A 57671-nucleotide genomic window follows, 5' to 3' on the forward strand; every position below is an offset into this window, starting at 1 on the left:
GACCGAAGCGCAGCTGGCGGCGATCTGGCAGGAAGTCCTCGGCCTCGACAGCGTCGGCGTCAGCGACAACTTCTTCGAACTCGGCGGCCATTCACTTCTGGCCCTGCGCTTGGTGTCGGCCATCAACCAGCGCCTGGGATGGACTGTTGCCCTGCCGCAGTTGCTGCAGTTTCCGACGATCCAGGGGTTGATCGAGTCCACACGAGCCGAACGACCCTCACCTCTGGTGCCCTTGAACGGGTCGGACGATGCGCGCCCGGCGCTGTTCTGTTTCCCGCCGGCCGGTGGCACGGTTTTCCCATATCTGCCACTGGCCCGCGCCCTGGCCCCGCATCGACGGGTTTACGGGCTCATGTGCCCGGGCCTGTTCGAGTCCGAGTGGCAGCCGGCGTCGCTGCTGGAGATGGCGCAAGATTATGCGTGGCGAATACAGGAGGTTCAGCCGCAGGGCCCGTATTGTCTGCTCGGCTGGTCGCTGGGTGGCGCATTGGCCATGGCCGTGGCTCATCTGCTCGAGCAGGCCGGGGCGCAGGTGGCGTTCCTGGGGCTCGTGGACAGCTATGCACCGGGATTCGACGAGAGCGCCGACGAGGAAGCTGGACCGGATGTGTCCTCGTTCGGGGTTTTGCTTGAATTGATGCGCGAGATCTGCCCGGACTTCGACGCCGAGAATCTGGGAGTGCAGTTCGGTAAAGGGCTCGAAGAAACCGTTTCGGAACAGGCGAGGGCTGCCGCGCTGGCGGCGGCGCTGCGGAAACACGCATCGGGAGGGGAACTGGCAGCATTGGGAAACCTCGATCCATCGCGCGCGGTAATGGTCATGCAGCACCTGAGCCGTCTGGCGCCGGGGTTCCAGCCCATGGGTCTGCGGGTTGCGCCGCATTGCTGGTGGTCGCAGGAGGCTGTCGGGCTGGGTCACCACGCCGAGGATGTACTGGCGGAGGGATGGGGTCGCCCGGCCGCCTTCAGCGCCCATGTTCCGGTGGATCATCTGGCGATCGTTCGGTCCCCTGAATTGCTCGCCGCGCTGTGCTCGCTGCTGCAGGAAGGGGCTCCCGATCCGCGCATCCGATGGAACGGGGCGCCATGACATTTGCGCCACCGGACTGTGACCACTCACGCCGGCCGATTGACTGGAACTGGGTTGAATGATGCTGACCGGGTTGTTGTATGTGATCTCGTTCTTCGGCGGCTTCCAGATCATGCTGCTGGAGGTGTGCGGATTTCGGATGCTGCAGACGAACCTGGGATCCTCGGTGGTCGTGACCGGAACGCTGCTGACCCTGGTGATGGTGCTGTTGTCGGGCGGCTACTATGCGGCTGGCCGGCTGAGCGGGGTGGGGGTTCGCTTGCTGCTCGTTCTGCTGTTGCTGGGGACCGTCTACACCCACGTCTGCAACGTGCTTTACCCGGAGGTGTTCGCTGCCTGGGGTCTCGACTTGCGGGACCGCTTGTACGGTGATCCGGTGCTGGAGTCGGGCGTGCCGGCGGCGTTTCTGTCGCTGGCGTTGTACGGTCCGCCGGTTGTTGCGATGAGCATGATCTCGCCGGTGCTGATCCGATTGCGGACCGGCGATGGGGCGGGGGATGCCGGGCGCAGTGCCGGGTTCTTCATGGCCTTGTCGACGGTAGGCAGTATCGTCGGCACGATGGTGGGTTCGTACTGGCTGATTCCGTTCCATGGAGTCACGGTCACGGTGGCGAGCGCGAACGCGGTCTTCGCGTTCATTCTGGCGGTTGGCTATGTACTGACGGGCGGGGCGAAGTGGGTCCGGGCGTTGGTTGGGCTGGGGGCTCTCGCCATCGGGTGGTCGTCCTATGTCGCCGTGGAGCGGGATGAACCGCCCCCGGGCGTTGTGTTCGAACGGGATTCGTTCTACGGTAGCCTGCGCGTCGTCGCGACGGAGGACGACGCTGGCCGCCGGCTGCTCGAATACCAGCCTTCGCGGGTCTACACGCATTCGGTGCTATACCCGGACGAACCATTGCGGGAAATAGCGGGACTCCAGTACCTCGTTGCGCCCGCGTCGCGGCCGCCACGCGAGATTCTGGTGCTGGGCTCGGCCGCCGGGGGCGTGATCCGGCAGATCGAGCCGATTTTTCCCGACGCCGCGGTGACCGGCGTCGACATCGACCCGCTCGTGAACACCGTGGCCCGCGATCAGTTCCAGGTGGATCCACGACGGGTCACGCTGGTGACGCGGGATGCGCGCGTGTTTCTGGATGAAACCTTCCGGACCTACGACCTCATCATCGTCGATCTGTTCTCCGGAGAGTTCATTCCCCCGCATTGCATCTCGGTGGAATTCTTCCGGCTGGTCAGGGAGCGCCTGGCGCCTGACGGGACGCTGTTCGTGAATACCAACATGAACGATGTTCCCTACGACGTTCCCCGAGGGGTGGAACCGTTCCGACCGATCCGTCACTTGCAGAGCACGCTGCTGGCGGCCGGCTTTCCCGCCCAGTTCGAGAACCGGTTCTTCCATGCGGTACATGCCTACCCCTATCCGATGTCCGAGGATCACTTCATCGGGGAACTGGAGCGGTATTTCCGGAATGTCGACGAACCACAGGCGGTGCGCGTGGCCGCCGGGCTGGCGGCGTTGGTTTCCGCCGCGGTGCCGGCCGGGCGCGAGCGCTATCGGCCGTTCACCGACCGTTGGGTCCCCACGCCGCTGATCGAACTGAAGAGCAACGAGCAGCGCATCTACGCCGCGCTGGGGCGAACCGCTGCCGTGGACAGCGCGGCCGATCCGGCTGCGGCGCAACTGTTGCGGCAGATTCTCGATGAAGGCGAACGCCTCGGCTATTTCACTGCATTGCGCGATCCCGCGGCACTGGTGGCGCGCCTCGACGGATGGGCCGGCTCGCAGCAGCCGGTCACGCGCAGTTGGGCGGCGCGCTTTCTTCGCTTCTCGCCGGAAATGCCACCTGACGATGCCGCCGGAGGGCGGTCGCCGCTCGCGGCACTGGCAAGCCGCTACGCCTTGCTTTACCGGCTCGCCCTGGCCAACGATTACGAAGCTCTGCTGGGACCGGTCGGCGTGCTGATCGAGGCTTTCTCCGGGGCTAAGGCCCGCTGAGACGGTCGCCCGCCTTTCTCCGCGGCCGCCGCGCCGGGTTTCATTCGGTCCACCGATTCCCAGGGACTGGAATCGGCTTTCGGGTTCCCTCAAACCCCCGCGACGCATGCCGTTGGTTGCAGTGAGAGGTCTATGGACCCCTTCGCGGCGTCGCGGGCCGCTACCGCCTTGAATCGAAGCAAGACGATATCCAACCCGCAGCAGCGCGCGGCGGCATCCTGCAGGCACTTCCCATTCCCCTCGTTCTCCCGCCCGTGCGCCCAGGCCGCGTTGCCGGAACTGTGCCCCGGCATTCGGCCGTGACGCTGCCGCTTGTTGCGGCGGGCGGGAAAAATTCCCAAGAGCCGCGGGCCATCCTGAGAGCGGTTTGACCAGGGCCGACTCTGTGACACAATAGAAACGCGAACGATTCGCAATTGCGTAAAGATCCCAAGGGAGTTCTAAACGCATCCACAACCCGGCTGTATGCCCGTCCTTCCGGTAAGGTCGGCGCGATATCGGCTCACAACACTACTCAGGACTTCGTGTATGAAAAAAAGCCAACTTGCTGACGCCTCGTTGAATCATGGGCCGGACTTCGCGCTGCGACCGATGCTGCTCGCGCTGACGGCGGCCGCCGTGCTCGCCCCCGGGGCCGTTTCGGCTGTCGACGTCACCAAGACGTTCACGAATGCGCATCCCATCCGCATCAACGATCTGTGTGCGGACCCGGACGCGGAGAAGTGCATCGCGCTCTTGGACCTCTACAACGTCCGTGAGACTGTCGGTACGCAGCCGGTCGCCAAGGCAAGCCCCTACGGCAGCAAGATTACGGTCAAGGAGCAAGCCTTTCCGGCGGGCGCGAAGATCAAGGACGTCAATGTGACCCTCAGCGGGATTACCCATTCCCTGATCGACGATGTGGACGTGCTGCTGGTGGCACCGAACGGCCAGTACGTGATGCTGATGTCGAACGTAAGCGGGTCGACCGCGTCCCCGGGTACGTCGCCGGCGGTGCAGAACCTGACCTTCGTGTTCGACGATTCGGCCGCGCTGCCGCTGCCGAACTCGACGCGGAACGATGGCCGGCTGACCTCCAGCCCGACCAGTGAGTTGTACCCGATCGTCTATGACGAGTGGGTCAACGTGTGGACGGACCCGACACCGCGCACCTTCAAACCGACCGACTACGATCCGAGCAGCCCGCTCAGCGTCGACGACCTCGATCAATTCCGCGAGCCGGCACCGGCAGGCCTGATCACCGCAGGTTCGGTGGTCGATATGACGACCCCGGAGATCGCGGCGCAGAAGGTCGTGACCTCGGGTCCGCGCCTTGGCGTATTCAATGGCGCATCGCCGGCCGGCGAGTGGAAACTTTACGTGGTCGACGACTTCTTCTGGTATGACGGCGAAATCAAGGGCTGGAGCCTGGAGATCACAGCCGCACCCTGATCCGCCGCTGCACGCTGGTTTGGGGGGAACCCGGAACGCCATTCCGGGCACAGGGATGTGATCAAGTCGCCGGCTTGGCCGGCGACTTGCCTATCGGCTGACGTTCGTCATGCCGCCACCGCTCACACTGCTTGCTGTGGGCACCAGGTCGAGGCCAACCCTCGCAGCATCCCCTTTGGGACGCTGTCCGGTCCCGGCTCCGATTGCGACGCCCTGCCGCAGTGAGCGCACCAGAATCGCCAGGGTCGTGCCGTTGTGCAACAACGCCGCAGCGATCGGGGGCAGCCAGCCGAGCGTGGCACCCAGCAGCAACGCGGAATTGACTGCCAGGTCGGCGGCGAAATTGCTGTCGATGACGCGCCGCGTTTCTAGCGCGATGTCTCGGGCGATGGTCAGGCCCTCCAGTCCTTCCCGCAGCATCAGCACGTCCGCCGCCTCGCGGCACAGCAGTGTGCCGTCGGTCATGGCAATCCCGACCTGGGCGCAGACCAGCGCGGCTGCGTCGTTGACGCCGTCCCCGATGAACATGATCCTGTGCCCTGCCGACTTCAGGGCCTCGATACGGTTTGCCTTCTCTTCCGGGTTCAGCTCGGCATAAACGGAATCGATCGGCAGCTGCGACGCCAGCGCCTGGGCTTGACGCAACGTGTCGCCGGTCAGCATCACCACCCATTCGATACCCGAGGACCTGAGCCGGGTCAGCGTGATCGATGCCTCTTCCCGGACCTGGTCGCGCAGCGCAATCAAGCCCACCAGCCGCGTGTCTTCGGCAACGTAGAGCAGGGCATTGCCCCCGTTGATCAGCGGCTCGATCGAACTCTCGTGCGAACCGAAGTCCACACCCTCGTGCGCCTCCAGGTAATGTCGGCTGCCGATCTGTACCGATTTGCCTGCGATTCGGGTGTTCAGTCCGTGTGCAACCACATACTCGACGTCGCCATGATCGACGTGCCGATAACGACCGTCTCGATGGGCATGACCCGTGACCGCGTTGGCGAATGGGTGGCGACTGTGTTCCTCGACCGAGGCCACCAGCGCCAGCAATTCGTCGTCGCTGCGCTCCGCCGTTAGCGACACGATCGCCGTGATCTCCACCCGGCTGCGGGTCAGGGTGCCCGTCTTGTCGAATACGGCGGTGTCGGCCTCGGCGAGACGTTCCAGCGACTGCGCGCCCTTGAACACCAGCCCCGCGCTTGCCGCCCGATGCATGCCTGCAATGAATGCCAGCGGGGTCCCCAGTTTCAGCGCGCAGGAATAGTCGACCAGGAAGACAGAGACGGCCCGACGAGGATCGCGGGTCAGCGCGAACATCAGGCCACCCAGCACGAAGGTCAGGTAGACGAGCCGGTCCCCCAGGCGCTCAGCGAGCCGCTGGCTCTCGGCCGGCCGTCGCAGCGACTGCTCGATGACCCGGCCCAGGCGGGCCGTAGCCGTTTCGGCCCCGACTCGAGAGGCCCGCACCACCAGGCGTCCCTCGGCGACCACTGCGCCGGCCAGCACCGGATCGCCGGGTTCCTTGCGGGCCGGCAGGCTTTCTCCAGTCAACGAGGACTGATCGACCAGCGCCGACCCGGCGACGACTTCACCGTCGACCGGAATTGGATCGCCTGCACCGACAACGACGCGGTCGTCTTCACGCACATCGGATGCGTTGACCCGTATCAGGGCCCCGTCCCGCTCGATCCAGCAATGTTCCGGCGGTCGCTGCAGCAGTTGCCTCAGCAGCCCTTGTGCCTGGTGTTCGGCACGGGCTTCCAAATAGGCCCCGGTCTCGATCAACACGTGCGTCGCGCCAGCGGTGAAGTAGGCGCCCTGAGCGGCGGCCACACCCACTGCCAGGGCATCCAGAACCTCCACCTTGATGCCGCGATCCAGCAGTGTGACGACGCCCTTGTAGAGACTGGGGCTGACGGTCGCCCAACCGATGACCGCCTTGAGCGGCAGGGGGAGTAGTGACGAAGCCAGCAGTGACAGAATGCCGGCGAGCAGGGGGGCGGGATTGGGATCCCGTGACGGTTCGATCGTGTCGGCTGCATCGGCGCGCAAATAGGGGTAGGGCGACAGGCAGGAAAGACGCTCGATCAGCGACGACCGGGTCTCCGGATGTCCGTCGTACTCCGCCAACACCGAGCGGGCCCGAAGATTGATCCGCACCGCCGTGACGCCTCCGAAGGACAGCAGTTCGGTTTCCAGCAGGTCTGCGGCGAAGCCGGGTAGAGCGAGGGCTGGAAACCGCAATCGCAGCCGGCGAGGAAGTTCGTGCGCGATCGTGACATGGCCGATCGCCGGTCGCAGGGCGGCTTCGCCGGGTTGATTGTTGTGCCAGACCATCGTCGGCTCACCGCTCGTTACGGAGGCGTCTTGCGGAACCTCGCTGTCATGCCGAGAGCGTAGGGGCAGGTGGCTCCCCGCGCAAGCCCGTCCGCCGGTGAGACTTGCTCTGCGCGATTCTTGCCAGTACTATCAAATGACAATAGGTCTCATCCGTCTCAGCGAGGGCTGCAAAGGTGGCAGAAGCAATACATCACATCCCTGGGCGCTTGCGCCTCCGGTCGGCATTGACCCGCAACCATCCCGACCGGGCCGAGGGGCTGGAAAGACGCTTCCGCGCGATCGACGGTGTCCTGGCGACCCGGATCAGTGAGCGCACCGGTAGTCTGACGATACTGTACGATCCCCACCGGCTCCGGACGGAGGATCTGAGCCAGGTCATGGAGGAAGTGGGGACCGTGCCGCGCGCGAGTGCCCCGGCCAGTCCCCGACGTGCCGCGACGGCGGCCAAGGCGGGCGAGATGTTCGGCAAGGCGGCGTTCGACGTGTTCGTTGCCAAGGCGCTGGAGCGTTCGGTCGTCTCCCTGTTGGCTGCCTTGCGGTAGCCATGTCAGGCTAGGCGCATGCGTCGTCCGGGCGGGCCGGCATGGCGAGCCTCGCGCGACTCATGCGGAGCACAACCCAGGTGGGTAGAATGTCAGCCTTAGTGCTACTCACGCGCCTTCCCCGCATATGCTCCATCGGGGTCGTGATCGCAGCCTTTGGCGCCATTGCGTCGCTGCCCCTGGCGCCGCCGGATGCCGCGGCCCATGGTTACGCCGGCAAGCGGATTTTCCCCACCACGTTCGAGGTCGACGACCCCTTCGTCATGGACGAGTTCTCATTGCTGGGCAGTTATCTCCGGGAGGCGGGCACGGCCGAGGTGCCGGCGCTGCTCGGTACCGGAGTCGCTCCCGACTATACGGCGCGGATCAGCGGCTTGTGGGGAGTCACGCTCGGCGGCGAATTTCGCCGTGTGGAACCGGATGGCGGCGATGCCTTTCACGGTTTCGGCAACGCTCTGGTCGGTACGAAGTATCAGTTCTTCACCAACCACGAGCATGAAGCCATCGCATCGATCGGTGTCGACGCGTCGATCGGGAGCAGCGGTGATCCGCGGGTCGGCGCCGATCCTGTAACCGTACTCTTCCCTACGCTCTTCTTCGGCAAGGGTCTCGGCGACCTGCCGGAATCTGCCGGGTATTTGTGGCCGTTGGCGGTGACGGGTGCATTCGGTGGTGCGTTCCCGGTCAGCGGTTCGGCCGTGCGGCCGGACAGTGGCACTGGCGTTCGAAGCAATCGCAATCCGACCAGATTGAACTGGGGAATCACCATTCAATACAGCATCCCGTACTTGCAGGCCTATGTTGAGGACCAGGGCTGGCCGGCCCCGTTCGACTACCTGATCCCGGTCGTCGAGTTGGCCGCGGAAAGTTGCCTTAACGCGGCGTGTGGCGGCGAAACGAATGGGACCGTGAATCCCGGACTGATCGGGTTCGGTGACTACATTCAATTGGGGGCGGCGGCACAGATTCCGATCAACCGCCGCACCGGCTCCGATATCGGGGTGCTGGCCCTGTTTCACCTGTTCGTCGACGACCTGCTCGACGATCATCATCACCCCCATGAGCACGACAGTCCGCAGCTGAGACTGCCGCTGTCGGCAGCGGGCCGGGAAGCAGCGCATTGACGGGCCATCGGACGTATGAGCGAGCGGCAACAGTTCGCACGGCACGGGTTTTCCGAACCTCGATCGGTCCGGCGTGGGGAGGGGGCGCTGCGCCAGAACGCCGACCAGTTGCGGACGTTAGCAGCAGCCCGGCATTTTTCGTATCGTGAGGATCAAGGCGTGTTGGCCGGAGTTTGAACGCTCGTCCATGAGCTGTGTCACGGCAAACGGGCGGGAGTGCCGTCCCGACGGTGTTCCGACAGGCCCCACCTGGTTTGCGGTCGTGCTGCACCATGGGCTCGCGCGACCTCCTGCCGCCTGGATCACCGCAGGAGCCTGCCAGGGCTTCCGCCGTTCCCTGGGGGTCGCCGTAACCGTCGGCCTGTTGTCGGCCTGCGCGGAGGCGCCGGATCGCCAGCCGGTGGTGACTGCCGGCGGAGTTCCGCAGCGCTGGACGGCGGTAGCCACGGACGCCGCCGCTTCGTCAGGCCCGGTCAAGCCTTGGCTGGCCACGTTCCGGAGCGTCGAATTGCTGCACCTGGTGCAGACCGCGCTCGCCGGCAACTTTGAATTGAAGGCGCTGGTCGCACGCATCGAACAGGCCCGAAGCCTCGCTGTGATCGAGGGCTCGCGGCGCAAGCCGCAACTCGAGTTCGCGCCGGGCCTGGAACACCTCGGCGTCGGCGGTGGCGGTGCCGGGAGTTTGCAGGGCGGAACGGCCTGGGAGGTTCCGTTCAACATCTCGTGGGAGATCGACCTGTGGGGGCGCATCCTGGCGGCACAGCTGGCAGCGGAAGCCGACGCCGACGCGGTTCAGACCGACGTCACGGCAGCCGTACTCTCGTTGTCGGCGCGCACCGTGCAGAGTTGCTTCGAACTCGCCGAGGCGCGGCAACAGGTGCGTGTCGTCGAAGAGAACATCGCCCAGCGGCGCGCCGTCGCACAGCTGGCGCGGGGACGTTTCAGCCTGGGTTTGAGCGATGGACTGGATCTGAGTCTGGCCCTGACCGACCTGACCGATGCCGAGGCGCTGCTGGCGGACGCCCATAACCGGGTGCAGATCAACGCGCGGCTGCTGCAGGTTCTGCTCGGACGGTATCCCAAGGAAGCGATCAGCGACTGCACCGCGTTGCCCGGGCTGCCTACGCGCCTGCCCGCCGGTCTGCCGGCCGATCTGCTGGCACGGCGCCCGGATGTGGTCGCCGCATTCATTCGCCTGCGCGCCGAGGACCAACGTCTGGTCAGCGCCCGGAAAGCCTTGCTGCCGCGCCTGACGCTGACCGGCTCAGGCGGCACGCAGAGCGCCGCGCTCGCGGATTTCATCGAACCCCGCGGTGCCGTCTGGAATATCGCCGTCGGCTTGGCGCAACCGCTGTTCACCGGGGGGCGACTGACTGCCGAAATCGAGCTCAACGCGGCTCGCGTCGAGGAGGTAACGAACCGCTATCGCGAGACCGTGCTCAACGCGCTGCGCGAAGTCGAACAAAGTCTCGCGGCCGAAGCCTGGCTGCTGGACCGCGAGCGCGCGCTGATTGAAGCGGTCCGGCTGACCGGGATCAGCCATAAGTTGGCGGTGCGCTCGTATCGCAACGGCAGCATCGCAATCCTGACCTTGCTGGATAGCTACCGGAGCACTCTGGCGGCACAAAGCGCGCTGCTCGAGGTGCGCCGCCAGATCCTGACCAACCGCGTCGCGCTGTATCTCGCCCTGGGGGGTGCCGCATGAGCGGACCGGGACGCCGCCGCAAACTCATCGCGCCGCTGCTGGTGCTCGCGCTGGGGGCGACCGCTGCTTACGCCATCATCACGCGGCACCGGGATCTGGAGACCGAGGCGGCCGCGGAGCCGCCTCCAGTCGTGCAAATCCAGATCGTCCAGCCGGAAACCGTGCGTCTCAGCGTGCAGTCGCAGGGGACCGTCGTGCCGCGTCACGAAATCGACCTCGTGACCCAGGTGTCGGGGAAGGTCATCCGGGTGCATCCGGCATTCAGTGCCGGCGGCTTTTTCGAAGCCGACGCCGTGCTGGTCGTCATCGACCCCCGGGACTACGAGCTTGCGGTGACGCGTGCCGAAGCCCGTCTCGCCGAAGCCAAGCGGGTGCTGGCTCAGGAAGAAGCCGCGGCCGAACAGGCCGAGGGCGAGTGGAAGGTGCTGGGGGAGGGTCGGCCCACCGCTCTGGCATTGCATCTGCCCCAGTTGGCCGCCGCGCGCGCCGGCATCAAGGCGGCCGAAGCCGATGCCGTCGAAGCACGGCTGAATCGCTCGCGCTGCGAGCTGCGTGCGCCATTTTCCGGACGCGTTCGGGAAAAGTGGGCCGGTGTCGGCCAATTCCTGAGTGCTGGTGACAAAGTGGCGCGTATCCATTCCGTCGATGTTGCCGAGGTGCGCCTGCCGCTGGCACCCGACCAGATTCCCTATCTCGAGTTGCCCGGCGAACACATCAAGGACAAACGGGTTGCCGGAGCCAAGGTGACGCTGTCGGCCACCTTCGGGCATGAGACGGTGCGGTGGTCCGGGAATCTGGTCCGCACCGAGGGCATTTCCGACGAAGCCACCGGGCTGGTCTATGTCGTTGCGGAGGTCAGGCAGCCCTATGCGCACGGACCGGGGCGGCCGCCGTTGCGTTTCGGCAGCTTCGTGCAGGCCGAGATCGAGGGGCGGGCGATATCCGGGGTGTTCACGCTGCCGCATGGCGCAGTGAATTCGGCACAGGACGCGGTGTTGGTCGACGCGGCCAACCGGTTGCAGATCCGGCATCTGGATGTGCTGCGGACCGAGCCGGGACGAATCCTGATTCGCGGTGGCCTGGCGCCGGGCGACCGCGTCGTCGTGTCGGGCGTCGACCTGCCGGTCGCGGGAACGGAGGTACGGCCGCAGGCCGAGGAATTGCGCGGCGCCGACGCGACCCGAGCGGAATGAACGAACCCCCTCAGATCGAGCCGCCCACCGAACCGGGACAGGCGGCGGCCGGCCGGCGCGCCGTGTCGCCACGACGATCGCTGTTGGCCTGGTTCGCAGCCAACCCGGTCGCCGCCAATCTGCTGATGGCGCTGATCTGGCTGGGCGGCGCCTTCAGCATTTTCGACATACAGAAGGACGTCCACCCGCGCTTTACGCCGCACCGCTTCGAAATCGAGGCCTTGTATCCCGGCGCCGGACCGCTCGAAGTCGAGACGTCGATCTGCGTGCCGCTCGAAGAAGCAGTCCATGATCTGACCGGCGTCAAGGGCATCAACACGACGGTCTTCGAGGGCATGTGCCGGCTGTCGGTGCAGGTGCTGCCCGGCTACGATCGCCAGATCCTGATGGGCGCGGCGCGCGGCCGCATCCAGTCGATCCCGAGTCTGCCCGACGCGGTGGAGCGTATCGATGTGCGGGAAGCCAGCCGTGACGGTGACGACGGGGTCATCTGGGTGGCCTTGTACGGCGCCGCCGCGCCGCTCGAACTGAAGCGGCTGGGGGAGCGTATCCAGGCGGACCTGGGTGCGTTGCCGGGTGTTACGCGAACAGTCGACTATGGCCGGACATCGTATGAGATTGCCGTCGAGGTGATCCCCGCCAAGGCGCTGCAGTATCGGCTCTCGGTCGATGAGATCGCGCAGGCGGTTCGGCGCGCGTCGCTGGACCTAGCCGGCGGCGCAATCAAGACCTCGGCCGGCGAGTTATTGCTGCGCATCAAGGGGCGGGCCAACGAGGCCGAAGGCATCGGGCAACTGGTGCTGCGCACGCAGCCGGACGGCAGCCGCCTGCTGCTCCGCGATGTCGCGCGCATCCGCGACGGCCTGGAGGAAAGCCGGTTCGAATGGCGACACAACGGCCAGACCGCGCAGGGTTGGGAGGTGCATGCCGAACGGAACAGCATCGACGTCGCGCGCCGCGTCAAGGCGTATGTCGCGGCAACGGCCGCCAGCTTGCCGCGCGGCATCCACCTGAAAACCTGGTGGGACGACTCGCTGGCCTTCGAGGAACGCATCCAGACCCTGCTCGAAGACGGCCTGGCCGGCTTCCTGCTGGTTTGCCTGGTGCTGAGCCTGTTCCTGAGCACCCGCGTGGCCTTGTGGGCCGGCCTCGGTATCGTGACCTCGGTGCTCGGCGCGTTGTGGTGGATGCCGATCCTCGACGTGTCGCTGAACATGCTTTCGCTGTTCGGGTTCCTGCTGGCGATGGGCATCCTCGTCGACGACGCGATCATCATCGGCGAGAGCGTCTACAGCGAACAGCAGAGCCACCCGTCGCAACCGCTGCTCGCGGCCATCCGCGGCGTACGCGCGGTGGCGCTGCCGGTCACGCTGTCGGTGCTGATCGCGCTGCTGGCGTTCATGCCGGGTCTCTTTCTGCCTGGCTGGAGCGGCCAGCTCATGCGTCCGATCAGCCTGGTCATGCTGTTGACGCTAGTGTTTTCGCTGGTCGAGGCGCTGTTGATCCTGCCGGCACATCTGGCGGTGCCGCCCCGTTCGTCCACTGTGCCGACCCGCTTCGAACGCTTACGGACCCTGCTGAACGGGTGGCTCGATCGTTTCGTCGCGGTGGTTTACGTGCCGTCCCTTCGCGCGGCGCTGGACTGGCGTTATCTGAGTCTCGCCGGATTTGCCGTGATGATCCTGCTGACCGCGGCGCTGGTGGCCGGCGGCCATGTCAGGCAGTCATTCGAGGCGGACGTGGTCAAGGACTCCTTCTGGGTGCGACTGACCGTCCCGCCGCGGTCGCCGCCGGAAGAGATCCGCCGGCTCGCGGACCGGGTGGAACGGGCGCTGTTCGAACTGGAAGGCGTGCTGCAGACTCGGCTGGGCCTGACGCGGAGCGACGACAACCCCGGAAGCGCCGTTCTGATCGGGCAGGAAACGATGATCTGGGAGCAGGAAGCCGGCTTCTGGCTGGAACTGGCGCCGGAGGCGCGGCAGCGGGTTCGCGTCGAGGATTTCGTCCGGGACTGGCGGCGACGTATCGGCGACATCGGCCGGGCCCGGATCGATTTCATGTACCGGGAAGGGGACGTGCCCTATGACATCCAGCTGAATCTGAGTGCAGCCGACCCCGAGACCTTGGCCCTGGGCACTGCCGAGGTCAAAGGCCGGCTCGGCAAGTATCCGGGTGTTTTCGATGTCATGGATTCCGCTTCTCCCGGCAAGCCTGAACTGCGCCTGAAGCTGAAGCCCGAGGCCGAGCGCATCGGGCTCCGGTTGAAGGACCTTGCCGAACAGGTGCGCCAGGCCTATCACGGCGAGGAAGCACAGCGCTTGCAGCGCGGGCGTAGCGAGGTGAAGGTCATGGTGCGTTATCCACCCGAGTACCGCCGTTCGATCGACCACTTGTACGCCTTGCCGATCACGCTGCCTGACGGCGGGTCGGTGCCCTTGTCCGCGCTCGCCGACGTGGATTTCTCACCCGGCTACTCGCAATTGATCCGGCAGGACCGGCGCCGGGTGCTGGAAGTCGTGGCGCGGGTGGATCCGGAACTGGCGGACGTCAATGCGATCTACCGCGATCTGGAGGAGGCGTACCTGCCTTCCCTGCGCCAGCGCTTGCCGACGCTGAGCATGGATTTCGGCCAGGATCGCCAGGAACAGGACGCCATGCTGAAGGCGCTGCTGCACCATACATTGATCGCGCTCGCGTTGATCTATGCGCTGATCGCGGTGACCTTCCGCTCCTATACGCAGCCGTTGGTGTTCCTGTTCGCCGTCCCCGTGGCCTGGTGCGGCGGCATACTGGCGCACTGGCTCGTGGGGCTGCCCTTGTCGATGGAGTCGCTGGTCGGCATGGTCGCGGCGAGCGGCGTCGTGGTCAACGACAGCCTCGTGCTACTGGATTACATCCACGATAACCGGCACCGCTCGGACGATCTGGGCGCGCTGATCGGCGAAGCCTGCACGGCCCGCTTCCGCCCCATCCTGCTGGCCTTCCTGACCAATTTCGCGGGCTTTCTGCCGACGCTGACCGAAACCAGCGCGCAAGCCCAGTTCCTGGTGCCGATGACGCTCTCGCTGGCGTCGGGGCTGCTGTTCGGCATGGCCGCAAGCCTGTTGTTGACGCCGGTCTGCTACGCGATCCTCGCGGACTTCCGCGTGCGGAACTGACGCGTGCCCGTTCGTCGACACCCGCGGCCGCGACGAGGGGCTGAACCCCGAAGCCTGGCGCCGGAATCATTCCACCACGCCCGTCTCCGTCGTCTGCCATGAATCTCTTCCGACTGATCCTGGAACACTTTCGGGGCACACTGTTGCTCGCCTTGCTGCTCAGCGGCGCCAGCGCCGCGATTGGCGTGAGGGTGATGGCCTTCATCAACGAACACATGATCCAGCAGCCCGCCGTCGATCGCTCCACGCTGATCGAGTTCGGAGCGCTGCTGGCCGGGATGTTTGTCATTGCCTCAATGGCCCAGATCATCATGACGCGACTCGGACACCACCTCGTGTACCAACTCCGTCGCACGCTGGTCAAACGCGTGCTCGACACCGACTGCGAGCGCCTCGAACAATTGGGCACGGCGCGTCTGCTGGCAAGCCTGAACAGCGACACGACGCATATCACCGCGGCCTTCATCTGCCTGCCCAACGCCGTCTACGGAGCGGTTCTGACCGGCGGTGCGCTGGGCTACCTCGCCTGGCTGTCCCAGCCGCTGTTCTGGGCCGTTGCCGGCTGGCTGGCGCTGGCCGTCGCCGTCGGCTGGCTGCTGCTGGCGCGGACGCACCGGCGTATCGAAGCCGGCCGCGAAATTGAAGATCGCCTGTACGAGGACTATCAGGCCGTCATCGACGGACGCAAGGAACTGACGCTCAACCGGGAGCGGGCGCGCAAGGTCTACGACGAGGAGTTCGAACCGCACGCCCGGCAGGGCAGGGACCACGAGATTTTTGCCGATGCCTACGGTGCGCTGAACGAGAACTGGGTCAACGCGATGATCCTGGGGGCGATCGGGCTGAGTTTCTTCTTGGCCCACGCCTACGCGTGGACGGATACCGCCACCGCCGTCACCTACGCGCTGACGATTCTGTTTCTGCGCACACCGCTGGCATCGGCGGTCTCCGCCATTCCCGGGCTGATCGCCGGCAATGTGGCGTTGGCGAAAGTGAAATCTCTGGAACTGCCGCCCTACCTGCCGGCCTTCGCTCCCGGCGCTGAGCCGCTGCCCGCCGACTGGCAGCGGCTTACCCTCGATTCCATTACCTATGTCTATCCGCCGAGCGGCGATGAGTCGGGTTTCACGGTCGGGCCATTGAATTTGAGCCTGGAGCGCGGTGAAACGGTATTCCTGATCGGTGGCAACGGCAGCGGAAAGTCGACCCTGGCTCGTCTGCTGACCGGGCTGTATCGCCCCGCGGGTGGACGGATCCATGTTGATCGGCGGGTCATCGATGACCGCAGCCGCTCCGCCTACCACCGCCTGTTCGCCAGCGTCTATTCCGACTTCTACTTGTTCGATCAATTGCTCGGGCCCGATGGTGAGTCGGCGCGAGGATCGGCCGTCGGGCATTGGCTGGCCTCGTTGCGGCTGCAGCGCAAGGCGAGAATCCAAGACGGCAAACTCATGGATCGCCGGCTTTCCCAGGGCCAGCGCAAGCGCCTGGCCTTGCTGCTCGCGCTGCTTGAGGATCGCCCGGTGATCGTGCTCGACGAGTGGGCCGCGGACCAGGATCCGGCCTTTCGCCGGGACTTCTACACTGATTTTCTGCCGATCCTGAAGGCCGCCGGCAAGACCGTCTTCGCGATCACACACGACGAGCATTATTTCGCCGCCGCCGACCGGGTCCTGAAGATGGATGGTGGGTTGTTGTTCGATGTCTCGGATCAAGCCTTCCCGGCCTCATCGTCTGGCACGGGTGTCGGCTGCTGAATACCGGTTTGCGCGTCGACCTGCCTCGGTTTCGGTCCGTTCACAAGCGCTAGTCATAGCCAAATGCGAATGGCTTGCAACAGCAGTTGTTTCTGTGTACATTTGAGTTCCCCTACAAACAACTGAGGACACGCCCCGTGACACGAACTCTTACGACATCGATTTGCGCTTTGCTGTTGTGCGGTTCGTCCGCCGCAATGGCGACCGGTAAGGCAGCCATCTGTCTTTCGACAGGCCCGGTGGAGAACATCGGGGCGAGCGGCTTCGAAGGTGGAGAGGAAGTCGACCTGCAGCTGGCTTCCCGCTTCTTCACCGTCAACCTGCTGAACAACAGCGCGCACCCGGTGAAGTTCGAGGCGCAGTTCTATCAGATCGACGGTCCGGGCGATTTCGAAGGCGGTACTTGGCCAAAGCCCAAGGTCCTGATTTCCAGTGGTACGCGCGCCTCCGTACCTGCCGGGGCCAACGAATTCCTGAACACCGATACCGGTGACGACGCAGAGCCGGTTTATGGCTATGAGGCCCAGGTCAAGGTCACGCGGGTGGACGGCAAGCCCGTGCATCGCAATCAGTTGCTCGTCACTGGACACGCCCGGTCCGAAGACAAGCTGGCGATCGTTCCCGAACTCCGAGTGATCAACAAGGAGTGGACCGAAATTCCCTGCACGTGGTGACTCCGTCGCGGGAATAACCGGGGTGATTTCACCCCATGCTACGCATAGCACTCCTTATGTGTCGCCTTGAATGGCCTCCGTTGGTCATGCGCTCGCGGAGGGAACGCGAGGCGACACGCTTTTTGCGAAAGGGTGTCACGGCCCCGTTGATCGGGAGGCCCAGGGCCTGATCTGAACCGGCAAAGAGTCGCGATGACAGAACGAGCAAACAAGTTGAAACGATGTGTCGGCGTCCCCGCTCTGGTGCTCGGCGCCGTCAGCTTGACGGCGATCGGTGCGGAGCCGCCTGCCGCGGGTGCAACGCCCCCGGCGACCGCCTCGACACCGGAGAAAAAGCCCAAAACACCTGCCGACAGCAAAAAGCCGGCCGCGAACGCATCCACGGGAGGCGCCGCGCCGGAGACCACACTCGAGGCGGTGACCGTGGTCGCGCCGACCGGGCCGGCGGACGAACCCGTCGAGACCTCATGGGGCCCCGTCAAGGGTTATGTCGCGCGCGAGAGCAGCACGGCCACCAAGACGGATACCCCGCTGATCGAGACGCCCCAGTCCATATCCGTCATCACGCGCGACCGCATGGAGGCGCAGAAAGGGCAGGCAATCGAAACCCTGCTGGGCTATACCGCGGGCGTCCGTTCCACGGCCTTCGGCTTCGGCAGCGTCTACAGCGGTTATCTGATTCGTGGTTATCAGCCCACGTTCTTCCAGTTGTTCCGCGACAACCTGGTCCAGTACGGACAGATGCAGCCCGAGCCCTACGGTTTGGAACGCATCGAGGTTCTGCGCGGGCCGGCATCCGTGATGTACGGGGAAGGCAATCCGGGCGGTCTCGTCAACATGGTCACCAAGCGCCCGACCAGTGCGCCGCGCTATGAAGTCGAGATGAACGGCGGCAGCTGGAATTGGGTGCAGGGCATGGCCGATCTCAGCGGTTCGCTCGACAAGAACGGGGATTGGCGCTATCGCTTCGTCACCAAGAATCGTGGCGCCGACACGCAGATGGACTTCGTGGAGGACAACCGCGTCTACATCGCGCCTGGCCTGACCTGGCAGCCGAGCCAGGATACGTCCATCACCTTCCTGGCGAATTTCCAGAAGGACACGTCGAAGTTCGCGACGCTGATGCCCGCGCGCGGCACCTTGTTCTCGAACCCCAATGGCAAGATCCCCACGAGCCGTTTTCTCGGCGATCCGAATTTCGATAACCGCGTGTTGTCGACCTACCAGCTCGGTTATCTGCTGGAGCACAAGTTCACGGATGACCTGATGGTTCGCCAGAACGTGCGCTACCAGGACGTCGACATCGACTACCGCTTCACGTTCGGCTACGGCCGTTTGCGCAACGGCGCCACGACCTGGCAGCGCGAGTCGGACATCACCCGACGCAAGGTGGGCGTGTTCGCGCTGGACAACCAGTTGCAGTATCAGTGGGACATGGGGCGGGTGCGCCAGACCCTGCTCGCCGGTATCAACTACAACGACATCAGCGACGACTTCAACGGAAGTTTCCTGGACAACACCCCGATCAATATCTTCAACCCGGTGTATAGCACCGGCTCCTTGGGGCCTGCTACGCCGTTTTCCGACAACCGACAGACCATCACCCAGCTCGGGCTCTATTTTCAGGACCAGATCAAGATTTCGGATCGATGGATCGTCACCGGGGGCGGCCGTCAGGACTTCGTGCAGAGCGACTTCGCCAGCACGGATTTTTTCGTCGAGGGACAGCCCAGGACGAAGACCAGCGAGAGTCCCCGGGCCTTTACCGGTCGCGCCGGCATGCTGTACCTGTTCGATTCGGGGGTCGCGCCGTACTTCAACTATTCGACCTCATTCAGTCCGGTGCCGGGCGCGACCCGCCAGAACGAGCCTTTCAAGCCGGAGACCGCCGAGCAGTACGAAGTCGGTGTCAAATACGAGCCGGTCGACTGGAAGGGACTGTTTACCCTGGCCCTGTTCGACATCAAACGCAACGGGGCGCTGACTCCGGACCCGAACGACCCCAACTTCTCCGTCCAGACCGGCGAAGTGCACACCCAGGGTATCGAAGTGGAAGGTGTCACCACCTTGACCGACGGTCTGAACCTGGTCACGAACTACACCTATCTGAACCCCCGCAACACCTCCACCAACGATCCGAGGCAAGGCCCGGTGCCGCAGGACGTGGCCAAACACATGGCCTCGCTGTGGGCCGAGTACAAGGTATCCGGAGGGGTGCTCGACGGGCTCGGCGTCGGCGCCGGAATGCGCTACGTGGGTTCGACCCTGAACTTCAACAACCGGCTGACCATCCCCGACTACACGCTGATGGATGCGTTGTTGTACTACCAGTTCGATCATTGGCGGGTGTCCGTGAATGCCAACAACATTCTCGACAAGGTCTTCGTTGCCTACTGCGGCGATATCGAGACCTGTGCCTACGGGGAGCGCCGCTTCATCCTGGGGAGCGTGCGATACACCTGGTAGCCCGCCGACGGCGCTGGCCCGGACGGCCCGTATGGGTGCTGCTGCACCGCTATGTCGGGCTGAGTCTGGCGCTGTTTCTGATCGTTTCCGGCGCCACCGGCGCTGCCATCGCGTTCCAGGACGAACTCGATGAGTGGCTGAACGCAGACTGGTTCCGGACCGGCCGGTCCGACCCCGCGTTGCCGCCGCAACAGTTGATCCAAGCCTTGGAACGGGCCGATGGCCGGTTGCGCGTGCAATACCTTCCGGTGGGCCTCGCGCCGGGCCGTGCCGCCCGGGTCATGGTGGAGCCGCGGGCCGAAGGCGATGTGGAGGTACCGGCAGCTCTCGAATTCGACGAGATGTTCGTCGACCCCGCCAACGGACAGGTGCTCGGTACGCGCCGCTGGGGCGACTGCTGCCTCGACCGACGAAAGCTGATGCCCTTCCTGTACGAACTGCACCACCGGCTGCTGCTGCCGGGTGAGTGGGGCCGGCTGCTGCTCGGGAGCGTCGCGCTGCTATGGATGCTGGATTGCGTCGTGGGGCTCTACCTGACGTTTCCGCGCGCCTCCCGCAAACCTGTCGCGGGCCCGGCGGCGTCATTGCCAGCAGCGGCGCCAGCCTGGTGGCGGCGCTGGTTGGCAGCCTGGTCCATCAAACGCGGCAGCAGTTGGACGCGGCTGAACTGGGACCTGCACCGCGCGGGCGGGCTGTGGTTCTGGGGGGTTCTGCTCGCGCTGGCCTGCAGTGGCGTGTCCTTGAACCTCGGTGACGAGATCGTGGAGCCGGCGCTGTCTGCATTCTCGGATTTGACGCCCTCGCCGTTTGACGCGCGCGAGGACGCGTTGGCCGAACAGCCCGTGGAACCCAAGCTGTCGTTCGACGACGCGCTGACGCAGGCGCAGGCCGAGGCGCTGCGTGCCGGCTGGACCGCTTCGGTCGGCGGCGTGTTCTACAACGCGGCCTATGGTATCTACGGCGTTCACTTCGGCCGCGACAAGGACATCGGCTGGGGGGCGCGGTACATCTATCTCGACGGCGTCGACGGGAGTCTCCTGGGCCGCCATGAGCCGGGCACCGGAACCGGTGCCGATCGCTTCATGGATCTGCAACTGCCGCTGCACAGCGGCCGTATCCTGGGGACTGCAGGGCGCGCCCTGATTGCCGTCAGCGGCATCGCCGTCGTGATCCTGACCGTGACCGGCATCGTGATCTGGAGCCGTAAGCGGCGCGTCCGATCGCACCGCACTGTTCGGCCACCAGGCGCACCGGCAGGCGAGTAGGCGGGCCGTCAACCGCATCGGGCTCCCAGTAACTTGCGGGGCGCTGAGCTTAGGCCCTGTCACTGCGAAGCCCCTGACGATCGGATCGGCCAAGGCCTCGCGCTCCCTGCCGCGTCAGCCATGCCCGGCGTCACGGTGCACCCGACCCAACCCATCGCCCTGCACGCCATCGCGCGCATGGCTGCGAAACCTGACTCGCCCCGCAGGTACTCCAAGAGACTTACCCCCGAGGCAGCAGCCTCCCGTCCATTCATGAACTGTCCAGACAAAGGGGCTCAGGGTATTCCAACCCCGGCCACGAGGGCGGATCCGCTGCGTGCCCCACTTGCGCCCTGCGCTGACATCAGGAAAATGGCGTGGCCTGCAGCCTGGTATTCCCCGGGAGGGATAGGCCCGATTCTCAAAAATGGGAGTGACGAATGAAGTACAAGCCTTTCGGACAGGGGCGTATTGCTCTGCTTTCCGGCAGTTTGCTGTTTCTGACAGCCTGCGCGACGACCCAGCGAGCCCCCATCGAGGACAAGACCGCGATCTGCAATTTCCTGGGGAGCTACTGCAATAAGCTCCAACCGGGTGGGGAAGGGCAGATGGACTTGCGCTATGTCAACTCGAAAGCGCGCTGGACCCAATACACCAAGGTCTTGGTCGATCCGGTCATCATTGTGTCGAGTACCGAGTCGCAGATTTCCGCTGCCGATCAGCAGCATCTTGCGGATTACTTTTACGCGAAGTTGAAAGAGAATCTTGGAGCCAAGTTCCAGCTCGTCGATCAGCCGGGACCCGGCACCATGCGCTTGCAGGTGGCGCTGACCGACGCCCAGGGAGCGACGCCGGTGCTGCGCACCATCACCATGGCAGTGCCACAGGCGCGAACACTGAGCACCGTCGCCTATCTCGCCACCGGCAGTTATCCCTTCGTGGGGTCGGCCAAGGGAGCGGCGAAGGTGGTCGATTCCGTGAGCGGCGACCTGCTGGCCGCCGTTGCCGATCGGCAAATCGGCAGTGGACACATCAAGGCGGCCGCCCAGTGGACGCTAGGCGATGCCGAGAATGCCATCACGCTGTGGACGGAGCGGGCTGCGAACAAGCTCTACGCATGGACCTCCGGAGCCGAAGCACCGCGTTGAGCTGGATCGATGCCAGGCGATTGCCTACCCGCTCCCAGTCCGCGTCGCAGTGACTATGGGGATGTGGACGGGCCGGAACCGTCGCCTGGCCTGAGAGATCGGTTCGTCTCGGAACTCGCCAATGTGGGCCGGGCGCACTTCCTGGATGTGGCGGGGACGGCCATAGCAAGGTGACCGATGGCGGAGGCAGGTCACTCGGACCATTTTTCCCGCCCCACTTTGACACCCTGCCGCCCCGGCGGTGGTCCTGAATTGACTGTCGCAGCGCATGCCGCGCGGTTGGCTGGAGCTTTTGGCCTCCTACGGACATCCCACGCGCGGAGGTCGGCAGGATGGTCTAGTGTAACGAGGGTGTTTCCCGCCTTTGTTGACGGGTTGCAATCGAGCCGTTGTCGGCGGAGTCGCACCGCCTAATGAACAGGAGTCGTGTCATGTCGATAAGAAAAATGAAGGTTTACGAGAGGCACTCGGCGATTCGGCCTGCACTTGCGGTCGTGTGCTTCATGGCGGCGGTGGCGCCGTTTACGGTGGCAGAGGCGGACACCCGGACCTACATGCTGGTGCCCGGCGTAGCGGGCGCGTCTCTGGACAAGGATCATGCGGGGTGGATCGAGGCATCCGCCTTTTCTTTGAAGTTGACACGAAACAACTGCAGCGGCCTGACGATCCGTAAGGAATTGGACATCGCAAGTCCCGCGCTGTCAGCCGCGGCGGTGCTGGCTCAGCGCTTCAAGACCATCGAGTTGGAAAGTGAGCAAGGAGGCGAAAACCGGCAGGTATTTCTCAAGCTTACGCTAAGCAGGGCACGTATCGCCTCGGTGGATACGGGTGTTGCGGGTGGAACTGAGCCGCTGACCGAGACCTTGGTCGTACGGGCAGGTGAGGTCAAGATAAGCTACTACCCACAAAACGCGGACGGCAGCCTCGGAGATCCGGTCGAGTCCGTGATCAGTTGTGACACGCAGCCCTGATCCACTGGCGGGCTGCTTGAGCGCCTCGCGATGGGCCTGCCCGGCGTCCTGTGGGCGCCCATGCGCCCCTCAATGGCCTTGTCGAGTGCCTGGCAGGACCTCGCGGAGCATGCTCTCGCATTGCGACTGATTCATGTAGCGCGGCACGGGGTAGCCGGTGTGGGCCTCGCGTAGTGCGGCAGCGGCCAGACCGGGAATCTCGGCTTCCCGCAACGAATCGAGCGTGGACGGGATCTGGAGGTCGGCATTGAGTTCCCTTACTGCCTCGAGGAACCTGTTGGCCCGGGTTTGCGGGCCTTCGCTCTCGGTGGCGACTTTGGCGGCCACGGCCAACTGGGCCAAACGGTCTGTGATGGAGGGCATGGAATACTCCAGCACATGCGGCAGCATGATGCCGTTGGCCAGTCCATGCGGCGTGTGATACTTGCCGCCGAACTGGTGGGCAATGGCGTGCACGTAGCCCACATTGGCGCGGGTGAAGGCGAGGCCCGCATGGGTCGATGCCAGCGCCATGTTCTCCCGTGCCGTAAGATTGCCGCCGTCCCGGTAAGCCGTGCGGAGGTTTTCAAAGATCAGCCCCACCGCCGACAGTGCCATGCGATCCGAAGCCGGCGTCTTCCAATTGCCGACGAACGCTTCCACGGCGTGGGTAAGCGCGTCGACGCCGGTCGTGGCCGTGATGTGGGGTGGCAAACCCGTCATCAGGTTCGGGTCCAGCGCTGCCATCTTAGGCACCATCCGAAAGTCCACCAGGACTAGCTTGCGCTCGTTGGCCGGGTCGGAAATCACCGCCGCCACAGTCACCTCCGACCCGGTGCCGGCGGTGGTCGGCACGGCATAGATTTTCACGGGACTGCGCAGGCCTTTGAAGTAGCCGGCGAGTTGGCGCAGCGATTTGCGTGGATTGGCCGCCGCCACGGCGATCGCCTTGGCGGCATCCATCGGCGAGCCGCCGCCAACCGCCACGATCGCATCACAGCCGTTGGACCGGAAGAGCTCGATGCCCTTCTCGACCAACGGCAGCGGGGCGTCCGGCGTTATTTCGTCAAACACTACGTACGGCGTGCCCGCGGCGTCGAGCGCATCGGTCAACGGTTTCAGCAGACCGCGCCTGGGCAGGGAGCCGCCCGTGACGATCAGGATCTTTGAATGGCCAAAGCCGGCGATGGCCTGACCAAGCTGGCCGCTGGATCCGGGGCCGACCAGGAGCCCGGGCTGGGGAATCGGCACGAACCGCATGATTTTGCCAACGCCCTTCATCAGAACGCCCAAGGTGGCGAAGCGGATGGATTCTGTCGTAGAGGTGTTCAACAAGTCAGCATCCTTGATAAGAGTGATTGGGAATTTCCGTCGTCTACGCGCCGGCGCCAGCTGGAAGGCCCATCGAATCCGCAATCACGGCATCCTCTAATGGCGCGAATCTCAAGGTGTGGGCGATCCGGTTGCTGTGTCCGGGCTGGCCGGGTTTGACGAAGTGTCTGCGGCCGGACTCTTCCCGCTGAACTGCTTGCTGACGAGACTGGGCCGGCGAGCCGACTGGCCCATCATTTTCTCCTGGTGCCGCTTGGCGTGCGCAGAACGGTCCTGTGGACCGGCACCCTTTCTTCGGGCGTTCCGAGTGGGCGACTTTGCACTCCGTTTGGATGCCTGTTTTGCACTGTGCTGATTCGGGCTTATGGCGCTATCGACGCCGCCCGCGGCAGAGGTTTCAGAAGCACTAGACCCAGACGGATTGTCCTCGCCAGACGCTGGACCAGCTATCGCAAACACAACGCCCAGCGCCAGCAATTTCGTCATTTTCTTTATCATCATCAGACTCCTCTTCAGGAAAAAATCCGCCAACCCCGGCAGCCCGAAGGGCGGGTGCCATTCGCATCGATCCAGGAATCTCCGATAAGTTCACCGACTCCCGTGCCGCCGCAATGCGCCGCCGGCGCAGTCGCGGCAGCCCACCGCATCTCCAGGTCACCGGCCGACTGCAACTGCTCACGCATGAAACGGCCCGAAAGATTCCGGGCGTGTTGGCGTGGATGCCCTACAGCCGCTCGACTCTGAGGGCCCGGAAGCTCTCCCCAGCCCAACTGGATCGCCCAGACGGTCAGAGGGGAGGCGCGCTGGATTTCACTTCACGCGCTCGACGTCCGGCAGCACCCACGTCTTTTCGAAGAGTGACGGAAGGGGGCCGTAGAACCGGAACAGGATCTCGAAGCCCCGACCGCGATCGGTTGGAGTCCAGTTCGACTCTTTGACCGGCGGGGCGTTCGGACCAAAGTACAGGTCCACCGATCCGTCCTTATTGACCTGCAATCCCTGCCTCTGGAAGGAACGGGCCGCGTGTGACATCTTGCGAATGAGCGCGTGAGTGTCCCGATCGTACAGCGTCGGCGGCCAGTACTGCTGGGCCGGGACCTTGAGTCGATAGGTCTTGCTGCCATCCAGCGGCCTGCCCTGCTCGTCCTCGATGGCCATTAGCTAGAACTGGCCTTCCCCCAACCGCTTGGGCAGGAAGAAGATGAACGAGAGCAGCGAGCCCCGAGCTTCGACCGGGTAAACGTCGGGCTCCCCAAACTGCGCGCTGGCCGCCTTGAAGACGAGTCCCAGCGACTCGGGGAAAGCCCACCGGCTCCCTGGGGCAAAGGCTCCTGTCGTGACGACTTCTTGGTACTTCCCATCGAGATACGCACGCGCCTGCTTGGCGGCGGCGTTGAGGGTCTGCACCATTTTCGCATCGGGTGCGAACGTCTTGCCCTTTTGAATGCCTTGCGTACGCAAGGTGTCAATCATGGCACGGTCGCGCTCCAGCCAAGGCTCGTGCTGGATCATGCGATTCAAAAAAACCGGGCGTCATACGGGGGGTGTCGCGCCTGGAATACGGGTAGGCTCGATAACTGCCCTTGAGCGCTTCCGCCCGTTGCGGGTCGGTGGTCAGAATGCGAAGGCCGGGGAAGACTTTGTTGGTGGGAGACTCGAAGACGCGATAGCCTTCGATGCCCGGGAGAACTTTCTGACCGGGAGGCAGTATCAGGTATTTGCTCCCTTCGCCCTTGTCGGGACCACTCAGGCCCATGTCGGTGATCGGCCGCTGCCACATGTCGAGGATCCCGCCGGTCGTCGGGCCCTTCGGGTAGTCGATCACCATCGGGCCGGTCCGTTCCAGGTTCCAGAATCCGATCAGATAGGTCGTGCTGTCGTTCGGGGTGAGCATGCCCATCTTGTCGCGAGAACTCGCCATCTGTACGAGGTCGCCGTCCTGCTGGCCGAACACGGTCTCGTGCTGCTCCTGCCACTTTGCGAAGGAGACGATCGGAACCGCCCACAGGTAGCATTGCACGGCCCGCTGGAAGTCCATCTCGTCGTACAGCTTGGCGACGGTGGCGTCGGTCGGATAACCGCCCTCGAACGCCAGCGCCCCGATGCGGGATTGGATGGTGCCGGTGGTTGGCAAGGATGACACGGACCTGGCCCCTTGAGTTCGCGCCAGGAGTTGAGGCGCCGCAGCCATTACGATGCAGACACACAACCCTCTGACTGACAGTGACCTGAACAATGCTCTTTCGCCTGGTGAGCGAGGGCAGCCCGTGCGTGAAAGAAGGATCGGCGGGCGGATGACGATCTGGAAGGCGTTCGCCGGCAAAGATCGGCTGGGCGCAGTCAAGAATCAGCCCTTCCAAGCCAGCCTGATGCCAGGCGCGGACCCGGACTGCAGCGTCGACGGAAAACCCCCGCCATGGTCCCGGCCGAGCATCAGCCCCCTTGGCTCCGCCCGCGCTCCCTTCTCGACCCACTTCTTCGGAACAGAAGATCCCGCGTTTCGCTGTTTTGTTTTGTCGTGGCTTTCGCTGAGGCGAAGCCGGCGGAAGATGGAATCACCTCCGAAAGGTTAACCTGACGCCTTATTCAGCGGAGTTGAACGCTACTGGCGGAAGATGTTGAGCAGCCGAAGCCGGGCGGTGACTGTCACTTGGGTGATGTTCAATCAGATCAAGGCGCGTTTACCGCTACTGCGCCCAAAGCTTCTTCTTCCGCACCGGGAATTGCAGGCTATCGCAGTGCTGTGAACCACTCTCTGGAGAGCATGGTGGGGGAAATCTGCACGCTGCGTTTTGTAGGCACCAGAGGCGGGCGACTGCCTCTGGTGACCCGGTGGTTGACGGGCGCGATCCCGTTACCGCCACCCGATTTTCAGATCTCCACGTCGTTATTGCAGCAGATATCAGTCGTCATCATCGTTGTCTTGATCGTACCTTTAGGAAGGAGACCCGCCTTTGGATACGACATCGCATTGCGAGTTTGCTGACGGGAACGGTGCAGGATCAAACCGGTCGTAGCCATTCCTCTTTGCGAAGCCGCTGGCAGCGTCCCAGATGATGCCGAACTCCGGGTCCTCGGACTCAAGCCGAGCGAAGAAACGATTCCGGCCTTCCAACAGCACGTCCAAAGCTTTCTGGGGCCATGTGGCGAGCGTGACGTCGGCGCTAACCGGCTGCTGGCGCGGCTCCTCCCACCACTTCCAGCTATCCCGCATTGTGATCCGACGTATGGAACCATCCGTGTTCCGCTGCTTGATCCCGTTGTTGAAATCAAGAATATCCTTCAGCCGCTCACACTGCACGCTGTCCGTCGCGTCGAAGGACTGCCGAACCGACAGTTGCGCCGCCTTTTCGATCGCCTTCCGCTGCTCATCGCTGAGGCCGTCCCAGACTTTCCGGTCGATATGTATCCAGGCGAGCAGGTACGGCTGATGCCATGACGTGGTGTGGGCGTATCTCGCTCCGGCCTGAGCGACATTCTGGTCGCAGTTTCGCTCGGTGTCCGGGGCAACGACTTCACCTCGTGGGAGCTTAGGTGTGCAATCCAGATCGCCATCGTCAGGGCCGCTCCCCGGCGGCAGATCAGCCGTCGTCGCCTCGAAAAACTCGAGCACATCGTCCGAGGGAACCGTGAACTCGAAGCCCTGGATCGCGCGCCGTTGCGATGGGATCAGCACCGACTGACCCCCGACCGGCGGGTAGAACAACAGCGTTTGCGTCGGAATGATGCCGCGCTCGACGAGAATGTCGCAGGCCGTATCCAGGGTGTCCTGCGGTGCCTCGAGATACCGGATGGCCCAGCCTGACGTGCAGATGCCCTTCAGGCCTATGCCGCGGCTTTGCTTCCGGCACTCGCGATCACCCGGATTACAGCGGGCCGGCCCGATTGGCTGCGGGAAGTACCCCGAGACCTGAGCCGTACTGCCGATGACCGGGAACACAACCTGCGTTCCGCCGCGGTTGTCCAGCACACGCTGAGCCAGCGCGATGCCGTTACCGGTACCCCCACCGGGGAGATTGAACTTTGCATGGTACAGGAACTTCAGGGCCTGTTCGAATCGAAGACCGAACGGCCATGAGTTGAAAATAAACCCCCAACTGACGTTGTCGAATAAGGCATTGCCATCGATCACGCCATCCGGGTTCTGGCCAAACTGGACACCTGCGCGGAGCGCGTTTTCCCCACGCGAGATGCTCTGGTCAGGCACAAACGTAACCTGCCCTCCCTCTGCGTTTTTGGTCTTCTTCTTGACATTCTCGATAAAGAAGCGCATGGCGCCATAGCCGGGATCCCGCGGGTCAGTGGAGGTACCCACACCTCGACCGATTGAGGGCGTCCGGCTGTATTCGTTGTAGCGAATCTCTACACCATCCCCCGGTGGTGGCTTGCCTCCGGACCCGTTAGCACTTGCCCCAGGTGCCGCCAGAAGAGCGGCCAGAATAAGGGAACCCAGTGCCCCTGTTCGACCGAAGGTCGACCCGCTGGACAGCAATGAAAAAAACGTCATCTCTCTTCTCCCAGTGCCTGTAACACTCTTGGTTGATTGTTTAACTGACAAGGAGTTCAGCATTTCATCTCGTTCTCCCGTTGAATAACGCGAGCCGTTGGCTCTAGCGGGTTGGGCGAGCGGATAACGCTTGCGGGCGATCTCGGACCTAAAGCATAAACCGACTAAAATACTGGGTCTACGTAGTTTCGGCCAGTTGCCGCAGGTAGCCCGACTTCGTCGATTCGCCGGAAAGTCTCACGACTCTGGAGCCGAAGGCGGATGTAACACCCTGCTTTGATTGAGCTTGGCGGCCAGAAAGCGCGTATAGTGCCAACCTACTCTCGTGTCAGGGGCCGCGGCCGGGCGACACTTCGGGCATGTTTCTACGCGCCACGACCCGCTTTTTAGGATGGCAAGGAGCACGGCTAATGCAGCGTGGGGGAAAACCATCGGACGTCCGATGTACGGGTGGTCCAGCGTCAGGTGCTGTATCTCGGGAAGATCAACGACCAGCAGCAGGGCGGCGTGGCCCCGGACCATCGAGGTCTTCGACGAGGATCTAGGTCAAGCGACCAAGCTGGCGCTGTTTTCGGAAAACCGTCCGATGTCGCGGAGGGACGACGCGGTGGTGCAGGTTCGCCTCAACGGTCTGCGGGTGCCACGGCCGTGTCAATGGGGTACTTGTTGACTGGCGCTGGAACGGTGGGCACAGATGGACCCGGATGGGTTTCGGGAGGAACGCGTGCGACGAGGCGCGGCCAGCAGAACCCTGCCGTGAACGAGGCGTTACCAGTAGCCCGTCAGGCCGAGAAAGGGGCCGTTCAGGGTCGCGCGCGTTCTGATGGGTACGCGTTCACCACCGTTCACTTCGTACCGCAAGGCCTTGTACCCCGCCTGGATCGACAGTGGAAGGTCGCCCGCGTTCACCCGGTAACCGAGCATCCCGAGCACGCCGCCCGTGAACGACACGCCATCGGCGCCGAAACCGCCGAGATTGGCATCGGTCAGCAGGAATAGGTCCTGCGTGATGTCGACGATGAAACGACCACCAATCTGCGGGCTCGTGAAACTGCCATCCATCGAGAAAGTTCGCGACAGGCCGACGCCGGGGACGGTCACCGTGAAGCTGTTGTCCAGCCACAGTGTTCTGGCGCCGGCGTAGACGTCCAGCCGGTTGGGCCGTCTCTCGCCATGCAGGGTCGTGGCCTCGTCGGCCGTGGGTCCGACCAGACGGTACATGAGTCCGTAATCCATCAAGCCCAGTTCGGTATCCACCCCCCGGCCGAAGCGCTGGAATTTCGGGTCGAACGCCAGGCTCATGTAGTTGCCGTCCAAATAAGCACCGAGGCGCTCGTAATGCGCTTCGAAACGGCCCATGAAGCCGATCGGGAAGCGCCGGGAATTCTCGGCCAGGTCGATGAAGCTGGCATCCACCGAACGATTCAAGGGGCCGGCGGAGAAATTCCCGGTCAGGCCGCTCATCCAGGCGTACAGTGACAGGTTGAAAGCCCACGGGCTGCCCGACGCCCCGGGCGCTTCCTCGGCATGGACGCGAGGTGCAAACACCAGGATCGAAAGCAGGATCACCGGGCTCAATTGAACCGACAAACTGCCTGCCCGGAATGCTTGCCGGGCCTTGCCGTTCTTTACGGACGCTTTTGCCATCGCCTTATCCATCCCTCACTCACATCAAACGGCTTTCACTTCAGCCGTCGAAGACGGCACAGACGCGTAAGATACCATGCGCGTTATATGAGCCAGTTTTCGGGTAACAATACGGACACCTTGTGAATTCTTGGCCGGGTATTTCGCGTGATGCGCGGGGATTTGGGCCGCCTTTGTTTCCGTCTCGAGCTATGTGACGATGCCACACTCAGTTTACCGGGGCCCTGAGCCCTGAGCGGGAAGCGTGGACTGGCCTGGGGCCAAGGGCCGTTGACGTGCGGATGAGATGGCGAGATGCGGTTGTGACGTTTCAGCGGGCAGTGGTCGGTGTGTTTCATCAAAAAGTAGGCCAATCTGGCCTGCGTCAGGCACGCGGATCCCGATGGATGGCTTCGGGGCCACTTTCTCTCGGTGGCGTGGTGTGGTTGGTCTCGCTCGCTCTGCTATCCGGGTGCGCCCATGACACGCGTCGGGCCGAAGCAGCGCCGCGTGAAGTTGGTCCCGATTGGCATTGCGGGCCGCCATCAGCCCATAGACCGGCCGTCCCGGTCCCCGCACAAAGCCGCATCGGCGTCACGCCGAATGTCCCGGCACTTCGCGGCTTCTCGCCGGTCGCGTTGGAAATCGCCCTACTGATCGGCGCCTATGACCTCCTGGCCCAGTTGCATGAACCCGATGAGCAGCCGGCCCAGGGCGATACGGCCACCATGCTGCGTCAGCTTCAGGTCCGCGAGCGACTTTCGACGCGCATCCTGCTCGCGTCCCTCGATGTGAACAGCGCCGCTGCCGAGGTGGACTGCGAGAGCGAGCGGGCCCAGGCCCTGGCGGACCGCTTGGAAAAGGGGCGGCAGCAATGGGTGACACGGCTGACGGTTTTTTCGCTGGTGGTCGCCGGCCTCGGCGCGATTTTCAGTGGCGCGTTATCGTTGGAAGCCCAGGGCGTTGCGGCCGACGCAGTGACCATCGGCTCGGGCGCCGCCGAGATCGCGCTGGGGTCCGCAGCCCTGTTCGGTGAGGCTCGGCACGAGCTTCACCATGAGCGGAACATACTCCGGGAAGTCTGGGAGGGTCCGGAGCAATCCAGGCTGCTGCCGGCCCTGGTCTGGCGATTCCTGACCCACCCTTCGGGGGATGAGCGTGCTCATCTCTCCCTGCGCGACAGCTTGATTGCGCGCTGGCGGAAGGACGGCCGCCTCGGCAAGCCCGGCTCGGACGACGAGCGGCACCGGATCGCGCTGTTCTTCGGCAACGGGGGAAACTACACGATTGATGAACTCCGGGATCTCGAAGCCATGTTGGCGCTGCTCGAGGCCGACATCAATCTGATGAGTCACGACCTCGAAGAGCTACTGAAGGAGGTGCTGGCTCAGACCGGTTTCTGATTGCCCGCAGTACAGGACGCCGTAGGAAATTCCACCACACTCCTGTACCCGAAACTTCTTCCGGCCCATGGGGCAAGCGGCTCGCTATTACCCCTCAAATTCGTTGGGCATAGTACGGCCAAGCTGAAGGAATCACTAAAATGCTCCGAGGTATTCCGGATGCTTGTCGTCGCCGTTGCGAATGCGGGCAACTCCAGCAGCCTGCCGCGCGCGGTCGTCAGTCAAGCGCCAAAACGAGATCGGAAGGGCGACTCGAACAGCCCCAAGCGAGTATTGCAGTTTTCCGACAGCCCACCTGAACAAGGAATTCCAGATGAACAACGCCAAAGCACTGCCATTCGTTCTCGCCATCGCCGCAGGGCTGAGCCCTATGGGCCAGGGAAGCCTCGCTGCGACCGGCCGCACCGCCAAGGCCACGCAGGAAACGCCGATATCGGCCGTCGGGCATTTCCACCCGAAAGGCAAGGCACCCTCGAAGTTCACGATCGAACTGCGCCAGGGCATCAAGGCGACGCTGCCGTTCGACGACCAGCGCGACTTCGAAGAGGCCAAGAAGGGCTTCATCGCCGAACCGCCGTACAAGCAGATCAAGGCCGATGCCGGTCATGTCGCCTGGGACATGGGCAGCTACGAGTTCCTGCTGCAGGGCAAGGATTTCGACAGCATCCACCCGTCGCTGCAGCGGCAGGCGGTGCTGAACATGGCCTACGGACTCTATGAGGTGCTGCCGGACCGGATCTACCAGGTCCGCGGCTACGACCTCGCCAACATCAGTTTCATCAAGGGCGACACCGGCTGGATCGTCTTCGATCCGCTGACGGCGAGGGAAACGGCGCGCGCCGCGCTCGAGTTCATCAACGAGAAGCTGGGCGCCCGGCCCGTGGTCGCGGTCGTGTATTCCCACTCGCACGTCGACCACTTCGGCGGTGTGCGCGGCGTCGTCGAAGAGGCCGACGTGGCCAGCGGCAAGGTCAAGGTCATCGCCCCGGAGCATTTCATGCACGAGGCGATCGCGGAGAACGTATTGGCCGGCAATGCGATGTCGCGCCGGACGCAGATGCAATACGCCGTGCTGCTGGCGCGCAGCCCCTTCGGCCACGTCGACCAGTCGATCGGCAAGAACGTCGCCAACGGCAACACCGGCCTGATCGCGCCGAATCGGCTGATCACCAAGGATTTCGAGGAACTGACGGTCGACGGCGTGACGATGGTGTTCCAGAACACGCCGGACACCGAGGCGCCGGCGGAAATGAACACCTATTTCCCGCAGTTCAAGGCGTTCTGGGCGGCCGAGAACATCACCGGCACGATCCACAACATCTACACGCTGCGTGGTGCGCCGGTGCGCAACGCCCTGAACTGGTCGAAACACATCAACGAGGCCTTGTTCAAGTTTGGCCAGGAGGCCGAGGTAATGTTCGCCTCGCACAGCTGGCCGCGCTGGGGCAATGACCGCATCCAGGAAGTCATGCGGGCGCAGCGCGATGCCTACGCCAACCTGAACAACCAGACGCTGCATTACGCCAACCGGGGCGTCACGATCAACGAAATCCACAACGTCTACAAGCTGCCGGACAGTCTCTACAAGCAGTGGGCGGCACACAGCTACCACGGGTCCGAGCAGCACAACAGCCGCGGTGTCATCAACCGCTTTCTGGGCTATTGGGACGGTAACCCGGCCACGCTGGTGCCGCTGTCGCCGAAGGACTCCGCACCGCTGTATGTCGAGATGATGGGCGGGGCCGGCAAGATCATGGCCAAGGGCAAACAGCTGCATGATCAGGGGAAGTACCTGGAAGCTGCCGAGATCCTGAACAAACTCGTGCTGGCCCAGCCGAAGAATCAGGCGGCCAAGAACCTACTGGCGGACGTGTTCGAGCAGATCGGCTATCAGAAGGAGAGCCCGAGCCTTCGCAACAGCTTCCTGGCCGGGGCCTATGAACTGCGTTCGGGGCTGCCGAAAGGTGTCCCGCCGAAGTCGACCGGTCCGGACGTGATACGGGCGATGTCCACGGAGAACTGGCTGGATTTCCTCGGCATCAGCGTGGACCCGAAGAAGGCGGATGGCCTGCGTTTCACGATCAACCTGATCACGCCTGACAACGGCGAAGCGTTCCTGGTCGAGATGAGCAATGCCACGCTGACGAACATCAAGGGCGTCAAGGCCAAGAGTCCGGACCTGACCATCACCGTGAACCGCAGCGATCTCGACTGGGTCATGATGGGGCAGAAGACCTTCGATGACCTGCTCAAGGACGGCAAGGCGAGCTTCGATGGCGATCGGAAACCGTTCGACCAGCTCCGCAGTATCCTGGTCAAGTTCACGCCGGACTTCGAAATCATGCCGGGGACGGCCCCGCCGAAGGAGCCGGGCGTGCCGGAATCGAAGGAACTCGAGGTACCCGAACTGCTTCCGCCGACCAGCGCCGGGGACTGATGTGCCGCCCGTCGGCGTGGCTCGGCTAGGACTTGGCCGACCGCGCCGGACCGGGCGTCATGGCCGTGACGGTCGGTTTGCCCGCTGCGATCATCGGAAAGCGCGTGGGCAGCGTCGCCCTGACCGCGGGTTCGCTCTGGAACTGGGGCGTTGCTGATAGGCCTTGGCCGCACCCCGATCAGCCGGGCGGAACCGATACACCATGGATTCGGCAACAGACGGGGTTCGCCGCCTGAAGCGTTGCATCGTCACCCTGCTGGGCTTTGTCGTTCTTGCCCCGCCGTCGCTGGCGGCAGAGCGGAGCGAGGCCCAGCGCTCACCGCCCACCGCGGCCCAACGACCCGCTACCGCCAAGGCACCGGTTCAACGGCCTACCGAGCCGCGATCGAAGCCAATCGATCTACTGGATGCCGATGAGCTCGACCCGGGCGTCGGCGCAAGCCCGGCGCAGGACCAGCCGGGGGCCACGCCACCCGAGTACAAACAGCCGAACCGCTGGAGCCTGACGGCCGGTGGCAGCCAGCGCAAGGACTGGCTGACGGGCCGCAATCGGTGGGTCTGGGGCGAGCGCCTGAACGCCAGGCGGGTACTCGGGATGCCCGAATGGCTCAACGGTACGCTGGAACATCGAACCCGGTACGAAACCTTCGACGTGCCCTGGCGGCGCGGTCAGACCGGGGGCGAACACCAGATTCCGTTGCAGACCGTCCTGTGGATCGAAGCCCACCATGCCGGATTCCGGGCCGGCTTCGAGTTCTGGGACGCGCGGCAGTTCGGCGCCCAGGCGGATTACACCCTGAACAATTCGATGGTGAACGTCGCCGACTTCACCCAGCTCTACGCGGCGTGGTCGACGCCGGACCTGCTCGACACTGGGCTCGGTTTCGAAATCAAGGGCGGCCGGCAAACCCTGGACCTCGGCAGCCGGCGGCTGGTCGCCCGGAATGCCTTTCGCAACACCGTCAATGCCTTTACCGGGCTGATGGCACGGATTCGGGACGGCGACGGCGACTGGCAGGTGCTCGCGTTCGCAACCCACCCCGTGCTCCGCCTGCCCGATGAAAAATCCGAACTGCTGAACAACGACTGGGCCTGGGATCAGGAGCAGGGGAACAAGTTGTTTGCCGGCGTGTTCGCGGAAACGGCGGCACTTCCGTGGGATCTTCGAGGCGAGTTGTACTGCTACTACCTGAACGAGGATCCCAGCAGCGACTTTCCTGATGGCAACCCCGGACTGGCCGGCAGCCGCCGTCTGTTCACACCGGGATTCCGGGTATTCTGGCCAGCGCGGAAGGGCCTAAGGGATTTCGAGATCGAGAGCGGGGCACAAACCGGGAACTCCCGCGCGACGGCGATAGCCCGCGAGCTGGACCATGAAGCTTTTCTCGAACATCTCCATCTGGGATATACCTTCGATCTGCCCTGGGAACCCCGGCTGCTGGTGCAGTACGACTATGCGACCGGCGGTCAAGGCGCCGGCACGAACCGCTCATTCGATACCCTCTACGGCGCCCGGCGCTTCGACTTCGGACCCACCGGCATCTTCGGGCCGTTTTCCCGCAACAACATCAACGCGCCGGGTACCCGCCTGCTGTTCATACCCCACCGCGACCTGACCGGCTTCGTGGCCTATCGAGCGTGGTGGATGGCGAACGCGCGAGCCTCATGGCAACCCGCCGGATTGATCGATCCCACGGGCAAGTCGGGCGACTTCCTGGGCCATACCGTGGAATTCTCGATGCGCTGGGACGCACGGGACAACGTCAGCCTGGAAGCCGGCTGGAACACTCTGATCAAGGGCACATTCGCCCGGAATGCCCCCGACGCGCCGACCAACCGTGACAACGTCAATTACTTCTACGTCCAGACGATGGTGCGGTTTTGAGAGGCCATCCGAGCCGACGGCGCCAATTTCAGTTTGCCGGTCGCAGTCTCGTCCAAGTTTGCTTATCGACTTCCTGGCTGTGAAGCGAAACGCCCCACAGGCTTTTGACTCGCCGGCGAACCCGCGTTGCCGTGGGTAGTGTGCGCCGGGGATCAGGCCGTGATCGGAACACGATCTCACGCCGTGACCGGGTTCGAGGTGGCAAGGGTCGAGAATGGGCTGCTTTCACTGCTATGGGCAAGAAGAGTCGAGCCTTCGGCCACTGCCTCCCGAATACGGCAAGCCCCGTTCGGGACCATCTAGTTCAATCACTTACAAGCACATGTCCCGCGCCAACGTGACTGTAAGTGACATCACTGCCCCCGAATCGACTGGTGGGTGTCACGATCGGGTCACGCGATCCCGCTGGCACTGTAGCAACGTTCACCCCGCCGGAGGCGTCCGCCCGATCGCGGCGATGCGGTTGTCTTGCGGGTAGTACTTCGGACGGTGTATAAACAAAAAGGACGCATCCTTATGCGAATGGAACCGCATGAAAATTCGCCTGCTACTCAACTCTTGGCCGGCTTACACGCCCCATTCGGCGTGTCGTATTGCGCCGATTAGGGTGTCTATTACACCGTAGGCCTCACGACCGAACCTCCTGCGTACTGCGAACAATGCCGATCGAGTTCGAAGTGTTGGGCGATCAAACGAGGGTACGCCAATCATTCCCTTCGCCAACGGTCTACCTTGACCACTGGGCCATACGGCTCTTCTCCGATGAGCGCCAACTCCAAGACAGATTCGTGGCCACACTACTCAGGCAGGGCGGCACACTGCTACTCTCGAACTTCACGTTCGCAGAGTTCGCGCGTGACGACGATCGTCGCCATACAGTTGCTGCGGAGGAGTTCATCGAACGACTCCTGCCAAACATATTCCTTACGGATTTCGCGTTCGACAAGCTGCAAGAACAGGAACAGCTGGAACAGAACAACATTCAGCGCTTCTGGCCACCGGCAGACCTGCCACAGCTGAAGTTGTTTGCGGAGCGCGCCCAAGGCGAACCACATGGCTTCACAATGCGAGGCTTCATTGCCATGGCTCGCGACAACCATTCGCTGCTGGAAGGAGTCACCCGAGAGACGCTCGCGGCGATTCGTGCAGGGCTGGAAACACAGCGTGCCGACGCGGCGTACGTCCGAGCGGCGCGCAACATGCGCCCGACCGCCAAGCGAACGCGCATGATCGTCATCATGGCGGAGTTGATGCGCGAGTTCGTTCTTGACCCGACTTTGCCGTTCGTTGACAACGACATCATGGACATGATGCACGCGGCGGTGCCAGTGAACTGCTGCGACTTCGTCTTGCTAGATGGGGCCTGGGCAGACCGCGTGGCAAAGATGAAGCAGCGCATAAAGACTGCAGGAACACAGATGCCCGTCGCAAGCTGCTACTCCCGTCGAAGCGATGGAGTTGAACAGTTCTTGCAAGCGCTTGACAGCTTTCACCTGGCCGCAGCGCAGTGAGGCCAACCCTTTGCTGGAGCGGAACCTTCACCGTCTGCTCTCGTCCGCCCTCTCTGGTCTCTAAGAATTCAATCTACCTGATACGACATGTAGCTTGACAGAGGGGGGCCCCTCAGCTCAAACGTTATTTCTTTAGGTCACTAAAACATGAAGTTTCGAAGTCTTCACAAGTGGGTATTGAGCGACTCAGTTTGTGGCCTCCTTTTCTTTGCTCAGCGGCTAGACGAGTTGCTATTTGACTACTCGCTTGATTCGCATAAGCCAGCTGCACTCAATCCTCCGTTTCTGTGCATTGAAGCGCTGAATTTAATCGATGACGTTGAAGACGAGTTGATTGACGACGCCAATCTAGTACATGTACTGGATGAGCTTCAGTGGGCTATTCGGAATGACAGGATATCCAAGAGCTTGTTGGATGTACCGTTGGAACATTACCTTCTTTCTCACGAAACATCACTCAGTCAAAAGAAGCTACGTTTAGAAGTTCTCTCGAAGACGCTTGATCCAACTCGCTATCTCGAGAGGTGTCGCTCTCTTCTCAAAATCGCAATCGAAAAGCAGGCGAAAAAAGAAATAGATAGCTATTCAAGGGCACTCGTAACTTGCCTTGTCAATATTGGCTTGAGTAAAGCATTCCTCTGCCGAAAGACGAAAGAGTTCTTTTTCTTTGGGGACGCACCGGTCATCACAAAGCCTGACGACATTGAACTGTTCTTTTCCGAAATTGAGCCAACCATTCACGACTTCGACGTCTACTTCCTGGTGTCAAAGGACATTCGTACAGTAAAGAAGTCGATCAAGGAATTTCGTATTGACATTCTCGATAACATTCCGCAATCGCTGGGAGCGTTTGCAGAAGCCAATAGGTTCGTGCCTTCTGAAGACGAGGCACTAGTCCAAGTTCGAGATATTCGATCTTTTGACAGCTATTCCGCGCGCACAAAAGCGGAAAGGCGGATTGATACATTGCGGGACCTGTTTACTCTGTTTTTTCATCGAAACGAGCTACGTTGGAAACCAACTACGCTCATCAGCCAATGCTGCTCGGAGGTGCCCACCCTAATTGGCGCTCCGAAGAGTTCGATGGAAAAGGCGTTCGACATGAATCCCGTTCACGCGTCGAAGCGATTGAATTGGATGTTACGTAACCTCTCTTTGAAGTTTGGCGGCAGTTTTGACAAGTTTAATCGAATTGTCGACCTCCATGGAATTTGCGTCACCAATGAAGTTTCTGAAAATCAGTTATTGAATCTCTGGATTTCGATTGAAACATTGGTTCCATCGCATTCTGGAAAGAACAAGGTTGTCAATATCATCAGTTCGGTCGACCCGTTCCTGCGGCTCACTTATCTTCGGCGACTAATCGATAGAGCGCTTGCTGACCTATTGTTCTGGAATAATGGGGTTACAAGAAAGTTTCTAAAACAGGTACCGGATTTAAAGAGCAGCAAAGCAGCAATTCGACTGCTGCACCTTTTGGCGCTCGATAAAAATCAACCTCTACGGTCTGATCTATACTGCCGACTCAAAGATTTTCATCTTCTTAGGTTTCGCCTGTTCACGTTAGCTGAATCGTTAGGATCTCCGGGCTCAGTTAAGGATCTTCTGGATACCCACTCAAAGAAGGTGTCCTGGCAATTGCGGCGAATGTACAGAACTAGAAATCTGCTAGTTCACGCAGGAAGAACGCCAAGCTATCTACCGACCCTAATTGAAAATGGACACGACTACTTAGACCTTATTCTAAATGAAATTATGGAACGTTCGTGCGGTGAGTATCAGGTTGAAACCTTAGAACAGGCTTTTGAGCTTCAGAAACTGTTGCAGGAGCGCTTTGATAACGCGCTTGCAGGCCTAGAGTCATTCGACTCAAGCAATGTTGCTCTGCTGTACCAAGATGCGGGCTGACCCGACGGTCAAGAAGGACGGCCTTCAAGCTGCAAGTTCCCTCCGCGCTTCGCGCTCCGGGCGCCCCTCACCTCTACGTTAGGACTCGTAGGCCATTTCGCCGCCTCAACCTGAGGGGTTGCGAAGCTCCTTGCGTGGCGTTACCGTGTCGTTTATGGACGGACCAAAGACGCCATGCGCAAAAACCCAAAGTACGAACAGAACCTCCTGAGACTCGCTGTCCGCGATGAAGAGCGCATCGCCCAGTTGATGCGCGTCGAGCGGGACGCGCTGGCGAACTTCAAGGGTCAGCTCGACGAGTTGGAAGCCGCATTGGGCCTGCTGCGCTTCGGCGATCACGTCGGCTGGAAGGTCCTCGTGCTGGTCCACAACAAGCGCACCATCCGGAAGTACGAAGAGATCCTCGGCATCAACGTGCGGGAGTTCTTCCCGGAGGAAGGGCCGATGGCCTACCGCTCCCTGGGCTACCAGATCGCCAAAAAGCTTGGGAATTTTTGGAAAGCCGTCAGCGGCGACATCAAGGTCGAGCAGCGGCGCGAGATTAGTGACGAGTAGATCACAGATTCCACGCTAAGGGGTCACAAAGCCCCCTTCCTCCCGGCTACACTCTAGGGTAACTGATTACCCCTTTGGAGTGTACGCCATGAACCGTTCCGATCCCTCAGACCCGGGCCGCGGCCACGCGGGGCGCGGAGGCGCGCGACCGGACGCGCCCGCGCCCGGCGCGGCCGCTACTGCTGAGCTCGCAGGCTGCCATGTCGACGCCCCCTTGCCGGCGTCCCCCCGTGAGGTAATACGGGGGGAAAGTACCTGTGAGGACGCGGGCAAGGGAGTGGGTGACGCCGCGCTGATCGATTGGCTCAACGTCACCTTCCCGCATGTGCCGAAGCGGGGGAGTCGCGTGCTGGATGCCTGGCTCGTCGAGGATATGGAACGGATCTTCGGTATACCCGTAGGCAGCAAGCGAAAGAGCGGGCACCTGGGGTACACCGATTCCTGGGAACTGGGGCACCGTGTCGGGATCTTGGCGCAAGGCGGTGCGTCTCAAGGCGGGACCTGTTTCCTGAGTCTGTCCGGCGAAGCCTGCGCGCTGGTGCCGAATTGGCTGGCGGTGCATGGGTGGCTGGTGCAACGAGACGCCAAGATCACCCGAGTCGATCTGGCACACGACGACTACGCCGGGGTGTTCGACATCGCCACCGGCTTGGGTCTGTTGGCGACCGGCGGGTTCACGACCGGCGGACGCCCGCCGACCGCAAAGTACGTGGATGATCTCGGTTCCGGCCAGGGCAAGACCCTCTATGTCGGTAGTCGCTCTAGCGGCAAACTGCTCCGGATCTACGAGAAGGGCAGGCAACTGGGTGATCCAGACAGTCCGTGGGTTCGCTGGGAGTTGGAACTCCACTCGGTGGATCGCATCATCCCGCGCGATGTGCTGCTCCGGCCTGGGGTCTATCTCGCAGGCGCCTATCCCTGCATGAGCTGGGTGTCCGAGACACAAGAGCGCATCCGGACCCACAAGGCACGCTTCACGATCAGTTTCGAGCGGCTGATTCATTACGCCCGGAAGAGCTACGGCAAGCTGATCTGGTTCCTCTCCAACATCCTCGGTTGGGACGCCGCGCGGATCGTCGAGACGCTCTCGGTCGAAGGTACGCCCGCGCGCTTCGTCATGTCGGGGTTCCCCCTGGAACCGGAAGAGACCACATCCAAGGACGACAGCGCCGAGGTCGCCTCGCCGTGACCCAAGACTCGCTCGTGTGCAGCCTGGATGATGCCGCGCGTCTACTGGGTGGGATCTCGGTCCGCACCGTGCGGCGGCTGATCGAGGCCGGGGAGTTGCCGGTGGTTCGTATCGGTCGCCGGTTGACGGTGCCGGTCGAGGGACTCCGGGCATGGGTGGCGAGCCATACCCAAACCGCGCATAATGCTCCGCGCGCGGGGCATGTGCGACAGGAGACATACACATGCCTTACAAACGAAAAGACAGCCCCATCTGGTGGGTGTCGTACACCGACGCCAGCGGCCGACGCCTTAGGCGCTCTACTGGGACTACCGACCGCAAAGAAGCAGCTGGCCTAGAAGCGAAATGGAAGCTGGAGGCTTTTCGGCTCGAAAAATGGGACGAAGAGCCGACACGGATGTTTGACGAACTGATGCTCGCGTATCTGCAGGGGCCGAGTTTGGCGAAACGCAGCAGCGAGCGGGACCGGAGTTCCGCGAAACATTTGTTTCCGTTCTTTACAGGACGTGAACTGGCGAAGATTTGCGGGGCGGATGTCCGGGCCTATATCGCCATGCGGCAGAAGGCCGGGGTAGTGGCGGGCACGATCAACAAGGAAATCGCGTTGATCCGCGGTGCGCTGAACTGGGCGCGGAAGGAGCTGGAGTGGGACGTTCCGAACGCGTTCGCGGGGCGAAAGCTCCGCGAGCCGCCAGGACGTATGCGCTGGCTCACGCGGCCGGAGGCGGCGTGTTTGATCACTGCCGCCGGCAACGAGCCGAAAAGCGCGCATCTGGTCGACTTCATCGTGCTCAGTCTGCACACCGGGATGCGCTCGGGTGAATTGCTGGGCCTGGAATGGAGTCGAGTGGATCTGCAGGCGAACCTGGTCTACCTGCACGCGGAGCATCAGAAGAACGGGAAGATCGGCAGTGTTCCGATCAATCGGGATGCGCGCGAGGCGTTGCGCTCCCGGGCGCGGTTCCGAGCGACACATTGCCCGGGGTCGCCATGGGTGTTTGCCCATGAGTCGGGGGAACGACTGGCGTCGATCCACACCGGCTTCTACGGCGCGTGCCGGCGGGCAGGGATCACGGACTTCCGTCCGCATGATTTGCGCCACACCTGTGCCGCTTGGCTGGTGCAGGCCGGGGTGCCGATCAGGGAGGTCGCGGAGGTGCTGCGCCACTCCGACATTCGGATCACGATGCGCTATGCGCACCTGGCGCCGGAGAACGCCCGCGCTGCGGTCAGCGCCCTGGAGTCGGATCGGTCACGATTTGGTCACGCCGTAACCGGGTTCGACCGGCTAAGGGTCGTATAAAGGACTGTTTTTACTGGTCGGGGTGAGAGGATTCGAACCTCCGGCCACTGCCTCCCGAAAGCAGTGCTCTACCAGGCTGAGCTACACCCCGAAACTGGGAACGGTCAGTACGTGCGATCGACCGAGAATCGTGCGAGGCCGATGAGGGCCTGCTTGTAAGTGGATGCCGGGAGGATGTCGACGGCGGCGATGGCTTTGTCCGCCTCCTCTCTGGCACGCCGCGCAGTGTACGCGATTGCGCGTGTGGATTCAATGATCTTGAAGACTTCGCCGAAGACTTCGCGGTTGCCGTGTTCGATGGCGTGCGTCAGCAGTGCACGATCGGCTTCCGATCCGCGCTCCATCGCGTAGATCAGCGGCAGTGTCGGCTTGCCTTCGGCCAGATCGTCGCCGAGGTTCTTGCCCAGCTCGGCCGGATCGGCCTGGTAATCGAGCGAGTCGTCTATCAACTGGAAGGCGATGCCCAGATGCAGGCCATAGGCGCGCAGGGCCGTCTCCACTTCGGGCGGTTGTTCGGCGACCACCGCCGCCAGCTGCGCCGCCGCGCTGAACAGGATCGCCGTCTTCCGCGACACCACGTCGAGATATTTCTGCTCGGTCGTGGCGGGGTTGTTGCAGTTGAGCAGCTGGAGGACTTCGCCCTCGGCGATCGCCGTGGTCGTGCGGGACATGATTTCCATGATCCGCATCTTCTGCACCCGCACCATCAGCTCGAACGCGCGCGAGTACAAGAAGTCGCCGACCAGCACGCTGGCGGAATTGCCCCACAACGAGTTGACGGTGTCGCGGCCGCGGCGGAGCGAGGACTCGTCGACGACGTCGTCGTGCAGCAGCGTCGCGGTATGGATGAATTCGATGACCGTGGCGAGCGTGATGTGATTTTCGCCGCGGTAGCCGACGGCCCGTGCGGCCAGCAGCAGCAGGTTGGGTCGCAGGCGCTTGCCGCCGCTCTGAACGATGTACTGCCCGATCTGATTGATCAGGACGACGTCCGAGCTGAGTTCGGCCAGGATCAGGCGATCGACCGCGGCCATCTCTCCCTGGACCAACCCCTTGATTTCCGCTATCGACGGGGTGTTTTCCGTGGCGACCGATGCGGTGGTGGAAGCTTCATTCATCAAATGCGCTGACGCGGCTCAGGGAGGTCTTGGCGTTTGCCCCAAAATCGAAGCATGCTAAGTATGCGCAGGGCTGCTGTCAAGGAAGTGTTGCTGGGACGCGAACCGGGAAACTTGAGCGCCGGTCCCGCGCGAGCCGCTGCAAAGCAGTTCAGGTCAGGGGACCCGGTATCCTGTTCGCCGGGCCGGCGAGTCGATGCCCGAGTACGCCATGGCCAGCAGCGGCGATCAGGCGTGACAACTCAGGCCGGACCCAGGGCCAGCCACGAGTCGACCGCGGCCAGCATGCGCCCCAACGGCGACTGGGCCAGGATCAGTCCGATGGCGACGCCGAGTCCGTTGGCGACGATATCGAACAGGTCCGCGACGCGCGCGCCTGTGAACCCTTGCAGCAGCTCTATCGTGATGCCCAGGCCCAATAGGAACGCCGGCCAACGCCAGTGCGGCGCGAACGCCTGGCGGAACCAGAACATCAGGCCGGCATAGGCCGTCAGGTGCTGGGCTTTGTCCCACGCGAGCAGGGATGGCGGCTGTGGCGGATGCGGCGTTAGACTCAGCCACATGACGACGACGACCATCACCCAGCCGACGCCCTGCCAGAGGCGTGGAAATCTCAGTCGGGTCCGGGGTCTGCGGCCGGCGGTCAGCGGCGAACGCGGGGAGGCGTCGTCCAAGCGGGGGGCTCCGAAAAGGAAGGAAAGCGCGCGAATTATAACGGCTGACGGCTTCGGACACGTCGTGCTGCGGGGCGGTCGTCGGTGGCAAGCGCAGGGCTGCGGCCGGTTTCGCCCGCGCTGCCCTGGCTCTGGCGGGGTCCTGGGTGATGCGCATGGTGCGGGCGGTTTGGCATGACCGAACGATACGCCGCACTCCGCGCCTGGGTTCCGGCGCCCTTCGTCCAGGGGTCGATCTTGTTCCAGGTGGGCGGCTGGCCGCTGGCGCTGTCGGGCCTGGCGGGCGCGCCTTGGCTGGACGAGGCGCTGATCCTCAATCACGTGTTGCTGTTCGCGGCGAGTCTGCGGCCGCAGGACAGTCTGCTCGGTCCCAACCTGGTGCGTCTGCCCTCGGCAGGGGCGGTACGCAGCGAGGTCGCCCTGACCTTCGACGACGGGCCTGACCCGGACGCGACGCCGGCCGTGCTGGATCTGCTCGATCGGTATCGGGCGCGGGCGAGTTTCTTCTGCGTTGCCGAACGCGCGCGGCGCCATCCGGAGCTGACCCGGGAGATCGTGGCGCGAGGGCATCGGGTCGAGAACCATAGCGAGCGCCATCGCAACGGCTTTGCCTTCCAGGGGCCGCGCGCAGTGCGCGAAGAGATCCGCCGGGCGCAGCAAACCCTGGCGGAGTTGACCGGTCGCGTCCCCCAATACTTTCGGGCGCCGTTCGGCATACGCAATCCCTGGATCGCGCCGGTGTTGCGGCAGCTGGACCTGCGTCTGGTCAGCTGGACCCGCCGGGGTTACGACGGGGTACTGGGAAATCCGGAGCGGGTTTTCGCCTTTCTGGTGCGCGGACTGAGCTCCGGCGACATCGTGCTGCTGCACGATGGCTATGGCCCGCGGGATGGCCGCGGCCGGCCGGTCGTTCTGGAGGTGCTGCCCCGTCTGTTCGATACCTTGGCCGCCCGCGGGCTGAGCGCGGCCCCGCTCGATCCGGACGACGCCTGACCCATAGCGGTTCGGCCCCGTTTCGCGGGTCGGCTCCGCATCGGTAGTCGCACGGATTGCGCGCCGCTCGCCGCAGCTCGCATGCTGGCGTTGACCGGGACGGCCACGGCCGGCCCGGCGGCTTCGAACAGCGACCGACTCGGACGATGGAGGGCGCCATCGTGAATCCGCATCAAGTCCCCGTCAAAGGCACGGCCTGTCTGGCCGCGCTGCTCTGGTTCGGCGTGTCGACGGCAACAGCCGCCGGCGATTGCTGGATCGAGGTTTTCGACCGCACCGATTTCGCCGGCAATCGGGTCCGCATTGAAGGTCCGGCTGTGCTGCCGTCACTGACCCAACTCGGCGGCGGCGACTGGAGCGACCGGATCGAGAGCCTCGTGGTCGGTCCCGCCGCCTCGGTCACCGTCTACCGGAATGAGGCCTTGCGAGTCGACCCCGAGCCCGGTCCCGCGTATCACGGCGAAGCGATCAAGTCCTGGGGCGAAACCCCGGATGTCTACAGCGACCAGCAGGCGACCTTTGGTCCCGGCAAACGGGAGCACCATTTGGGCGAACTCCGTTTCCATCAAAACATCCGCTCGTTGAAGGTCACCTGCGGGCCCTGAGGCCCAGCTTGACGGCCGTCCGCCGTCACCCGCCAAGGCGCTGGATTCCCGTTGGTGCGGGAATGACGTGGTGGTCGGGCGAGTGAAGGGCGGCGTGCGATCGCCGAAACCTGAGGCCCTTCTTCCCGACGGCCTGCGCTCGACGCGATCGGCCTTGTCCTTCCTGCGCTGGCAGGGGCTTTAGAGCGCGGCAGCACCGTTCCCGGGGCGAAAGACTCCCTCTGCGACCGCTATATGCTGTCCGTTTGCCTCATGGACGACGACGCTGCTCGGTCGAATATGTCATCATCTGACCGGAGCGGGACCCGGGGTCTGCTCGTCTAAACGGTTTCGTGATCACAGGGTGTCGCGTTCCGCGGTCCACCGCTCATTCGGTAACACCGGTGTGCTGCAGACGCCGCGCCACGAATTGTTCGGAAACAGGAGGTTTTCATGGATTCGCGTTCCATCATCGATCTGTTGTTGAAGTCGGGCCAGGACCTGGTAAGCCAGGGGCGGACACTGGCCGAGGCCAAGCTCAAGATTCCGGAGTCAGGGCCCGAGCGCGACGCCATGCTCGCCGGCCTGGGGAAGGGCGCTGCGGTCGGCGGCGTGTTGGCCGTGCTGTTGGGCACTGGTGCCGGGCGCAAGCTGACGGGGACGACGCTCAAGCTAGGCAGTCTGGCCGCCGTGGGTGGGCTGGCCTACCAGGCCTATCAGCAATGGCAGCGCGGACAGAGCGCACCGGTCGGCGATCCGGGCTTGTCGGTCGACCAGCTAACGGGGCCTGCGGCGGAACAACGGGGTCTGACGCTGCTGCGGGCGATGATCGCTGCGGCGGGCGCGGACGGCCACATCGATGAGGCGGAACGCCGTTGCATCGAACAGCAGCTGCAGACCCTGGGCCTCGAAGGCGCGATGCTCGACCTGCTGCAGCAGGAGTTGCGCCAACCCCTTGGCGTCACCGACATTGCAGCGGCTGCGGACTCTCCGGCCGCCGCCCGCGAGATCTATCTGACTTCCATGAGCGTCATCGACGACAGCAACGAGCAGGAACGCGCCTATCTGCGCGAACTGGCCGCGGCGCTGGCGTTGCCTCCGGACCTCGTCGCCTTGCTGGAGTCGCAGGCGCGAGCCTGAGCTGGTTGCCGCCGTCCCCGCGAAGGACGATGGCGATGGGCGGGAGTAGGTCTGCAAAAGGGTTTTGGCGATATCCGTCGGGTGGTGAGCCGGGTATCCGTTCCGGACAACGGTGATCAAATCGACAACGGGGGAGGACGACATGGCTTTGAATATTCTGGAAATGCTGACCGATGCGCTGGGTGACGAACTCGTCAAGCAGGCTTCGGAGTATCTCGGCGAATCGAAGGCGGGCACGCAGGCAGGGTTGAGCATGATCCTGCCGGCCTTGCTCGGCGGGCTCGTCAAGCAAGGGTCCACAACCGACGGCGCCGGCAGCCTGCTGGAGACGCTGACGGGCTCGAACGTCGACAGCGGTCTGCTCGGCAATCTGGCCGGGTTGTTTTCCGGCGGGACGCGCACCGAGTCGCTGGTCGGTCTGGGTACGAGTCTGGTCAAGGGACTGCTGGGCGAAAAGGCCGCCGCCCTGGCGGGAACCGTCGCCTCCCTGACTGGCCTGAAATCCTCGTCTAGTTCAAACCTGCTCTATATGGCCGCTCCGCTGCTCTTCGGCTTCCTCAAGAAGCTGATCGGCGAGCAAAACCTCGATGCCTCCGGGTTGATGCGACTGCTTGCCGGGCAGTTGGGTTTCCTGAAGGGCACCATGGACGAACGCGTTGCCGGCGTGCTGGGCCTGGGCTCGTTGCTGGATACGAAGGCGCCGCGCCCGGCCGGGATGCCACGGACTGCCGGACGAACCGCGCTGGAGGCGGTCGACGAGGAAGCCCCTTCATCGTTGCGCAAGGTGTTGCCCTTTCTGTTGGCGATCGCTGCTGCACTGACGGCATTCATGGCGATACGGAGCTGCAAGCCGGACGTCGAGCCGGTGGCCGTCGCTCCGGCGCCGGTCGCTGCGACAGCCCCGGCCCCGGCCCCGGCCCCGGTTCCCGCTCCGAAACCGGCACTGGTGCCGGCAGCCCCCGCGCCCGCCCCGGTGGTTGCCGTGCTGCCGGCAAAGGTCTACTTCGCGGTGGGGTCCGCCGTCCTCGATGATACGGCCAAGAAGACCATTGCCCAGGTTGCCGCGGCCGTGAAGGCACAGGACCAGGCGGTGGATCTGACCGGCTACACGGATCAGACCGGCAACGCCGCGGCCAACAAGGCGCTGGCGAAGCGTCGTGCCCAGGCGATCAAGGGCGCGCTAACGGCAGCGGGGGTCGCTGCCGAGAAGATCAATATGAAGCCGCCCCTGACGATCACGGGTACCACGACTGGCAGTGGCTCCAATGCCGAGGCGCGGCGCGTCGAGATCTCGGCGGCACGATAACGAAGGACGTATCGCTCCGCGCGTGGCGGCATCCGCGCCGTCACGCGCTGGTGGGTCTGCCGGCCCGGGAAGGCCGATGTCTTGAGTAAGTCCGTTGGAAGTCATGGAACCCTTGCATTCCCTCGTATACGTCAGTGCCGCGGTCGACAGTTTCAGCGATGCTGCCCTGCAGGAACTGCTGGCGCGGGCCCGTCGGAAGAACGCGCAGTTGGATGTAACCGGGCTGCTGCTCTATGCCGATGGCAACTTCATGCAGTGCCTGGAGGGGCCACAGGCCACAGTGGGCACGCTGTTCGAAGAAATTTGCCGCGATCCCCGTCATCACCGGGTCATCACCCTCGTTGACGAACCGGTTGCGCGGCGCGAATTCGGCGATTGGGCCATGGCCTATCGTCGCGTGGATTTGCCGCAGTGGCTGCGCATTGCCGCGGCCTCGGCTCCGGATCGGGCCGGTTCGAACCAGGCCAGCGCCGTGCGCGAAATCCTGATCGATTTCTGGCGAACTTGCTCCCGCTAGCGGAGAGCGAATCGGGAAGGCTTATTCGGAGTTAGTGCGAGCTCTCCGCTGGCGTGGGTGGTGCTGCGGTCGGCGGGACGGCCGCTTGCCCCATCCGCGACGACGCAATACAACGACCAGGAGTTGCCGATCATGCCCGTCGTTCTGGAAGTCGAGCACATCACGACCTATTCCTACGCCAACCCGGTGACTTTCGGCGAACACCGGGCCGTCTTCCTGCCGCGTGGCAACCACGGCGGGCGGATTCTCAGCTACGAAGTCAAGACCAGCGTGCCGTCCCGCACCCGCTGGATCAGCGACACCCTTTCGAACAATGTCGCGGTCATCGAGTTCAGCGAGCCGGCGAGAGAGGTGATCTTCACGTGCAAGTTCCGCCTGGTGCACTTCGGATTGAAGGGTGTCGAGGCTTTTCCGATAGACGGTCGCGCCGAATCGATTCCGGTGCAATACACGCCGTCCGAGTGGACGGATCTGGTGTTGTACCTGCAGCCTTGCGATGAGGACTTCGACGGCCGCTTGTCCGCCTGGGCCAGGAGCTTCACCTTGGGCGATCGGCGCGATACCCGAGATGTGCTGCAGCGGATGATGGATACCGTCCGCGACACCTTCACCTATGAAGCCCGCGACGAGGAAGGAACCCGGAAGCCGGGCGAGACGCTGGCCAAACAATCGGGTACCTGCCGCGACTATGCCTGGCTGATGATCGAAGCGCTGCGGCGGCTCGGCATCGCCTGCCGTTTCGTAACGGGGTATCTGTACGATTCCGCGCTGGACGGCGGCGTCGATGGCAAGACCGGATCCGGCGCCACCCATGCGTGGCTGGAAGTCTACCTGCCGGGCGCCGGCTGGCTCAGCTACGACCCGACCAACCGGATCACCGGGGGCTTCGACCTGATCCAGGTCGCGATCGCGCGGCGGCCCGAACAGGCGCTGCCGCTGTCCGGCACCTGGTTTGGCGCGACTGAGGATTTTCTCGGCATGAAAGTCGACGTTGCGGTGCGCAAGCTCGGCGTGCTGCCGGATTTCGCCTGAGCGGGCGAAGCGCTTGCCGTTTTTCCGTCTGCCCCGACGCGGCTATCGCCCGAGTGGCTAGCTTGCGTGCGGTGCCCGCTCGCGCGCAGAGGCGGCCGAGGGCGTGCCGAGGAAGATTTCCCGTACGCGGGTCGCACCCAGCACCCGTATCATCTCGACGACGATGCAGTAGATCAGCAGCCACAGCAGCAGGACGATATGGTTGGCCCAGAACTTGGGCCAGACGATCTCCGCCAGCAGATGCTCGGCAGCGACCGAAGCGGAGCGGAACTTGAATAGCAGCGGCACCCATTCCTCGGCCAGTTGGAACATCGAGCCCAGTATTCCGAAAACCAGCGTCTTCCACAGAATGCCGAAGATCATGGGCCTTGACGCGAACAGGTTCAGGAAGGAACACCGGTTGAATACCAGGATCACCTTGGCCAGGATCAGCGCCCCGACGGTCGCCACCGCGGAGCCGGCCGGCGTGACGCCGTAGCTTTCCATCATCAGTCCGCGGGTGAAGGCGGTGACGTGAAAGACGATCAGGAAATAGATCGTCGGGGGCAGTACCGCTTTATATTCCTTTGCCAGGAATGCCAGGGCTTTGCGCATCGCAGGGTCTCGCCAGCGGGGAAGGAGGGGTTTCTATTGGCCTAACGTGAGTCGATTGCGGTCTCGCCGCTGCGGGAATCCCGATGACTGACGGGAAGTTCAGCGGAGTGCCGGCTCGATTATACCGGTCGCAGAAAGCGTGTGGATCGCAGCCTGAAGACCGGATGGCAAGCCAGGCAGGGGTTTTGAGGATGATCGATGGCGGCGCTCCCGCCTTAGGCAATCTCACGCATGTGCGCGTGCCGCCGGTCGTGGCAGGATGGGATTTCGCGTGCAGGCCAGTCGTCGCCCCGCGGCCGGCGGTGATGGCGGGCGGCGCGGCAAGCCATCGCCTATCAGGCTGATCCCTTTACAATTTGCAATCGTTTTTTTTATGCTCTTTGGCCGCGCAGGCCAGCCTGGGACACGGCGGCCGCTGGCGCACGGCTGGGTTGTCTGCAGGCCGTTCACGGCCACCGCTGCAGGTCGCCCGACAGGTAGCGCGTTCGCAATGTTCCATTAGAAACCATTTCAGACTGCACTGACCCGCTCGCCGGAACCCCGGATCGCGGCGGCTCGGCGATGTGCGGTCGCAATACGCTCGGGCGTAGTGCCGATAACCAGGGATTACAAGGGTAGACTGGAGATGATCGAAACCTCACAACTGACCAAACACTACGGCAGCCTGATTGCTGTCGATCACATTTCGTTCAAGGCCCAGCCTGGGCAAGTGCTCGGCTTTCTCGGCCCCAACGGCGCGGGCAAGTCGACCACGATGAAGATGATCGCCGGCTTCCTGGCGCCTTCGTCGGGTTCGGCCCGGGTTTGTGGCTTCGATGTCGAAACACAGCCGCTCGAAGCAAAGCGCGTGCTCGGGTATCTGCCCGAAGGGGCGCCGAGCTACGGCGAGATGACACCGCGCGTGTTTCTCGAGTTCGTGGCCGACCTGCGCGGGCTGACGGGCGATCTGCGCCGCCGCCGTCTCGATGACGTGATCGGCCGCCTGCATCTCGACAAGGTCCTCTCGCAACCCATCGACACGCTGTCGAAAGGTTTCAAGCGGCGGGTGGGTCTGGCACAGGCGATCCTGCACGATCCGCCGGCGCTGATTCTGGACGAACCGACGGACGGGCTGGACCCGAATCAGAAGCACGAGGTGCGTGCCCTGATCAATGCGATGGCCCGCGACAAGATCATCGTGATCTCGACCCACATCCTCGAAGAAGTCCATGCAGTCTGCAATCGGGCGGTCATCATCGCCGCCGGCAAGCTGCTGGCCGACGCGACGCCGGCCGAACTCGAAGCGCGGTCGCGGTACCACGGCGCCGTGTCCCTGACGGCGGCCAATGCCGAGCAGGCACGGGCCGCGCTCACCAGTGTGGCGGACATCGAGTCGATCGAAATCGACCCGCAAGATCAGCGCCTGACCGCTTTCCCGCGCGCCGGCAAGGCGATCTTCGCTGCGGTCAGCGAAGTCGTGAAGGCACAGGGCATTGCCGTCAGCGAACTCCAACTGGAAGCCGGGCGCCTCGACGAGGTGTTCCGCACGATTACCCAGCCGCACGTCAAGGAGGCCCGCGCATGAATCCCGTGTTGACCGTTTTCAAGCGCGAACTGCGCAGTTATTTCGCGACGCCGGTCGCGTACGTGTTCATCGTGATCTTCCTGCTGCTGTCGGGTTCGTTCACGTTCTATCTCGGTGGCTTCTATCAGCGCGGTCAGGCCGATCTCGAGCCGTTTTTCAGTTTTCATCCGTGGCTCTACCTGTTTCTCGTGCCGGCTGTCGCGATGCGCTTGTGGGCCGAGGAACGCAAGACCGGGACGATCGAGCTGCTGCTGACCCTGCCGATCACCATGTGGCAGGCCGTGCTCGGCAAGTTCCTGGCGGCCTGGGCTTTCGTCGGCGTCGCGCTGGCGCTGACCTTTCCGATCTGGATCACCGTGAATTACCTCGGCGATCCCGACAACGGCGTGATCGTGACCAGCTACATCGGCAGCTTTCTGATGGCCGGGGCCTTCCTGGCGATCGGTGCCTGCATCTCGGCGACGACCCGCAATCAGGTCATCGCGTTCATCCTGACCGTCGTCGTCTGCTTCCTGCTGTTGCTGGCAGGTTATCCGCTGGTGCTCGATTTCTTTCGCTCGTTCGCGCCGCAGGCCGTCGTCGATGCGATCTCCGGCCTCAGCTTCCTGACCCATTTCGACGCGATTTCCAAAGGGGTGATCGACTTGCGGGATCTGATTTATTTCGCGCTGACGATCGGCTTCTGGCTTTATGCCAATGCCATCGTCATCGACTTGCGGAAGGCTGACTGAGGAGGGAACCTGCCATGACACTCAATCGTAAAACCCTGACGGGCGGCGCGCTGGCGCTCATCGCCGTGCTGTTCGTCGCCGTCGTGCTGTTGAGCAACCTGTTGTTCCGGGGGGCTCGGCTCGACCTGACCGAGCATAAGCTCTACACCTTGTCGGAAGGGACCCGGAACATCCTCGGGAACCTCGACGAGCCGCTCAACCTGACGCTTTATTTCTCCGACAAGGCCACGGCGGACAGCAACCGGCCGGATATCCGGGCCCTGCGGGTCTATTTCAACCGCGTCCACGAATTGCTCGAGGAAATGGCGGCGCGGGCCGGCGGCAAGCTGCGGCTGACACTGATCGATCCGCTGCCGTACTCGGAGGACGAGGATCGCGCGGCCGCCGCCGGGATACAGGGCCTCCCGCTGGGGCCGTCGGGCGAGAAGGTCTCACTGGGCCTAGTCGGCACCAATGCCACCGACGGGCAGGCGGTCATCGCTTTCTTCGATCCAGGCAAGGAGTCGTTTCTGGAATACGACGTCGCGAAACTGATCCACGATCTCGCGGCACCCAAGAAGCTGGCCGTGGGCCTGGTGTCGGGGCTGCCGCTGGCCGCAGGGTTCGATCCGATGACGCGCTCGATGCGCGAGCCTTGGGGCGTCTATCAGGAGCTGTCGCAGTTGTTCGAAGTGAAGGAACTGGACGGCTCGACCCTGAAGGCGGTCGACAAGGACATCGGGGTCCTGGTGGTCGTGCATCCCAAGCAGCTCAATGACGACGCGCAGTACGCGATCGATCAGTTCGTGTTGCGCGGCGGGCATTTGCTGGCTTTCGTCGACCCGAACGCCGAACTGGACACGACCGGCGCCGATCCGTCGAATCCCCACATGGCCATGCTGGCGGACAAGTCGTCCGATCTGCCGGCCTTGTTCAAGGCCTGGGGAGTCGAGTACACGCCGGACCAGGTCGTGCTGGACCGTACCCGTGCCGTGCCGGTCGGGGTGGCGCCCGGGGCGCCGCCCGTCCGCCATCCGGGAATCATCGGCCTCAAGGCGCCGGATCTGAATCGCGACGACATCGTGACGGCCAACCTGGAGTCGATCAACGTGGCCAGCGCCGGCTATTTCAAACTGGTGCAGGGCAGCGCGCTGAAGCTGGTGCCGTTGTTCGAATCCAGCGCCCAGTCGATGACCGCACCGGCGCAGCGCGTCAAGCTGGTCCGGGATCCGACCGAACTGTGGGAAGGTTTTACGCCCACGGGTGCTCGCTACACGATCGCCGCGCGGTTGCAGGGTACCTTCAAGACCGCCTTTCCGGATCGCCAGGGTGAGGGCCATCTGACCGAGGCCAAGGAGCCGGGGCTGGTGGTGCTGGTGGCCGATACCGACCTGCTCAGCGACCGGATGTGGGTTCGGGTGCAGAACTTCTTCGGGCAGAACATGATGAACGCGTTCGCCAACAACGGCGATTTCTTCGTCAACGCCGTCGACAACCTGACCGGCTCGACCGACCTGATCTCGATCCGGGGCCGTGCGACATCGCAGCGGCCGTTCACGAAGGTCGAGGAGCTCAAGCAGGCGGCCGACGACCGCTTCCGCGACAAGGAGCGGGAGCTGCAGAAGGAACTGACCGACACCGAGCGCAAGCTGGCTGAATTGCAGACCGGCAAGAGCCGCGATGAGGCGCTGGTGCTGAGCCCCGAGCAGAAGGCCGGGCTCGAGCAATTCCTGAAGCGCAAGCTCGAGATTCGCAAGGAGCTGCGTGAAGTCCGCCGGCAGCTCGATAGCGACATCGAGGCCTTGGGCGCCTGGCTGAAGTTCATCAACATCGCGTTGATCCCCATCCTGCTGACTTTCGGTGCGGTGGGTTACGTCTGGTGGAATGCCAGGCAGCGGGCGCATTGAGGAGACTTTGTCATGACGCATATCAACTCCCGAACCGTTGGCCTGCTCGGCGTGGCCGCCGTGCTCGCGATTGTCGCTGCCGTCGCGCTGAATCATGCCCGGCGGCCGGTTGCTGAGCCCGATCGCTCGGCGACCTTCGCCGTGCCGGCACTGCATGGACACATCAACGACGTGACCGGCCTGACGATCACCGGTCCGGAAAACAAGGTGCTGGTCACCCTGACGAAAAGCAGTCAGGGCTGGCGCGTCAAGGAACGTGGCGATTACCCGGCCGATACCGGTAAGCTGCGGGAACTGCTGTTGAAGCTGACCGATGCTGCCTTGTTGGAACCGAAGACCGCGAATCCGCAGCGCTATGCCGAGCTCGGTGTCGACGAGCCAGCGGGTACGGACGCGAAAGGCGTGCTGCTGACGCTGGACGGACTGGGCCAGCCCGTGCGGTTGATCGTCGGCACGACGGCCAGCCGCGGCGGTGCGACCTTCGTGCGCCGGCCCGATGAGCCGCAGAGCTGGCTCGCGAAGGGGGAACTGACGGTTGCGAAGGCCCCGACCGACTGGCTCGAAACGGCCATGGTGGATCTGCCTGCGGCCCGCATCCGGCAGGTCTCGCTGCGTCGGCCCGACGGCAAGACGGTCCGGATCGAGAAGGCGCAGGAAAGCGATACGACCTTCCGGCTCCTCGATGTCCCGAAGGGGCGGGAGGTGGCGGAAGGAGCGCCGGCGCGTCTGGCCTCCATTCCGGGAGGTTTGATGCTGGCCGATGTCATGCCCCAGCGCGATGCGGAGGTCCCGGGGAACGGCCAGGTCACGACGGCGGTCTTCACGACTTTCGACGGACTGGTGTTGCAACTCGATGCCTGGAAAAAGGACGGCAGGCCGCTGGCCCGACTGACCACGCAAGTGGATGCCGCGCTGGCCGATGCCCGGATCGCTGCCGATCAGGCCAAGGCCAAGGCCGAGCATGAAGCACCGCAGAAGGCAGCCGATGCCAAGACAGGCAACAAGCCGGCAGGCGATGCGCTGTCGCAGGCGGTGGGTGCTCCGGCAAGCCCGCCGCTGGCCGTCAGCGATCCGGCGGCAGACCGGCGCCAGCGCCTCGACAAGCTGAATGCCGAGGCAGCGGAGCTGTCCGCGCGGTTCGCCGGCTGGACCTTCGTGCTGCCGGATTTCAAGTACGCCGAACTCGACAAAACGGTCGACAGTCTCTTGAAGCCATCCGCTGCGGCCGCGCCGAGCGCCGGCAAGAAGCCGGCGGCGCGCAAGTAGTTCTCTTGCGATCTGCTTAGGGGTGTGCCGCCGCTGCCGCGCAAGGTGGCAGCCACGGCTTCCCCCTGACCGAGGCCGGTGAGGCAACATTCACCGGCGCGCCCGCGAAGTGCTTCCCTTACGCGGTCGGGGCGAAGCCCCGTTGCGACTCCCGTGTATCGCGTGGTTGGTGCCCCGCGATCCTCCTCATCTCGCAAGCTCGCTCCGGGTGGAAACATTGCGGCGTTTATGCCAGCATTCCGCTCGCGGCGAAGCGGGGTGTAGTGTTGGGGGCGGCCTTGGAAGACATTATCTCGGGACTCAGGCAGGTCCCGTATTTTTGCGACGTTTCGGAGGAGACCTTGCAGGCCCTGGCCTCCAAGGCTCATGTGCGGACATTTCCAAAGAATGCGGTGGTGATCACCGAGGGTGATCAGGCCGGTCCGCTCTACGTGATCTTAAGCGGCAAGGCGCGGGTGTTTCTGTCCAGCGCGGCAGGCAAGGAGATCACCTTGTCGATACAGACACCGGGATCCTACTTCGGCGAGCTGTCGCTGCTCGATGACGATCCCCGTTCGACCTCGGTCATGACGCTCGAAAAGACCGTCTGCGGGCTGATTGCGAAAGATGACTTCAAGAGCTGGCTGGCAGCCCGTCCGGACGCGGCTGCGTCGGTCATCAAGGGGCTGACCCGGCGAGTCCGGGCCCTGACCGAAAGCACGCGCAGCCTGGCCCTGTTCGACGTGTACGGCCGCCTGTCCCGACTGTTGTACGAATTGGCCGAGGATGTCGACGGCTGCCCGACGGTTGTCGAACGGCCCAGTCATCAGGACATCGCCAGCCGGATCGGTTCTTCGCGCGAGATGGTCAGCAAGATCATGAAGGATCTGGTAAGCGGCGGTTACGTCGCGAACGCCGGCAAGGCGTTGCTGATCCAGCGCAAGCTGCCGGCCTTCTGGTAGTCGTCATGCCGCCGCGTCTTGCGGTGTCCACTGCGGTTCGGCGAATCCGCTGACCACGCAATGCTTGCTGTGCATCTGACCTACGGAGACCGAAAGTGAAGTGTTCGCACTGCGGAACGGAGTCCCACCCGGGACAGCGCTTCTGCACCGGATGCGGCCGGGAATTGGCGGCGGGGGCGCCCGGCGTTTGCGGCCGCTGCGGGTTCGCCAACGAGATCACGGCGAACTTCTGCGGTGGCTGCGGCCTGGTCCTGAAGACGCCTCCGACGCGTGCCGCCGGGGCTCCGGAACCCCGGCGCCTGCTTTCCGAAGTGGATCAGCGCAAGCGGCAGATCACGGCGATGTTCTGTGATCTGGTGGATTCCAGCGGTCTGGCGACGGCCCTGGACCCTGAGGACTATCGGTCGGTTCTCGCCGCATATCAGCAGGCGTGCGCGACGGCAATCACCGAGTATGACGGTTACGTTGCGCAATACCTGGGCGACGGGGTGCTGGCTTATTTCGGCTATCCGCAGGTCAGTGAGGACGATGCCCAGCGCGCGGTCTGCGCCGCCATACGCACGATCGCCGCGGTCAGCGACGTGCATCCGGGCCATGGCCTGTTGCTGCGGGTACGGGTGGGGTTGGCGACCGGCGTCGTGATCGTCGGCCGAGGCGGTGGTATGGGCGATCGGGTGGTCGTGGGCGAGGCGCCTCAGCTGGCAGCGCGCCTGCAGACGCTCAGCGGACCCAACGGCATTGCGATCGATGCGGCCACCCGGGCCTTGTTGGGCCCTGAGTTCGTCAGCGAAAGCCTCGGTTTGCAGGGTGTCAAGGGGTTTTCGCAACCGGTCGAAGCGTGGCGGCTCGCGGACGATCAA

At 63.5% G+C, this 57671-nt stretch carries 45 protein-coding genes and 1 tRNA gene (1 of these 46 running past the window's edge); 35 read left to right on the forward strand and 11 right to left on the reverse strand.

Translation table 11 applies throughout. The features are described 5' to 3' along the window. The 3 genes from ACW73L_RS12025 to ACW73L_RS12035 all read left to right on the forward strand — a co-directional run. Nucleotides 1-1090: thioesterase domain-containing protein (locus ACW73L_RS12025; RefSeq protein ID WP_498922279.1), on the forward strand; the 1090-nt coding region annotated here is incomplete at its 5' end. 58 nt (nucleotides 1091-1148) lie between these two features. Further along, a complete protein-coding gene (locus tag ACW73L_RS12030; protein WP_498922281.1) occupies nucleotides 1149-3083 on the forward strand; it encodes a fused MFS/spermidine synthase in 1935 nt (644 codons plus the stop codon). A gap of 528 nt (nucleotides 3084-3611) precedes the next feature. Then, nucleotides 3612-4514, forward strand: a complete 903-nt coding sequence (locus ACW73L_RS12035) for a hypothetical protein (protein WP_498922282.1) — start codon at nucleotides 3612-3614, stop codon at nucleotides 4512-4514. A gap of 90 nt (nucleotides 4515-4604) precedes the next feature. Here ACW73L_RS12035 and ACW73L_RS12040 read toward each other — a convergent pair whose 3' ends face one another. Continuing rightward, nucleotides 4605-6845 carry a heavy metal translocating P-type ATPase gene (locus ACW73L_RS12040; protein WP_498922283.1) on the reverse strand — a complete coding sequence of 747 codons (2241 nt, stop codon included), beginning with the start codon at nucleotides 6843-6845 and terminating at the stop codon, nucleotides 4605-4607. A 176-nt stretch (nucleotides 6846-7021) separates the two neighbouring features. Between ACW73L_RS12040 and ACW73L_RS12045 the strand changes: the two genes are divergently transcribed. The 11 genes from ACW73L_RS12045 (at nucleotide 7022) to ACW73L_RS12095 (ending at nucleotide 22830) form a co-directional block, all read left to right on the forward strand. Next, nucleotides 7022-7390 (forward strand): HMA2 domain-containing protein, encoded by a 369-nt coding sequence (locus ACW73L_RS12045; protein ID WP_498922285.1) that lies wholly within the window; start codon nucleotides 7022-7024, stop codon nucleotides 7388-7390. Nucleotides 7391-7533: 143 nt separating this feature from the next. Beyond that, nucleotides 7534-8514 carry a hypothetical protein gene (locus tag ACW73L_RS12050; RefSeq protein ID WP_498922286.1) on the forward strand — a complete coding sequence of 327 codons (981 nt, stop codon included), beginning with the start codon at nucleotides 7534-7536 and terminating at the stop codon, nucleotides 8512-8514. Between the two features lie 187 nt (nucleotides 8515-8701). After that, nucleotides 8702-10219, forward strand: a complete 1518-nt coding sequence (locus ACW73L_RS12055; protein WP_498922287.1) for an efflux transporter outer membrane subunit — start codon at nucleotides 8702-8704, stop codon at nucleotides 10217-10219. Then, entirely contained in the window at nucleotides 10216-11412 is a 1197-nt protein-coding gene (locus ACW73L_RS12060; protein ID WP_498922288.1) for an efflux RND transporter periplasmic adaptor subunit, read from the forward strand. Before ACW73L_RS12055 ends, ACW73L_RS12060 begins: the two co-directional genes overlap by 4 nt. Further along, complete coding sequence (locus tag ACW73L_RS12065) at nucleotides 11409-14570, forward strand: efflux RND transporter permease subunit (protein ID WP_498922289.1); 3162 nt, start codon at nucleotides 11409-11411, stop codon at nucleotides 14568-14570. Before ACW73L_RS12060 ends, ACW73L_RS12065 begins: the two co-directional genes overlap by 4 nt. Nucleotides 14571-14668: 98 nt before the next feature. Next, nucleotides 14669-16327, forward strand: coding sequence for a multidrug ABC transporter permease/ATP-binding protein (locus ACW73L_RS12070; protein WP_498922291.1), 1659 nt, complete (start codon nucleotides 14669-14671; stop codon nucleotides 16325-16327). A gap of 137 nt (nucleotides 16328-16464) precedes the next feature. Further along, the gene (locus ACW73L_RS12075; protein ID WP_498922292.1) at nucleotides 16465-17001 is read left to right on the forward strand and encodes a hypothetical protein; all 537 of its coding nucleotides are present in this window, start codon (nucleotides 16465-16467) and stop codon (nucleotides 16999-17001) included. A 213-nt stretch (nucleotides 17002-17214) separates the two neighbouring features. Continuing rightward, nucleotides 17215-19467, forward strand: coding sequence for a TonB-dependent siderophore receptor (locus ACW73L_RS12080; protein ID WP_498922293.1), 2253 nt, complete (start codon nucleotides 17215-17217; stop codon nucleotides 19465-19467). 35 nt (nucleotides 19468-19502) lie between these two features. Beyond that, nucleotides 19503-20732, forward strand: a complete 1230-nt coding sequence (locus ACW73L_RS12085; RefSeq protein ID WP_498922294.1) for a PepSY-associated TM helix domain-containing protein — start codon at nucleotides 19503-19505, stop codon at nucleotides 20730-20732. A gap of 419 nt (nucleotides 20733-21151) precedes the next feature. Beyond that, nucleotides 21152-21859, forward strand: a complete 708-nt coding sequence (locus tag ACW73L_RS12090; protein ID WP_498922296.1) for a DUF3313 domain-containing protein — start codon at nucleotides 21152-21154, stop codon at nucleotides 21857-21859. A 431-nt stretch (nucleotides 21860-22290) separates the two neighbouring features. After that, on the forward strand, nucleotides 22291-22830 hold the full coding sequence (locus ACW73L_RS12095; protein WP_498922298.1) for an Hcp family type VI secretion system effector: 540 nt from the start codon (nucleotides 22291-22293) through the stop codon (nucleotides 22828-22830). 69 nt (nucleotides 22831-22899) lie between these two features. Here the strand turns inward: ACW73L_RS12095 and ACW73L_RS12100 are convergent, their stop codons facing one another. The 6 genes from ACW73L_RS12100 to ACW73L_RS12125 form a co-directional block, all read right to left on the reverse strand. Next, nucleotides 22900-24102, reverse strand: a complete 1203-nt coding sequence (locus tag ACW73L_RS12100; RefSeq protein ID WP_498922299.1) for an iron-containing alcohol dehydrogenase — start codon at nucleotides 24100-24102, stop codon at nucleotides 22900-22902. An 849-nt stretch (nucleotides 24103-24951) separates the two neighbouring features. Then, entirely contained in the window at nucleotides 24952-25299 is a 348-nt protein-coding gene (locus ACW73L_RS12105; RefSeq protein WP_498922301.1) for a DUF1214 domain-containing protein, read from the reverse strand. Between the two features lie 3 nt (nucleotides 25300-25302). Beyond that, the gene (locus tag ACW73L_RS12110) at nucleotides 25303-25614 is read right to left on the reverse strand and encodes a hypothetical protein (RefSeq protein ID WP_498922303.1); all 312 of its coding nucleotides are present in this window, start codon (nucleotides 25612-25614) and stop codon (nucleotides 25303-25305) included. Next, nucleotides 25607-26284: a DUF1254 domain-containing protein gene (locus ACW73L_RS12115; protein ID WP_498922305.1), complete on the reverse strand. Its 678-nt coding sequence runs from the start codon at nucleotides 26282-26284 to the stop codon at nucleotides 25607-25609. The genes ACW73L_RS12110 and ACW73L_RS12115 overlap by 8 nt, the downstream gene beginning before the upstream one ends. A 792-nt stretch (nucleotides 26285-27076) precedes the next feature. Then, complete coding sequence (locus tag ACW73L_RS12120; RefSeq protein ID WP_498922306.1) at nucleotides 27077-28456, reverse strand: type 2 periplasmic-binding domain-containing protein; 1380 nt, start codon at nucleotides 28454-28456, stop codon at nucleotides 27077-27079. A gap of 960 nt (nucleotides 28457-29416) precedes the next feature. Beyond that, nucleotides 29417-30295, reverse strand: a complete 879-nt coding sequence (locus tag ACW73L_RS12125; protein WP_498922308.1) for a hypothetical protein — start codon at nucleotides 30293-30295, stop codon at nucleotides 29417-29419. A gap of 617 nt (nucleotides 30296-30912) precedes the next feature. On the opposite strand from ACW73L_RS12125, the gene ACW73L_RS12130 reads away from it, so the two are divergent. The 9 genes from ACW73L_RS12130 (at nucleotide 30913) to ACW73L_RS12170 (ending at nucleotide 42465) form a co-directional block, all read left to right on the forward strand. Beyond that, nucleotides 30913-31677, forward strand: coding sequence for a hypothetical protein (locus ACW73L_RS12130; RefSeq protein ID WP_498922309.1), 765 nt, complete (start codon nucleotides 30913-30915; stop codon nucleotides 31675-31677). Nucleotides 31678-31990: 313 nt separating this feature from the next. Next, the gene (locus ACW73L_RS12135; protein WP_498922311.1) at nucleotides 31991-34114 is read left to right on the forward strand and encodes an alkyl/aryl-sulfatase; all 2124 of its coding nucleotides are present in this window, start codon (nucleotides 31991-31993) and stop codon (nucleotides 34112-34114) included. Between the two features lie 202 nt (nucleotides 34115-34316). Continuing rightward, nucleotides 34317-35999, forward strand: coding sequence for an alginate export family protein (locus ACW73L_RS12140; protein ID WP_498922313.1), 1683 nt, complete (start codon nucleotides 34317-34319; stop codon nucleotides 35997-35999). A 659-nt stretch (nucleotides 36000-36658) separates the two neighbouring features. Then, on the forward strand, nucleotides 36659-37510 hold the full coding sequence (locus ACW73L_RS12145; RefSeq protein ID WP_498922314.1) for a hypothetical protein: 852 nt from the start codon (nucleotides 36659-36661) through the stop codon (nucleotides 37508-37510). 147 nt (nucleotides 37511-37657) lie between these two features. Further along, nucleotides 37658-39418: a hypothetical protein gene (locus tag ACW73L_RS12150; protein WP_498922316.1), complete on the forward strand. Its 1761-nt coding sequence runs from the start codon at nucleotides 37658-37660 to the stop codon at nucleotides 39416-39418. Nucleotides 39419-39592: 174 nt separating this feature from the next. Beyond that, the gene (locus tag ACW73L_RS12155; protein WP_498922317.1) at nucleotides 39593-39973 is read left to right on the forward strand and encodes a hypothetical protein; all 381 of its coding nucleotides are present in this window, start codon (nucleotides 39593-39595) and stop codon (nucleotides 39971-39973) included. A gap of 88 nt (nucleotides 39974-40061) precedes the next feature. Beyond that, on the forward strand, nucleotides 40062-41162 hold the full coding sequence (locus ACW73L_RS12160) for a replication initiation factor domain-containing protein (RefSeq protein ID WP_498922319.1): 1101 nt from the start codon (nucleotides 40062-40064) through the stop codon (nucleotides 41160-41162). A gap of 14 nt (nucleotides 41163-41176) precedes the next feature. After that, nucleotides 41177-41500, forward strand: coding sequence for a helix-turn-helix domain-containing protein (locus ACW73L_RS12165; RefSeq protein WP_498922605.1), 324 nt, complete (start codon nucleotides 41177-41179; stop codon nucleotides 41498-41500). Then, a complete protein-coding gene (locus ACW73L_RS12170) occupies nucleotides 41386-42465 on the forward strand; it encodes a tyrosine-type recombinase/integrase (RefSeq protein WP_498922320.1) in 1080 nt (359 codons plus the stop codon). The genes ACW73L_RS12165 and ACW73L_RS12170 overlap by 115 nt, the downstream gene beginning before the upstream one ends. A gap of 14 nt (nucleotides 42466-42479) precedes the next feature. Here ACW73L_RS12170 and ACW73L_RS12175 read toward each other — a convergent pair. The 3 genes from ACW73L_RS12175 to ACW73L_RS12185 all read right to left on the reverse strand — a co-directional run bounded on the left by ACW73L_RS12175 (nucleotide 42480) and on the right by ACW73L_RS12185 (nucleotide 44257). Continuing rightward, nucleotides 42480-42556 (reverse strand) — tRNA-Pro (locus tag ACW73L_RS12175). Nucleotides 42557-42569: 13 nt separating this feature from the next. Next, nucleotides 42570-43583: an octaprenyl diphosphate synthase gene (gene ispB / locus ACW73L_RS12180; RefSeq protein ID WP_139559161.1), complete on the reverse strand. Its 1014-nt coding sequence runs from the start codon at nucleotides 43581-43583 to the stop codon at nucleotides 42570-42572. Between the two features lie 242 nt (nucleotides 43584-43825). Continuing rightward, on the reverse strand, nucleotides 43826-44257 hold the full coding sequence (locus tag ACW73L_RS12185; protein ID WP_498922321.1) for a VanZ family protein: 432 nt from the start codon (nucleotides 44255-44257) through the stop codon (nucleotides 43826-43828). A 174-nt stretch (nucleotides 44258-44431) separates the two neighbouring features. On the opposite strand from ACW73L_RS12185, the gene ACW73L_RS12190 reads away from it, so the two are divergent. From ACW73L_RS12190 to ACW73L_RS12215, 6 genes are all read left to right on the forward strand, one after another. Further along, nucleotides 44432-45250, forward strand: coding sequence for a polysaccharide deacetylase family protein (locus ACW73L_RS12190; RefSeq protein WP_498922323.1), 819 nt, complete (start codon nucleotides 44432-44434; stop codon nucleotides 45248-45250). Nucleotides 45251-45411: 161 nt separating this feature from the next. Then, nucleotides 45412-45855, forward strand: a complete 444-nt coding sequence (locus ACW73L_RS12195) for a beta/gamma crystallin domain-containing protein (protein ID WP_498922324.1) — start codon at nucleotides 45412-45414, stop codon at nucleotides 45853-45855. Nucleotides 45856-46287: 432 nt separating this feature from the next. After that, nucleotides 46288-46974, forward strand: coding sequence for a tellurite resistance TerB family protein (locus tag ACW73L_RS12200; protein ID WP_498922326.1), 687 nt, complete (start codon nucleotides 46288-46290; stop codon nucleotides 46972-46974). Nucleotides 46975-47116: 142 nt separating this feature from the next. Then, nucleotides 47117-48280, forward strand: a complete 1164-nt coding sequence (locus tag ACW73L_RS12205; protein ID WP_498922327.1) for a DUF937 domain-containing protein — start codon at nucleotides 47117-47119, stop codon at nucleotides 48278-48280. Between the two features lie 112 nt (nucleotides 48281-48392). Further along, a complete protein-coding gene (locus ACW73L_RS12210; protein ID WP_498922329.1) occupies nucleotides 48393-48797 on the forward strand; it encodes a BLUF domain-containing protein in 405 nt (134 codons plus the stop codon). A gap of 132 nt (nucleotides 48798-48929) precedes the next feature. Then, nucleotides 48930-49829, forward strand: a complete 900-nt coding sequence (locus tag ACW73L_RS12215) for a transglutaminase family protein (RefSeq protein WP_498922331.1) — start codon at nucleotides 48930-48932, stop codon at nucleotides 49827-49829. Nucleotides 49830-49886: 57 nt separating this feature from the next. Here the strand turns inward: ACW73L_RS12215 and ACW73L_RS12220 are convergent, their stop codons facing one another. Next, nucleotides 49887-50423 carry a hypothetical protein gene (locus ACW73L_RS12220; protein ID WP_498922333.1) on the reverse strand — a complete coding sequence of 179 codons (537 nt, stop codon included), beginning with the start codon at nucleotides 50421-50423 and terminating at the stop codon, nucleotides 49887-49889. A 625-nt stretch (nucleotides 50424-51048) separates the two neighbouring features. On the opposite strand from ACW73L_RS12220, the gene ACW73L_RS12225 reads away from it, so the two are divergent. The 6 genes from ACW73L_RS12225 to ACW73L_RS12250 form a co-directional block, all read left to right on the forward strand. Next, a complete protein-coding gene (locus ACW73L_RS12225) occupies nucleotides 51049-51987 on the forward strand; it encodes an ABC transporter ATP-binding protein (RefSeq protein ID WP_498922334.1) in 939 nt (312 codons plus the stop codon). Then, nucleotides 51984-52718, forward strand: a complete 735-nt coding sequence (locus ACW73L_RS12230) for an ABC transporter permease subunit (protein ID WP_498922336.1) — start codon at nucleotides 51984-51986, stop codon at nucleotides 52716-52718. Before ACW73L_RS12225 ends, ACW73L_RS12230 begins: the two co-directional genes overlap by 4 nt. A gap of 14 nt (nucleotides 52719-52732) precedes the next feature. Next, nucleotides 52733-54604 carry a GldG family protein gene (locus ACW73L_RS12235; protein ID WP_498922338.1) on the forward strand — a complete coding sequence of 624 codons (1872 nt, stop codon included), beginning with the start codon at nucleotides 52733-52735 and terminating at the stop codon, nucleotides 54602-54604. 12 nt (nucleotides 54605-54616) lie between these two features. Further along, nucleotides 54617-55870, forward strand: coding sequence for a DUF4340 domain-containing protein (locus ACW73L_RS12240; protein ID WP_498922339.1), 1254 nt, complete (start codon nucleotides 54617-54619; stop codon nucleotides 55868-55870). A 278-nt stretch (nucleotides 55871-56148) separates the two neighbouring features. After that, nucleotides 56149-56811 (forward strand): Crp/Fnr family transcriptional regulator, encoded by a 663-nt coding sequence (locus ACW73L_RS12245; RefSeq protein WP_498922341.1) that lies wholly within the window; start codon nucleotides 56149-56151, stop codon nucleotides 56809-56811. Between the two features lie 95 nt (nucleotides 56812-56906). After that, nucleotides 56907-57671, forward strand: partial view of an AAA family ATPase gene (locus ACW73L_RS12250; RefSeq protein ID WP_498922342.1) — the beginning only. It continues 2568 nt past the right edge of the window; only the first 765 of its 3333 coding nucleotides appear in the window; it begins with the start codon at nucleotides 56907-56909; the stop codon falls past the right edge of the window.

The organism is Methylolobus aquaticus, assembly GCF_054172105.1.

Excerpts from the sequence above, each read along its gene's own strand:
- ACW73L_RS12055 (WP_498922287.1), top strand. The coding sequence starts at position 8,702 with ATGAGCTGTGTCACGGCAAACGGGCGGGAGTGCCGTCCCGACGGTGTT.
- ACW73L_RS12140 (WP_498922313.1), top strand. The coding sequence starts at position 34,317 with ATGGATTCGGCAACAGACGGGGTTCGCCGCCTGAAGCGTTGCATCGTC.
- ACW73L_RS12060 (WP_498922288.1), top strand. The coding sequence starts at position 10,216 with ATGAGCGGACCGGGACGCCGCCGCAAACTCATCGCGCCGCTGCTGGTG.
- ACW73L_RS12150 (WP_498922316.1), top strand. The coding sequence starts at position 37,658 with ATGAAGTTTCGAAGTCTTCACAAGTGGGTATTGAGCGACTCAGTTTGT.
- ACW73L_RS12105 (WP_498922301.1), bottom strand. The coding sequence starts at position 25,299 with ATGGCCATCGAGGACGAGCAGGGCAGGCCGCTGGATGGCAGCAAGACC.
- ACW73L_RS12125 (WP_498922308.1), bottom strand. The coding sequence starts at position 30,295 with ATGGCAAAAGCGTCCGTAAAGAACGGCAAGGCCCGGCAAGCATTCCGG.
- ACW73L_RS12215 (WP_498922331.1), top strand. The coding sequence starts at position 48,930 with ATGCCCGTCGTTCTGGAAGTCGAGCACATCACGACCTATTCCTACGCC.
- ACW73L_RS12235 (WP_498922338.1), top strand. The coding sequence starts at position 52,733 with ATGACACTCAATCGTAAAACCCTGACGGGCGGCGCGCTGGCGCTCATC.
- ACW73L_RS12230 (WP_498922336.1), top strand. The coding sequence starts at position 51,984 with ATGAATCCCGTGTTGACCGTTTTCAAGCGCGAACTGCGCAGTTATTTC.
- ACW73L_RS12135 (WP_498922311.1), top strand. The coding sequence starts at position 31,991 with ATGAACAACGCCAAAGCACTGCCATTCGTTCTCGCCATCGCCGCAGGG.
- ACW73L_RS12200 (WP_498922326.1), top strand. The coding sequence starts at position 46,288 with ATGGATTCGCGTTCCATCATCGATCTGTTGTTGAAGTCGGGCCAGGAC.
- ACW73L_RS12070 (WP_498922291.1), top strand. The coding sequence starts at position 14,669 with ATGAATCTCTTCCGACTGATCCTGGAACACTTTCGGGGCACACTGTTG.
- ACW73L_RS12160 (WP_498922319.1), top strand. The coding sequence starts at position 40,062 with ATGAACCGTTCCGATCCCTCAGACCCGGGCCGCGGCCACGCGGGGCGC.
- ACW73L_RS12205 (WP_498922327.1), top strand. The coding sequence starts at position 47,117 with ATGGCTTTGAATATTCTGGAAATGCTGACCGATGCGCTGGGTGACGAA.
- ACW73L_RS12155 (WP_498922317.1), top strand. The coding sequence starts at position 39,593 with ATGCGCAAAAACCCAAAGTACGAACAGAACCTCCTGAGACTCGCTGTC.
- ACW73L_RS12145 (WP_498922314.1), top strand. The coding sequence starts at position 36,659 with ATGCCGATCGAGTTCGAAGTGTTGGGCGATCAAACGAGGGTACGCCAA.
- ACW73L_RS12040 (WP_498922283.1), bottom strand. The coding sequence starts at position 6,845 with ATGGTCTGGCACAACAATCAACCCGGCGAAGCCGCCCTGCGACCGGCG.
- ACW73L_RS12090 (WP_498922296.1), top strand. The coding sequence starts at position 21,152 with ATGAAGTACAAGCCTTTCGGACAGGGGCGTATTGCTCTGCTTTCCGGC.
- ACW73L_RS12170 (WP_498922320.1), top strand. The coding sequence starts at position 41,386 with ATGCCTTACAAACGAAAAGACAGCCCCATCTGGTGGGTGTCGTACACC.
- ispB (WP_139559161.1), bottom strand. The coding sequence starts at position 43,583 with ATGAATGAAGCTTCCACCACCGCATCGGTCGCCACGGAAAACACCCCG.
- ACW73L_RS12220 (WP_498922333.1), bottom strand. The coding sequence starts at position 50,423 with ATGCGCAAAGCCCTGGCATTCCTGGCAAAGGAATATAAAGCGGTACTG.
- ACW73L_RS12030 (WP_498922281.1), top strand. The coding sequence starts at position 1,149 with ATGATGCTGACCGGGTTGTTGTATGTGATCTCGTTCTTCGGCGGCTTC.
- ACW73L_RS12095 (WP_498922298.1), top strand. The coding sequence starts at position 22,291 with ATGTCGATAAGAAAAATGAAGGTTTACGAGAGGCACTCGGCGATTCGG.
- ACW73L_RS12190 (WP_498922323.1), top strand. The coding sequence starts at position 44,432 with ATGACCGAACGATACGCCGCACTCCGCGCCTGGGTTCCGGCGCCCTTC.
- ACW73L_RS12225 (WP_498922334.1), top strand. The coding sequence starts at position 51,049 with ATGATCGAAACCTCACAACTGACCAAACACTACGGCAGCCTGATTGCT.
- ACW73L_RS12240 (WP_498922339.1), top strand. The coding sequence starts at position 54,617 with ATGACGCATATCAACTCCCGAACCGTTGGCCTGCTCGGCGTGGCCGCC.
- ACW73L_RS12110 (WP_498922303.1), bottom strand. The coding sequence starts at position 25,614 with ATGATTGACACCTTGCGTACGCAAGGCATTCAAAAGGGCAAGACGTTC.
- ACW73L_RS12065 (WP_498922289.1), top strand. The coding sequence starts at position 11,409 with ATGAACGAACCCCCTCAGATCGAGCCGCCCACCGAACCGGGACAGGCG.
- ACW73L_RS12035 (WP_498922282.1), top strand. The coding sequence starts at position 3,612 with ATGAAAAAAAGCCAACTTGCTGACGCCTCGTTGAATCATGGGCCGGAC.